The organism is Agriterribacter sp., from assembly GCF_035445465.1.
Lineage (GTDB): Bacteria > Bacteroidota > Bacteroidia > Chitinophagales > Chitinophagaceae > Agriterribacter.
The window spans coordinates 1-57,671 of the sequence record NZ_DAOMQT010000004.1 but is presented as its reverse complement, the minus strand read 5'-3'; the positions used below and the strand labels follow the sequence as shown (position 1 = coordinate 57,671).

The 57,671-nt window shown below is 43.2% G+C and carries 50 protein-coding genes and 1 tRNA gene (1 of these 51 running past the window's edge); 30 read left to right on the top strand and 21 right to left on the bottom strand.

The features are described 5' to 3' along the window. From PLE34_RS03375 to PLE34_RS03355, 6 genes are all read left to right on the top strand, one after another. A protein-coding gene (locus PLE34_RS03375) for an acyltransferase family protein (RefSeq protein ID WP_324554222.1) crosses the window boundary here: on the top strand, positions 1-828 show its 3' portion. 294 nt of this gene lie to the left of the window's left edge; the window shows 828 of its 1,122 coding nt (coding positions 295-1,122); the start codon falls outside the window, past its left edge; its stop codon occupies positions 826-828. A 163-nt stretch (positions 829-991) separates the two neighbouring features. Further along, positions 992-1,570, top strand: a complete 579-nt coding sequence (locus PLE34_RS03370) for a MarC family protein (RefSeq protein WP_324554220.1) — start codon at positions 992-994, stop codon at positions 1,568-1,570. Between the two features lie 316 nt (positions 1,571-1,886). After that, positions 1,887-1,958: transfer RNA gene (locus tag PLE34_RS03365), tRNA-Arg, on the top strand. Positions 1,959-1,972: 14 nt separating this feature from the next. Continuing rightward, entirely contained in the window at positions 1,973-2,215 is a 243-nt protein-coding gene (locus PLE34_RS21835) for a GIY-YIG nuclease family protein (protein WP_502875859.1), read from the top strand. A gap of 307 nt (positions 2,216-2,522) precedes the next feature. Next, complete coding sequence (locus PLE34_RS03360) at positions 2,523-4,025, top strand: S41 family peptidase (protein WP_324554218.1); 1,503 nt, start codon at positions 2,523-2,525, stop codon at positions 4,023-4,025. Positions 4,026-4,309: 284 nt separating this feature from the next. Continuing rightward, positions 4,310-5,917: a T9SS type A sorting domain-containing protein gene (locus tag PLE34_RS03355; protein WP_324554216.1), complete on the top strand. Its 1,608-nt coding sequence runs from the start codon at positions 4,310-4,312 to the stop codon at positions 5,915-5,917. 151 nt (positions 5,918-6,068) lie between these two features. Here PLE34_RS03355 and nagA read toward each other — a convergent pair whose 3' ends face one another. From nagA to PLE34_RS03320, 7 genes are all read right to left on the bottom strand, one after another. Further along, on the bottom strand, positions 6,069-7,172 hold the full coding sequence (nagA, locus tag PLE34_RS03350) for an N-acetylglucosamine-6-phosphate deacetylase (protein ID WP_324554214.1): 1,104 nt from the start codon (positions 7,170-7,172) through the stop codon (positions 6,069-6,071). 15 nt (positions 7,173-7,187) lie between these two features. After that, on the bottom strand, positions 7,188-7,997 hold the full coding sequence (locus PLE34_RS03345; RefSeq protein WP_324554212.1) for an amidohydrolase: 810 nt from the start codon (positions 7,995-7,997) through the stop codon (positions 7,188-7,190). 81 nt (positions 7,998-8,078) lie between these two features. After that, on the bottom strand, positions 8,079-8,735 hold the full coding sequence (locus PLE34_RS03340; protein WP_324554210.1) for a response regulator: 657 nt from the start codon (positions 8,733-8,735) through the stop codon (positions 8,079-8,081). A gap of 731 nt (positions 8,736-9,466) precedes the next feature. Continuing rightward, on the bottom strand, positions 9,467-10,342 hold the full coding sequence (locus PLE34_RS03335) for an NAD kinase (protein WP_324554208.1): 876 nt from the start codon (positions 10,340-10,342) through the stop codon (positions 9,467-9,469). Between the two features lie 122 nt (positions 10,343-10,464). Then, the gene (locus PLE34_RS03330) at positions 10,465-11,895 is read right to left on the bottom strand and encodes a POTRA domain-containing protein (protein WP_324554206.1); all 1,431 of its coding nucleotides are present in this window, start codon (positions 11,893-11,895) and stop codon (positions 10,465-10,467) included. Between the two features lie 92 nt (positions 11,896-11,987). Further along, positions 11,988-12,647, bottom strand: coding sequence for a CBS domain-containing protein (locus tag PLE34_RS03325; protein ID WP_324554204.1), 660 nt, complete (start codon positions 12,645-12,647; stop codon positions 11,988-11,990). A 34-nt stretch (positions 12,648-12,681) separates the two neighbouring features. Continuing rightward, a complete protein-coding gene (locus tag PLE34_RS03320) occupies positions 12,682-13,461 on the bottom strand; it encodes an alpha/beta fold hydrolase (RefSeq protein ID WP_324554202.1) in 780 nt (259 codons plus the stop codon). A gap of 185 nt (positions 13,462-13,646) precedes the next feature. On the opposite strand from PLE34_RS03320, the gene PLE34_RS03315 reads away from it, so the two are divergent. From PLE34_RS03315 to PLE34_RS03295, 5 genes are all read left to right on the top strand, one after another. Beyond that, positions 13,647-14,636: a potassium channel beta subunit family protein gene (locus PLE34_RS03315; RefSeq protein ID WP_324554200.1), complete on the top strand. Its 990-nt coding sequence runs from the start codon at positions 13,647-13,649 to the stop codon at positions 14,634-14,636. A 24-nt stretch (positions 14,637-14,660) separates the two neighbouring features. Then, positions 14,661-16,031 (top strand): aldehyde dehydrogenase, encoded by a 1,371-nt coding sequence (locus PLE34_RS03310; RefSeq protein WP_324554198.1) that lies wholly within the window; start codon positions 14,661-14,663, stop codon positions 16,029-16,031. Between the two features lie 20 nt (positions 16,032-16,051). Continuing rightward, on the top strand, positions 16,052-16,582 hold the full coding sequence (locus tag PLE34_RS03305) for a hypothetical protein (RefSeq protein WP_324554196.1): 531 nt from the start codon (positions 16,052-16,054) through the stop codon (positions 16,580-16,582). Between the two features lie 170 nt (positions 16,583-16,752). After that, entirely contained in the window at positions 16,753-17,784 is a 1,032-nt protein-coding gene (locus PLE34_RS03300; protein ID WP_324554194.1) for a PDZ domain-containing protein, read from the top strand. 102 nt (positions 17,785-17,886) lie between these two features. Next, on the top strand, positions 17,887-19,026 hold the full coding sequence (locus tag PLE34_RS03295) for a TlpA family protein disulfide reductase (protein WP_324554192.1): 1,140 nt from the start codon (positions 17,887-17,889) through the stop codon (positions 19,024-19,026). 151 nt (positions 19,027-19,177) lie between these two features. Here the strand turns inward: PLE34_RS03295 and PLE34_RS03290 are convergent, their stop codons facing one another. Genes PLE34_RS03290 through PLE34_RS03280 form a run of 3 tightly spaced genes read right to left on the bottom strand, consistent with a single transcriptional unit; the run spans position 19,178 to position 21,244 of the window. After that, positions 19,178-20,050 (bottom strand): TraB/GumN family protein, encoded by an 873-nt coding sequence (locus PLE34_RS03290; protein WP_324554190.1) that lies wholly within the window; start codon positions 20,048-20,050, stop codon positions 19,178-19,180. A gap of 32 nt (positions 20,051-20,082) precedes the next feature. Beyond that, positions 20,083-20,706 (bottom strand): hypothetical protein, encoded by a 624-nt coding sequence (locus tag PLE34_RS03285; RefSeq protein ID WP_324554188.1) that lies wholly within the window; start codon positions 20,704-20,706, stop codon positions 20,083-20,085. A 34-nt stretch (positions 20,707-20,740) separates the two neighbouring features. After that, positions 20,741-21,244 carry an RNA polymerase sigma factor gene (locus PLE34_RS03280; protein WP_324554186.1) on the bottom strand — a complete coding sequence of 168 codons (504 nt, stop codon included), beginning with the start codon at positions 21,242-21,244 and terminating at the stop codon, positions 20,741-20,743. A gap of 138 nt (positions 21,245-21,382) precedes the next feature. On the opposite strand from PLE34_RS03280, the gene PLE34_RS03275 reads away from it, so the two are divergent. Continuing rightward, positions 21,383-21,748 carry a hypothetical protein gene (locus PLE34_RS03275; protein WP_324554184.1) on the top strand — a complete coding sequence of 122 codons (366 nt, stop codon included), beginning with the start codon at positions 21,383-21,385 and terminating at the stop codon, positions 21,746-21,748. Positions 21,749-21,834: 86 nt separating this feature from the next. On the opposite strand, the gene PLE34_RS03270 is transcribed toward PLE34_RS03275, so the two are convergent. Beyond that, a complete protein-coding gene (locus PLE34_RS03270; RefSeq protein WP_324554182.1) occupies positions 21,835-22,083 on the bottom strand; it encodes a hypothetical protein in 249 nt (82 codons plus the stop codon). Between the two features lie 290 nt (positions 22,084-22,373). Between PLE34_RS03270 and PLE34_RS03265 the strand changes: the two genes are divergently transcribed. Next, on the top strand, positions 22,374-23,468 hold the full coding sequence (locus tag PLE34_RS03265; protein ID WP_324554180.1) for a glycosyltransferase family protein: 1,095 nt from the start codon (positions 22,374-22,376) through the stop codon (positions 23,466-23,468). Positions 23,469-23,523: 55 nt separating this feature from the next. On the opposite strand, the gene PLE34_RS03260 is transcribed toward PLE34_RS03265, so the two are convergent. The 4 genes from PLE34_RS03260 to dnaN form a co-directional block, all read right to left on the bottom strand. Then, positions 23,524-23,850, bottom strand: coding sequence for a DMT family transporter (locus tag PLE34_RS03260; RefSeq protein ID WP_324554178.1), 327 nt, complete (start codon positions 23,848-23,850; stop codon positions 23,524-23,526). 261 nt (positions 23,851-24,111) lie between these two features. Continuing rightward, entirely contained in the window at positions 24,112-24,828 is a 717-nt protein-coding gene (gene kdsB / locus PLE34_RS03255; RefSeq protein WP_324554177.1) for a 3-deoxy-manno-octulosonate cytidylyltransferase, read from the bottom strand. A 31-nt stretch (positions 24,829-24,859) separates the two neighbouring features. After that, entirely contained in the window at positions 24,860-25,678 is an 819-nt protein-coding gene (locus PLE34_RS03250; protein ID WP_324554175.1) for a sterol desaturase family protein, read from the bottom strand. Positions 25,679-25,749: 71 nt separating this feature from the next. After that, positions 25,750-26,865 carry a DNA polymerase III subunit beta gene (gene dnaN / locus PLE34_RS03245; RefSeq protein WP_324554173.1) on the bottom strand — a complete coding sequence of 372 codons (1,116 nt, stop codon included), beginning with the start codon at positions 26,863-26,865 and terminating at the stop codon, positions 25,750-25,752. Positions 26,866-26,995: 130 nt separating this feature from the next. Here dnaN and PLE34_RS03240 point away from each other — a divergent pair, with 130 nt between their 5' ends. Together PLE34_RS03240 and serS are read left to right on the top strand one after the other, a co-directional pair. Then, positions 26,996-27,469, top strand: coding sequence for a regulatory protein RecX (locus tag PLE34_RS03240; protein ID WP_324554171.1), 474 nt, complete (start codon positions 26,996-26,998; stop codon positions 27,467-27,469). A 253-nt stretch (positions 27,470-27,722) separates the two neighbouring features. After that, positions 27,723-28,994, top strand: coding sequence for a serine--tRNA ligase (gene serS / locus PLE34_RS03235; protein WP_324554168.1), 1,272 nt, complete (start codon positions 27,723-27,725; stop codon positions 28,992-28,994). Positions 28,995-29,144: 150 nt separating this feature from the next. Here serS and PLE34_RS03230 read toward each other — a convergent pair whose 3' ends face one another. Further along, complete coding sequence (locus PLE34_RS03230) at positions 29,145-30,155, bottom strand: PorP/SprF family type IX secretion system membrane protein (RefSeq protein WP_324554166.1); 1,011 nt, start codon at positions 30,153-30,155, stop codon at positions 29,145-29,147. 37 nt (positions 30,156-30,192) lie between these two features. Continuing rightward, positions 30,193-30,843: a uracil phosphoribosyltransferase gene (gene upp / locus PLE34_RS03225; RefSeq protein WP_324554165.1), complete on the bottom strand. Its 651-nt coding sequence runs from the start codon at positions 30,841-30,843 to the stop codon at positions 30,193-30,195. 93 nt (positions 30,844-30,936) lie between these two features. On the opposite strand from upp, the gene PLE34_RS03220 reads away from it, so the two are divergent. From PLE34_RS03220 to PLE34_RS03210, 3 genes are all read left to right on the top strand, one after another. Then, positions 30,937-32,040, top strand: a complete 1,104-nt coding sequence (locus PLE34_RS03220; protein WP_324554163.1) for an anhydro-N-acetylmuramic acid kinase — start codon at positions 30,937-30,939, stop codon at positions 32,038-32,040. Positions 32,041-32,172: 132 nt separating this feature from the next. Next, positions 32,173-33,411: an ROK family protein gene (locus PLE34_RS03215; protein ID WP_324554161.1), complete on the top strand. Its 1,239-nt coding sequence runs from the start codon at positions 32,173-32,175 to the stop codon at positions 33,409-33,411. A 50-nt stretch (positions 33,412-33,461) separates the two neighbouring features. After that, complete coding sequence (locus PLE34_RS03210; RefSeq protein ID WP_324554159.1) at positions 33,462-34,694, top strand: DNA polymerase III subunit; 1,233 nt, start codon at positions 33,462-33,464, stop codon at positions 34,692-34,694. Between the two features lie 9 nt (positions 34,695-34,703). On the opposite strand, the gene PLE34_RS03205 is transcribed toward PLE34_RS03210, so the two are convergent. The 3 genes from PLE34_RS03205 to PLE34_RS03195 all read right to left on the bottom strand — a co-directional run bounded on the left by PLE34_RS03205 (position 34,704) and on the right by PLE34_RS03195 (position 38,608). Continuing rightward, positions 34,704-35,192 carry a nuclear transport factor 2 family protein gene (locus PLE34_RS03205; RefSeq protein WP_324554157.1) on the bottom strand — a complete coding sequence of 163 codons (489 nt, stop codon included), beginning with the start codon at positions 35,190-35,192 and terminating at the stop codon, positions 34,704-34,706. Positions 35,193-35,279: 87 nt separating this feature from the next. Continuing rightward, the gene (locus tag PLE34_RS03200; protein WP_324554155.1) at positions 35,280-36,461 is read right to left on the bottom strand and encodes an aspartate aminotransferase family protein; all 1,182 of its coding nucleotides are present in this window, start codon (positions 36,459-36,461) and stop codon (positions 35,280-35,282) included. A 431-nt stretch (positions 36,462-36,892) separates the two neighbouring features. Further along, complete coding sequence (locus PLE34_RS03195; RefSeq protein WP_324554153.1) at positions 36,893-38,608, bottom strand: lamin tail domain-containing protein; 1,716 nt, start codon at positions 38,606-38,608, stop codon at positions 36,893-36,895. 58 nt (positions 38,609-38,666) lie between these two features. Here PLE34_RS03195 and eat point away from each other — a divergent pair, with 58 nt between their 5' ends. The 5 genes from eat (at position 38,667) to PLE34_RS03170 (ending at position 44,932) form a co-directional block, all read left to right on the top strand. Next, positions 38,667-40,025, top strand: coding sequence for an ethanolamine permease (gene eat / locus PLE34_RS03190; RefSeq protein ID WP_324554151.1), 1,359 nt, complete (start codon positions 38,667-38,669; stop codon positions 40,023-40,025). Beyond that, positions 40,000-41,370, top strand: coding sequence for a glutamine synthetase family protein (locus tag PLE34_RS03185; RefSeq protein WP_324554149.1), 1,371 nt, complete (start codon positions 40,000-40,002; stop codon positions 41,368-41,370). The genes eat and PLE34_RS03185 overlap by 26 nt, the downstream gene beginning before the upstream one ends. A gap of 206 nt (positions 41,371-41,576) precedes the next feature. Continuing rightward, complete coding sequence (locus tag PLE34_RS03180) at positions 41,577-42,725, top strand: iron-containing alcohol dehydrogenase (RefSeq protein ID WP_324554148.1); 1,149 nt, start codon at positions 41,577-41,579, stop codon at positions 42,723-42,725. Next, entirely contained in the window at positions 42,725-43,435 is a 711-nt protein-coding gene (locus tag PLE34_RS03175) for a gamma-glutamyl-gamma-aminobutyrate hydrolase family protein (protein ID WP_324554146.1), read from the top strand. Before PLE34_RS03180 ends, PLE34_RS03175 begins: the two co-directional genes overlap by 1 nt. Positions 43,436-43,567: 132 nt before the next feature. Continuing rightward, a complete protein-coding gene (locus tag PLE34_RS03170) occupies positions 43,568-44,932 on the top strand; it encodes an aldehyde dehydrogenase family protein (RefSeq protein WP_324554144.1) in 1,365 nt (454 codons plus the stop codon). Positions 44,933-44,970: 38 nt separating this feature from the next. Here the strand turns inward: PLE34_RS03170 and PLE34_RS03165 are convergent, their stop codons facing one another. After that, positions 44,971-45,195, bottom strand: a complete 225-nt coding sequence (locus PLE34_RS03165) for a hypothetical protein (protein ID WP_324554484.1) — start codon at positions 45,193-45,195, stop codon at positions 44,971-44,973. A 465-nt stretch (positions 45,196-45,660) separates the two neighbouring features. Between PLE34_RS03165 and PLE34_RS03155 the strand changes: the two genes are divergently transcribed. The 7 genes from PLE34_RS03155 (at position 45,661) to PLE34_RS03125 (ending at position 57,505) form a co-directional block, all read left to right on the top strand. Then, positions 45,661-47,268: a type I restriction-modification system subunit M gene (locus tag PLE34_RS03155; protein WP_324554140.1), complete on the top strand. Its 1,608-nt coding sequence runs from the start codon at positions 45,661-45,663 to the stop codon at positions 47,266-47,268. After that, positions 47,265-49,199 (top strand): DUF8451 domain-containing protein, encoded by a 1,935-nt coding sequence (locus tag PLE34_RS03150; protein ID WP_324554138.1) that lies wholly within the window; start codon positions 47,265-47,267, stop codon positions 49,197-49,199. Before PLE34_RS03155 ends, PLE34_RS03150 begins: the two co-directional genes overlap by 4 nt. After that, entirely contained in the window at positions 49,183-50,328 is a 1,146-nt protein-coding gene (locus PLE34_RS03145; RefSeq protein ID WP_324554136.1) for a restriction endonuclease subunit S, read from the top strand. Before PLE34_RS03150 ends, PLE34_RS03145 begins: the two co-directional genes overlap by 17 nt. A 4-nt stretch (positions 50,329-50,332) precedes the next feature. Beyond that, positions 50,333-51,547, top strand: a complete 1,215-nt coding sequence (locus PLE34_RS03140) for an SIR2 family protein (RefSeq protein WP_324554134.1) — start codon at positions 50,333-50,335, stop codon at positions 51,545-51,547. Continuing rightward, positions 51,534-53,246 carry an ATP-binding protein gene (locus PLE34_RS03135; protein ID WP_324554132.1) on the top strand — a complete coding sequence of 571 codons (1,713 nt, stop codon included), beginning with the start codon at positions 51,534-51,536 and terminating at the stop codon, positions 53,244-53,246. The genes PLE34_RS03140 and PLE34_RS03135 overlap by 14 nt, the downstream gene beginning before the upstream one ends. Before the next feature lie 63 nt (positions 53,247-53,309). Then, a complete protein-coding gene (rhuM, locus tag PLE34_RS03130; protein WP_324554130.1) occupies positions 53,310-54,293 on the top strand; it encodes a RhuM family protein in 984 nt (327 codons plus the stop codon). Further along, positions 54,293-57,505, top strand: coding sequence for a type I restriction endonuclease subunit R (locus PLE34_RS03125; RefSeq protein WP_324554128.1), 3,213 nt, complete (start codon positions 54,293-54,295; stop codon positions 57,503-57,505). The genes rhuM and PLE34_RS03125 overlap by 1 nt, the downstream gene beginning before the upstream one ends. Positions 57,506-57,671: the final 166 nt, after the last annotated feature.

The following is a 57,671-nucleotide window of genomic DNA, read 5'->3' as shown; positions in this document are numbered from 1 at the left end:
TACTGGTTCCCCTTTTTCAGTGAAAGCCAGGGAGGCGGTTACCAGCTTTCTCCCATTAGCAATACCCGCATCATGGGCGTTTTGCAGCGCATTGCGCTTGCTTATTGCGCAGCGGGATTAATGATCCATTTTTTGTCTAAAAAAACGGTTTGGGCTTTAAGTGTTATTTTTTTACTGGGGTATTGGCTCATCTTATATGTTGGCGGCGACTACAGCATGACGGGCAATGCCGGGCACAAGCTGGATTTGCTGTTATTTGGAGAAAGTCATTTATACCACGGCGAAGGCGTAGCTTTTGACCCCGAAGGGCTATTGAGCACCATACCCTCCATTGTAAACGTAATAGCGGGTTACTATGCCGGTATTTTCATCCAGCAAAAAGGAAAAAGCTTTGAAACGGTAGCCAAACTATTAATTGGGGCGTTTGGGCTGTTGTGCATCGCTTATTTCTGGGACTTTGTTTTTCCCATCAATAAAAAGCTGTGGACCAGCTCTTTTGTGCTGTACACGGTGGGGCTCGACCTGGCTATATTAGGGATACTCATTTTTATCCTGGAAATCAGGGCCATCACCAAAGGCGCTTATTTTTTCCAGGTATTTGGCAAAAACCCGCTTTTCATTTATATCCTGTCGGAAATACTGTATACCGCATTTTATATGATCAAAACCGGCTCCGGCACACCCCTTTATGAAGCGGCGAATAGTACCGTTTTCCAGAAAATACTGCCTGGTGCGTGGGGTTCCCTTGCCTTTGCTGTTTGCTATGTGCTTTTATGCTGGCTGATCGGGTACTGGATGGACAGGAAGAAGATTTATGTGAGGGTGTGAGGCGAGTGAGGGGTGAGAAGTGAGAGGTAAATGGTGAATAGTTTTCGCTTCACGTTTATCGTTTGTCGTTTCACGAGGTGAGAAGTGAGAGGTGAATAGTAAACTTTTTATTAACCCCGCGATCTGTGTTGCCGGAACAATACCTTTGCACAAACCCGGAATTATGCCATTTAGCTTTAGTGAACTGGTAACGGTTGTATTTACGCTTTTCGCGATAATTGATATTATTGGGTCTGTGCCCATATTGATTTCGCTGAAACAAAAAATTGGCGGTATAAACGAGCTGCGCGCCACGCTTATTTCCGGTGGATTAATGATCCTGTTCCTGTTTGCAGGGGAAGGCTTTTTGCGTATCCTGGGCTTGGATATCAAAACGTTTGCGGTAGCGGGTTCGGTGGTTATTTTTATACTGGGACTGGAAATGGTGCTGGGACTGGAATTCTTTAAAAGTGAGAAAGATGTAAAAGCGGCAACGCTGGTACCTATTGCTTTTCCGTTGATAGCGGGCTCCGGAACGCTCACCACCATTATGTCGCTTAAAGCCAATTTTTCTGACCTCACTATATTCCTGGGCATTTTTATTAACCTTATTATCATTTACGCGGTTTTAAGGTCGTTGAATTTAATAGCCCGGATTTTAGGAAGTGCCGGATTAATTGCGGTGCGTAAATTTTTTGGCGTAGTTTTGCTCGCCATCGCCGTAAAAATATTCGCAGAAAACGCGCATGGGTTGATCAAGTAATGTGAAAATGTGAGAGATGTGTAAATGTGATAAGTGAAATACACCGGTTTACTTTTCAAACAAAAAGCTCTTTGGTGATAATATTTGAAGCCCGTAGAAAATCACATTTCCATATTTTCAAATTATCACATTTGTTTTGGCCTCGTAGTACAATGCCCGCCCGGCTGCCCGACTGAGCCATTCAGGCGGGGCTGAACGCCGTTCGGACGGGGATAGTATAAGAGTTTCCGAGATGTCCCGTTGAGGTACAAAGGCTTAGGATAGAGGTTCGATAGCAATGGTATAAAATAGGTAGTTCTTTTTTTAAATAGTTCTTGGCCTCGTAGTACAATGGATAGTATAAGAGTTTCCGAAGCTCCAGATCCAGGTTCGATTCCTGGCGAGGCCACTACTGCTTTTCCTATGTTTTATGCTTATGTTTTAAAAAGTGTTGAGCATAACTATTATTACAAGGGTCATTGCCGTGATCTTGAAAAAAGGTTACATCAGCACAATTCAGGAATGACAGGATCAATCAGGCCTTATATTCCTTTCACATTAGTCTGTTTTGAAGCGTTTGAAACAGAACAGGAAGCAATAGAAAGAGAAAAATACTATAAATCTGCAGCCGGAAGAAGATACTTAAAAAAAGTACTGGCCTCGTAGCACAATGCCCGCCCGCCTGCCCGACTGAGCCATTCAGGCGGGGCTGACGCCAGTCGGACGGGGATAGTATAAGAGTTTCCGAAGCTCCAGATCCACCCGCCCGAACGCCCGCCTGAACGAGCATTCGGGCGGGTATCGTTCGGTACGGGCGGGGGTTCGATTCCTGGCGAGGCCACAAATTTTAAAACGTGTATTTTGCTTACATAAGTGCCACCCGCTCTGTAATATCCGGTCTTTTCCTTACTAAGTGGCGCATCTCTATATATTTTTCTCCTCCGTTTGAGTTTTGGAATCTATTTTTACTGCTATGGCAAACAGGTCTAAGTATGGTTTACTATTATCTGTACTTATAATATTCGCGGTAAGCTGTCAAACCGCCAGGAAAACAATGGATCCGGCTAAAAAATTTCCCGCCGAAGTCCTGCGTAAAGATTATACCCTGCTCCGCGAAATCATGGAGCGGTTTCACCCTGCACTATACTGGTATACGCCTAAAGACAGCATGGACTATTATTTTGATCAATACTATAATGCCATTACCGACTCTATGACACGGCAGCAGTTTGGCTTTACTATATTGGCCCCGCTCACTACCAAAGTGCATTGCGGGCATACCAGCTTTAACTATCCAAGGGCTTACAGCCGGCGGCAGCGCGAGCATGCGCAGCCTTCCTTTCCGCTGTTTATGAAAATATGGCCCGATACGATGGTGCTTACTTCCAACCTGAATAAAAAAGACAGCATTCTAAAAAGGGGCACGTTAATTACCCGTATTAACGGGCTTGATGTGCGGCAACTGGCCGATACGCTTTTCCGGTTCATGCCAACAGACGGTTACGCAGAGAACGTAAATTATATACGGCTCAGCGCGGCATTCCCTTATTATCACCGCAATATTATAGGACTGTCTGCAAAATACGCGGTGGGGTATATAGACAGCGCAGGGGTGGAAAGAACAGCTACGGTTCCCCTGTTTGACCCGGCTACAGACAGCCTGGCAAGAACCTTTATCCGGAACAGGAATAAACAAATTGACCCTGAAAATAAGCCGGCAAAATGGGAGAACTTCAGATCGTTTAAAGCGGATACCGCTCATGCATTGGCGATAATGGCCATACACAGCTTCGGGAGCAAGGGTCGCTTACCTTCTTTTTACCGGAAAAGTTTCCGGCAGCTCCGCAAAGCAAAAACGCCCAACTTAGTTATTGACCTGCGCACCAATGGCGGTGGTAAAGTAAATAACTATACCTCCCTTGCCCGGTATATCCGCGATACACCGTTTAAAGTTGCCGATACCGCCACGGCCATGCATAACGGACTGGGGCGTTACAAACGTTACTTCAGCTCGGGATGGCTCAATTCGATGATCCTTTTTTTAACCACCACTAAAAAGGAAGACGGCAGGTATCATTTCAGGTACTGGGAAAAGCACGCATTTCATCCCCGCAAAAAAAATCATTACAACGGGCAGGTATTTGTGCTGATCAACGGCCCCACATTTTCGGCATCCACCCTGTTTGCACACACCGTAAAAGGACAATCCAACGTGTTGCTTATTGGTGAAGAAGCCGGGGGCGGGGCGCATGGCAACAGCGGCATTCTTATTCCGGATATAGTACTGCCCGAAACCAAAATGAAAGTGCGGATGCCCCTGTTCCGTTTGGTGCAATACCATCACCCGTCTAAAGATGGCAGGGGCGTAATGCCCGATATATATGTGCCACCCACGGTTGACAATATCAGGCGCGACAGGGATGGTAAAATGGATAAGGTAAAAGAGATCATAAAAGATTCATCTGCAATACAATAAATACGATGATTACTAACGGATAAGCATACCTTGCAGGAACTTTACCGGAGATAATGCAATAATAACACAACCGTTTCTTTTTTTATCCTTATAAAATTATTACTTTAGCAACCCGGTTTATCCCGATCGAATCCCTTATCCCACTGTTTTACTTCTAATCTTACACTATCGCGGCATGTAGCTGTATTTAGTTTACATCAAGTCAATCCCTGTTTAAAACCTCCGTTACCCTGCGACCATTACCACTGTTCCGCAAAAACGAAACCTTAAAGTAATACTGTAAAATGCGTATCATTTTTATTGTGCTTCTGCTGTGCATAACAGCGGGCCATTCGCTCCGGGCACAGGATGTGCCGGGTTGTATGGATCCTGCATCTCCTGATTATGTTGAAAATGCTACTATTAGCGACGGATCATGCGGATATCCTGACGGCTCTGCCGCACTATTAAATTCAAGAATTGCTACACTTCCTGATGACCTGCAGGAAATAAGCGGGATGATCTACTGGAATGGAAAATTGTACGGACATGAAGACAGTGGTAACGATCCCATTATTTATGAAATGGACGCTGCAACGGGAGTGATATCTAAAAGGATTACCCTGGAGGTTTCCACTGTGAATATGGACTGGGAAGACATCACACAGGATGACAATTATATTTATGTAGGCGATTTTGGAAACAATTCGGGAACCAGGCAAAACCTGAGAATTTTTAGAGTTGCCAAAAGCCTTATAACCACTATTACCGGAGAGTCGGGCACCATTGCCGCAGCGGATATTGCCACGATTAATTTTACATACAGCGATCAAGCTGATTTTACACCGCATCTTAATACCACTCCTTTTGACTGTGAGGCGATGATATATCACGATGGTAACCTGCATTTATTTACCAAGGGTTGGGATGGAAACGGTACCAAACATTATATATTACCTGCTACACCCGGAACCCAGGAAGCGACATACCTTGAAAGCCTGGATACGGAGAACTTTCGCATAACAAGTGTAACCAAGGCGAACAACAATGCTGTTATCTTGTTGGGTTATGAAACCGAATATTCAATCAATCCTCTTATTTTACCAAAGGTGGCGATATGGGTTATAAGTGGCTTTAATGATTATAATACAATAATAGAAACAGGGAATAAAAGAAAAATTGATTTAGGGTTGATTGCAAATACTCTTACTACTGGTATAGGTCAGGCGGAAGCGATAACTGCCACAAGCCAAACAATGGTTTTGATATCCAGTGAGCATTTTGCCATAACAGAACCTCTTCCAGTTACTATTAACCAAGGCTTGTTCGAATTAAATACTGAGCAATGGATGCCACTCTATATCCTCCCCTTCGGCATTACCAACTTTACGTCGCGGCTGAGCAATAACCAGGTGGCATTAACCTGGGAATACAGCGGGCAGGGCGTTGCTTATTTTGAAGTGGAAGCTGCCGGCCAGGCTAACGGAACCTACCGGTCAATAGGTAAAGTATACGATGCCGGTAACACATCATCTTTATTCAGCTTTACAGATAAGGAACCGCTGGTATCTGCCCAACGGTTTTACAGGATCAGGATCGTTTCACCCGATGGCAAACACACCTACAGTAAAACGCTTGCCGTTAGCGACAGCAGCAACACGCAATTCAACCTTACCGTGGCGCCGAACCCCTTCAGCGATAAAGTAGATATCAGCTTTTACAGCGATAAGCGGCAAACCGTTCAGTTCAGCATCATGGACATGCATGGCAGAACAATAATGCTGAAGCAGCTGCAGTGCACACCGGGCAGGTACAGCTATATGATGGATGGGTTGCAGGGCTTAAGCAGTGGCGTTTATTTTTTAACCGCCAGAACACCCGGCAATAATTATGTCCGGAAGATCGTGCGGTAATGTACGGCTGCCTGTTAAGGTGAGAACGAAGCATCTGTATTTTATTTGGTCCTTGTGATTTGTCTTTTGGTGCTTTGTCTTCCCTCGGATTTCGAAATTCAGGCTTCGGATTTAACCTTCATCCGCTTCCTGTAGCCGTGTTGAAAACATTTCACACAGTAACCACATCCTTCACTTCCAGCGCATCATTAAACAGCACAAATTCTGCGGTATAGCCTGCTTCTATTTTCCCTAAAGGCACTTTAGTTTTTAACAATTGCGCAGGATAAGCAGAAGCCATACGCAGCGCTTCTTCAAGCGGTATGCCGGCATGGGCCACCGCGTTTTTTACCGACTGCATCATGGTTAAGGCGGAACCCGAAAGCGTTCCGTTGGGAAGTGTATAACGGTCGCCTTTAAATACATGCCGGTATTCGCCTTTAGCTGTTTCTGCAACAGCGTCTGTTATGAAGAACAGGCGTTCACCCATAATTTTTTTGCTGATGCGCAGCGATACAAAATCAACATGCACGCCATCGGCAACAATGCTGCTTTTAACGGTATCATTATTATAAACAGCCCCAACCAGTCCCGGCTCGCGGCTTTGGAATGGCGACATAGCATTAAACAAATGTGTGGCAGCGGGAATACCCAAAGCAAATCCCTTTGCAGCCTCAGCGTATGTGGCATTGCTATGTCCGGCCGAAACAATAATATCATTATCCATTAGCATCCGTATGATTTCCGCATCGCAAACCTCCGGCGCTATGGTCATCATTTTAAGCACGCCCTTACCCTTTTCCAGCAGCATGGCTACTTCGTCAACGGTGGGCTTTTTAATGCATTCCAGGATATGCGCTCCTTTTTTTACGGGATTAAGATAGGGCCCTTCCAGATGCAAGCCCAGCACACCTTTACCACCCTGTTGCCAGTACTTCTTTACCAACTCAATGCCTTTCAAAAAATTTTCGATGGTATTGGTGGCCATGGTAAGCATGAACTGTGTGCAGCCGCCCCGGAGGCAATACTGGTAAGTAGCGGCAATAGCTTCTGTATTCAGTTCGGCCGAAAACAGTTTGCCATCGCCACCATAGATCTGCAGATCAATAAAAGCGGGCGCTATGTTCAGTTTACCGAGATCCTTAACGGCATACCCTGCCGGCAATTCCTTTTCGTTAACCAGCCCCTCTGTTATATTATTGTTCACCAGGATGGCTTTACCCGTTTCCTTTTTAATGCCGGTGTATATGCTGCAATTGGTATAGGCTATTTTCATTTTATTAGTATGGGTTCAGGGATCAATTAAAAAACTGTCGGCATCTTTCCAAAAAGGAAACTGCCTGCGTACCGCTTCTAATTTTTCTTTATGCAAAACGGTAGTGAACACCTCTTCTTTATGGGACTGTGTATACAATGTTTCACCCAACGGGTCAATGATCATGGAATCGCCGCTATGGTATATATTGTTGCCATCATTCCCTACACGGTTTACGCCGGCAACATAGCACTGATTTTCTATAGCCCTGGCATGGAGTAAGGTTTTCCAGGCATGGTTGCGGCTTTCTGGCCAGTTGGCCACATAAATAATGAGATCATATTCGGGAAGGTTCGCCGCTCCATCCTGCCGCGGATAATTTTTTTGCCGCACCCACACAGGGAAACGAAGGTCGTAACAAACCTGCAGGTTTATCTTCCACCCTTTTACGGAAGCGATAAGTCTTTTGTTACCAGGGGTATACCGTTCATCTTCCGAAGCGTAGGCAAATAAATGCCGTTTATCGTAGTAACCATAATTGCCATCGGGCAGCATCCATATCAGGCGGTTAAAGTACTGCCCGCCTTCTTCAATAATAACACTTCCGGTAAGGATGATTTTTTTTTGTGCCGCCACGGCTTTCATCCATGCTACGGTATCACCGTCCATTTTTTCAGCGAGTGCCTCGGGGTACATGCTAAAGCCCGTGCTGAACATTTCGGGCAAAATCACTACTTCTGTTGGTTGTGGTATGGCAATGATCTTTTCCTTTAACATCCGCAGGTTAGCGGCTTTATCTTCCCAGTGTAAATGGGTTTGAATGGTAGTAACAGAAAGTGCCGGCATGATCAATACATGAAATACATCAAAGCTTCCGCTGTTAAACAGGAATATATTGCTATGTAAAATAATAGATTTTTGCTGAGCCTACGCTATTCCGGCATTATTAATAAAGTTCACCAGCGCGGCTGTATTCTTTAAATTGAGCTTTTTCAGAATATTGTGGCGATGAACCTCTACCGTTTTAAGCGTGATGCTCAACTGCAGCGCAATTTCTTTTGAAGACTGCCCCTGTTTGATAAGGTCGATGATCTCTACTTCGCGCTGCGATAACAGGTTAATATCCGGCTTCTCGGTGTCTTCTAAGATTTGTTCGGAAAGGATGGTCTTTACCTCGTGGCAGATATATTTATTACCCTGTGCCACTTCGCTGATAGCGCCGATCATTTCCTCTTTTGATGAGTTTTTGGTAATGTATCCCATTGCGCCAACCTGCAGCATCTTTTTGGCATAAGCAGGCTGCGAATGCATGGAAACGCCAATGATCCTGGAATCGGGTGATATTTTACGGATTTCTTTTGTGGCTTCGAAACCGTTCATCGGGGTCATATTAATATCCATTAATATAATATCCGGATGGTTGCTTTCAGCGAGCTCAATAGCGGTTTTTCCCGAGTCAGTTTCAGCAATTACCTGAAATCGTGAGTCGCTGTTTAAAATAAAAGACCAGGTATCTCTGATCAGCTTATGATCATCAACTATTAAGATAGTGATCTTACTATTCACAGGATTGTGTATTAACATGTGCGGATAAGGTTTTTACAAATATAAACGACTTTAGAACTTTAAGAGCGAAGGTGCGTTTCAAAAGAATAATAATCAGCAATATAGACAAAAAATTAACTTATTTAAACAGGGCCAGGGGAATGCGATTTAAATGGGTATAATTTAAAGTCGCCCTGCAAAGGTATTTATATAAAATCATGCAAACCAATTATTTCCCGAAGAATGGCCGTAAGGTCCATGCTGCAGGTTTATACAACGTTTTTTGCGCATGTTTTGGAGACAGGCTGGTAACGGAAAGCCTGAAGTAAGAATAATAGCCATATTAAATAAAGGGACGCGGCTAATAATCTGCTGCAATATAAGGGATTAAATTCACTTATTGTATCAGGAAATGGAGCGGGCAAAGGAGGTACTGGAGAAATACCGAAAAGCCAAGTCATAAGTCCGAAGCCGGGAATTCGAAATTCGAAGGAATACAAAAGCACTAAATAACAAGAACCAAATAAAACTCAAATGCTAAATCCGAATACTAAAGTTCGAAATCCGAGGTCAAATGCAACCACAAACTATAAATTAAAAATCCGAACATTCAGCCTGTCGTTACTTACTGATGGCCAACGGCTGATTGCTGAGCGCTGACACCTGATAGCCGCATACAATAAGCTCATATTGAAACGAATTTCCCCTGAAACCTGAGACCTGTACCTTGCACCTCCATCCATCTCAAATAACATTAAATAACCCTTATTTTAATTCCTTTTATCTAATCCCCACGAAAGCTTACCCCTGAGGGTTTGTAAAAAGCTGTTTTCGCTCAGCCTTATCAAACTTATTGTAAACGCTTCTTTCTTAACAGCCAGTTGTATGTCTTTATTCACAATCTCCCGGCGGGAGTCCAATGCGCATATAAACTGGTCGGTTCTGCCTTCTATTTCAAAGGAAACAATACTGTTGTCCGGAATAACAATGGGTCGAACGTTAAGGTTATGAGGCGCCACCGGCGTTATAATAAAGCTTCCTGAATCGGGAAACAATATGGGTCCGTTGCAGCTTAAAGAATAGCCCGTTGATCCGGTAGGCGTAGATACAATGATACCATCTGCCCAATAGGTATTTAAAAACTCTCCATTGAGGTAAGTGTGGATCTTAATCATGGAGGAAGTATCTCTTTTATGTATGGCGAACTCATTAAGCGCATAGGGTGTTTTACCAAAGAGCGGGATGCTGGCATCCAAATGAATAAGGCTTCTTTTGTCAATTACATACGTGCGGTTAGCCAAAGCATTTACGGTATGGGCAAGCTCATGTTTGCCAATGGTAGCCAAAAAGCCCAGGCGGCCGAAATTAATGCCCAGCACGGGTATATTACTATTCCTGATAAAAGTTAAGGTATCTAATAAGGTACCATCACCCCCCATGCTTATTATGCACTCAAAACTATCATCCAGGTCACCCGCATCAATAAATGTTGGGTATTGATTTGGCGGAAAGAGATGCCTGACCTGCTCAAAAAAGTAGTGCTGGATGTAACAAGATATCTTATGCTTCTCCAGTTCATCCAAGAGGAGTATAAGGTCTTCCTGCCTCACGGTTTCGCCACCACGGCTGTATATAGCGATTTTCATCAGTATATTTTTTATGTTTTAATGGTCTGACGCCTGCCTGTTCGGTAGACAGGGAACTCCGCAAAGCATACAACCTCCTCTATGAGAAAAATTTATCATGCTCCGTTTCATTTTGTATTTTTCTAAAAACCAAGACGGGCCTGTAAAAATAAGCCCTTTTCTCCTAATTGGTTAAAGCTGTATTCCAGGAAAAGGGTAAGATCATAAATAGACAACATATCTATTCCGGCGCCTCCGGTATATAATAAACGGTTGTTTAAGGGATTAGCGTTCATAACGGGTTTACTGTACACGTAGCCCAGATCGCCATACGCTTTCACATAAAACCTGAAGGGAATGCTTCCGTAAGAACGCGATTTTAAGCCTGTGCGTAAAGTAGGCCGCCACACTTCTTTTCTTAACGTTATTTTAGACAGGCCGCCGGCAACACCATCTACAACATAATATTCCAGCCCCCGCATGAACATATCGTTGTAACCCATCATTTGCCGGTTAAAGTAAGGCTGATCAAATGGCAGCTTAACGGTTGCCACGCCCTGCAACGCAAAATAATAGGTAGGAAATAATTCCCAGTATTTTCCTGCTTTTGCAGAGAACTCCCAGAGGTTCATATTGCGGGTAATGCCTCTTTTTACAAAAGAAAACTCCCATTGAAATCCCTTTAGAGGATAAGGAATATAGTTAAGATTAAAATACTGGTATTGATAATTCAGCTCCGGGTATTTTACCGCTTTTGCGGCATTGCCGTAGTATTCGGGGTTAAGATTAAATACGGAATCATTGATCTTATTTACATTATAGCTCAATTTTACGTTATGCCTCCTGATATAGCCCGTTCGGTAGCTATACCCCAGGCCTATACGCAGTTTTTCCGTTACAAACCTGCTTTCATCTTTATAAAATATTTGCTTGTTATTTTCCGTGCTATAGTTGATTTCCTTGTTCTGCGAGAACTGGAAGTCAACGCTCATGCCGTTTTTTAAAGTCTTATCAAAATAAGGCGCTGTATAGTTAAGCAGCACCTGCTTCGAATACCCTGTAATAAGCCATATATTTAATTTATCGTTTCTGCCGCTTACATTGTTACCAATAAGCTTGATGCCGTAGTTTACCCTCGCCAGGCTGGCATTGTATTCATTTATCCACACATTAAAGTTGCGGTCAACCGGTTTAAAATACGGAACGGGAAAATAATACCACCTTTCCTTTACATCTATAACAAGGTCTATTGAATCGTTGAACCAATTGGTAAAATCAACCGTAACATCAATAAAAAGACCGGTATTAATTAAGTTTTGTTTGGAGCGGGGAAGGTTCCTGAGAATATCGGAAATAGAATATTTTCCGTTCTCCTTCATGGGTATTTCCCTGGCTATGATATAAGCTTTGGTAATTTTGTTGCCGGTGATGGCAACGTTGCGTATGGTAAGAAAAGACGATTTAAGCACATTATCATCTTCATGGGGTATTTCTTCGTTTTCCTGGGCTAACAAACATTGAAAATAACAAAGCATCATCCCGCATAACAACAGGTATTTATACCGTACGCTCATCCGCTCTATTGATGTGTATTTTTTTAATGACTAAAGAACTAAAATAGGATTATTATGTAAAGGTTTGTTCACCGGCAATAATAAATGATGCCTTATATATTAAGATAATTCATCAGGTGAACGAAATTATCCTGCAGTTCATTTTGGTATAACTCTTCACCATAGTAATATTTTATATTGTATTCATGCCGTTGAAAGGTGGCCAGGATGTCTGATATTTCTGCTTTATTGATGCGGATCGTAATCGTAAGCAGTTGGGTAGGCGTATCTAAGTAGCTGTTAAGCTGGGTAATGTAAGCATCGTTAGATTCAATAAGCCTGTTTATTTCGCCGACTGAAAAGTCGCTTTTCTCCATTTCTAATATGATGATCCCACCCTGTTCTTCAATCCCCGCAAAAACAGCGAGCTGCCTGAATAAATCTTCTTCACCAATAGCGCCCAGTAATTCATATTGTTCGGAAATAACCGGAACTACAGATATATGAAGGTCTTTTGCTCTTTTTACCGCCAGCAGAAAGAAGTCGTTCTGGCGAACGAAGGGGGTGGTAAAGCTCCCTTTCAGGCTTTCCATGGTGCGGTTGTCGTTGGTATCTAACAAATCATCTTCGCTAACCAGCCCCAGGTATTTATCTTCATCTACAACCGGCAGGTGAGATACATGAAAATCATTCATCTCCTGCAAGGCCTTGCCTGCATTATCATCCAAATGTAAAAATGGAATATTCCGCGATATAAGTTCTCCTGCAAACATAAGAAGTATATTTTCTTATACAGATAGATGCCAATTAGCCGTTTACCGCTGCAGGTTCATTCAATTTTGTGAGAAACTGATGCAAAATTTTGTTAAACTCATCAGGCACTTCCATCATAGGCGCGTGTCCACATTTATCAATAAAATGTAATTCGCTGTTAGGGATAAGGCGGTTGAACTCCCTGCCAACAAAGGGCGGAGTAATAGAATCATTGTTGCCCCATACCAGCAAAGTAGGTTGTTTAATTTCATTCAGCTCTTCACCGAGGTTATTGCGGATGGCACTTTTGGCCAATGCAATAATCTTTATCACTTTTAACCTGTTGGTGGTAATCTCAAATACTTCATCTACCAGTTCTTTTGTAGCTACTTTAGGATCGTAAAAAGTAAGTTCTGTTTTAGCCCTGATGTATTCATAATCACCTCTCTTGGGATACGTATCTCCCATCCCGCTTTCAAATAATCCTGAGCTTCCGGTAAGGATCAGTGATTTAATATTTTCCGGGTGTTTCAAAATATAAAGCAAAGCCACATGTCCTCCCAATGAATTACCTAAAAGGTGAATGCCTGAATAGGACTTATGCTCTATAAATTTGTGCACAAATTTTTCTATCCCGCCAACGGAAGTGTGCAACAGATCAAGCTCCAGCAAGGGAAGCATAGGCACCACTACTTTGTATTGCCTGCGAAAATATTCAATAAGATCCCCAAAATTACTCAGGGCTCCAAAGAGGCCGTGAAGTAAAATCAATGTTTCACCATTCCCTTCCTCTACATATTTGAACTTGCCATCTTGTTTAATTTCGTAACTCATCCTGTTCATACCTCAATTAATTGCTAAAATAATTTTTTTGCTCCATATACAGCCCCTTCCTTACAAAGAAAAGGAAAAAACTTTGAAATAAACGGATATTGCAACCAACCGCAGGATGCTTGCTACCTGAGAAAGGCTTAAATTTGAGTATCCATTTTATATTGTTGATTACTAATTTTTTAGGCATGGATTATCGTATTATGGGACATACAGGATTGCAACTAAGTGTTGTATCTTATGGCAGTTGGGTTACTTTTCATAAACAGGTTGATGATCGTTTGGCAGATGAACTGATGGGTATTGCCTACGACAGTGGCATTAATTTTTTTGATAACGCGGAAGTATACGCGTTAGGGGAAAGTGAAAAACTGATGGGAAGGGTACTGAAGCGAAAAAACTGGGAACGCAGCTCCTATATTGTTTCTTCCAAGGCCTATTTTGGCTGGAGGGGAAAGCACAACAAGCCCAATCAAACCGGGCTTAGCCGCAAACACCTGGTTGAAGCCTGCCAGGAAGCCCTGCAGCGCCTGCAGGTGGATTATCTTGATTTGTATTTTTGTCACCGTCCGGATACCACCGTACCCATTGAAGAAGTAGTGTGGACAATGAACCATTTAATACAACAGGGCAAAATCCTGTACTGGGGCACCAGCCAGTGGAGCGGCGCCGAAATTATGGAAGCCCACCGTGTGGCGCAGCAATATAAACTCATCGGGCCTGCCATGGAGCAGCCCCAGTATAATATGTTTGAACGGTTTAAGATGGAGCAGGATTATTTGCCTGTTTTTCAAAATGCAGGTATGGGCACTACCATATGGAGCCCGCTGGCAGCAGGGTTTTTAACAGGCAAGTACAATGACGGCATTCCTGCCGGATCGCGGCTGGCTATTGAAGGTTTCGACTGGCTGAAGGAAAGGTGGGTGCAGGACGATAAAATACAAAAAGTAAGAAAACTGGGAGATCTGGCAAAAAAGATGAATATACCGCTGGCGTCTCTAGCCATTGCATGGACCATCCATAACCCCAACGTTACCACCACTATACTTGGCGCAACAAAAAAGCAGCAATTAGAGGAAAATTTAAAAGCGCTTGATGTGGTTGCACTGCTCACTCCTGAGATCATTGAAAAAATTGAAAAAATACTACAGAATAAACCTAAATTAGATTTAGCGTAAACAACATATGGCCAAATCAACCACATGAATGCTACCGAAGCTTTGCAGCTCATCCGTACTTATTATAACAGCGGGGCCACACGTTCCTGTTCTTTCAGAAAGCTGCAGCTAAAAAAATTAAAGCAGGCACTGTTGCAGCATGAGCAGGAGATCTATGATGCCTTATACGCCGATCTCAAAAAAAGTAAAGAAGAAGCTTATTTTTCGGAGCTGGGACTTATACTCGCGGAAATCAGCTATATGCTTAAAAACCTGCGCAAATGGATGAAGGCTGAAACCGTATCGGTGAGTGTTGTTAATTTTCCATCGGGCAGTACGGTGTACCGAGATCCCCTGGGCGTAGTGCTCATTATAGCGCCATGGAACTATCCTTTGCAACTGGTTATGCTGGGCGTAGCCGGTGCCATTGCCGCGGGTAATTGCATCGTTATAAAACCCTCCGAAATGGCGCCTCATACTTCAGTACTGATTGAAAAAATAATCAGTTCTGTTTTTCCACCGGAGTATATCTCCGTAGTTCAGGGAGAGGGCGCGCAGGTAATTCCGGAGTTGATGAATGTTTTCCGGTTCGATCATGTATTCTTTACCGGCAGCATACCGGTTGGCAAAGCCATTTATGAGCTGGCTGCAAAAAAACTTATTCCGGTAACACTTGAGCTGGGCGGCAAAAGCCCGGCAATAGTAGAAGCAGATGCCCCTATAGCTGTTGCGGCAAAGCGCCTGGTGTTTGGAAAATTTACGAATACAGGACAAACCTGTATTGCTCCCGATTATATCCTGGTGCATGCCTCGGTAAAAGAAAGGTTAGTGGAGGAGATGAAAAAAGCAATTCAGGCATTTTATAGCGATAGCGCTTTAAGTTATGATTATGGCAAAATCATCAATGAAAAACGTTTTGATGTGCTGGTGAGCTATTTGCAGCAGGGCAATATATTGTTTGGCGGCGCACACAACAAAGCCAATCTTTTTATTGAGCCTACTTTAATGGATAATGTATCACTGGATGCATCGCTGATGAATGAGGAAATATTTGGGCCTGTTTTACCCCTTATTACTTTTAACAGCATGGAGGAAGCTTTGGCCGTTATAGAACGCAATCCGAACCCGCTTGCTTTTTACCTGTTTACCGGCAGCAGGCAGAAAGAAAAAGCGTGGATCAATACGGTACATTTTGGAGGCGGCTGCATTAATAATACCCTGGCGCATTTCGCCAGCCATTCCATGCCCTTCGGAGGCGTTGGCAACAGCGGCATGGGCAACTATCACGGGAAGTATTCTTTCGATGCCTTCAGCCGGTTAAAATCCGTATTAAAAACACCAGTATGGATTGATCCCGCCGTGAAATATCCTCCGTTTAAAGGCCGGCTGAAATTATTTAAAATGGTAATACGGTAAAGTATCTTAAAACGTACAGTATGCTCACCAAAGCAGGTATAGAACAATATTTTATTGCCGAGAGAAATGCAGGTATGTTATTGCTCATTATAGGTATTGCGGCTATGGTAATTGCTGTTATCTTTTTTATTTTTTTGAAAACCCCGTTATATAAAGGCGCAGCATGGCCCCTGGTCATCCTGGGTGTAGTGCAAATGGCAACAGGCTATAGCATATATGTAAAAAGCGACAAGCAGCGAATTGATGTGGTATATGCATACGACATGAACCCGGGCAAATTAAAAGCAGAAGAGCTGCCCCGTATAGAAAAAGCAGTAAAGGGCATAACTGTTTTTTTAGCGCTGGAATTTATTTTGCTGGCTGCAGGTGTGGTATTGCTATGGACGAACCGCCTGTTTTTTGTAAACATCCAAATAGGTTCTGCATTCCGAACAGGCACTGGAATAGCGCTTATTATACAGGCCCTGCTGCTGTCGGGCATAGATTATTCGGCTTACAAAAGGGGAAGTGCATACAGGGAACAGCTCCGGCAGTTTGTTGCAAAAAAGTAACATAGCATCAGCGCGGTAACAACCTCATGGCAGTGTATAGTGGGCTATACCTTCGTTCAATTGATTATACCCATCCTGTCGGTATTTTAACATTTCCGAAATGTTTCGTATTTAAAAGAAATGCTTTACATTTGATCTACTAATACTTTCGTAATTAAAAATCAAATGGTATGAAAACAGCATTTTGTAAAGGTACTGTGTTAACTATACTGGCGTTTGCCTGTATGCTGGTCAGCGTTTCCGTTAGCGCACAGGACCTGAAAAATAAAAAACAAAAAGAGGAAGAGATCATCATCAAAAAAAAGGGTGATAAGGATGAGAAAATAACCATTGTGGTGGATGGAGATAAAATTACCGTTAATGGAGAACCCTTAGCGGAATTTAATGATGATGATATTATTATCCGGAAAAGGAAAATTTTTGGACCAGATAATGATTGGGCAGACGGTAGCAGGACGTTCCGGGCGCCGCGTGCTCCATTTCCGCCGGGCGCTCCTGTTCCACCCCTGGGTTGGGGATTTTCGGGTGATGATGCTTTAACTACCACGGAGCCCAAAGCCCTGCTTGGCGTATATACGGAAAAAGATGAAAAAGGAGCAAAGATCAGCCAGGTAACAGATGACAGCCCGGCCGGAAAGGCGGGATTAATGAAAGGAGACATTATTACAAAAGCAGGTGATAAAAAAATTACGGATCCTTCTTCCCTCTCTAATGCCATCAGCGCTTTGAAACCCGGCGATGACATACAGGTTCAATATCTGCGTGATAACAAACAGAAGAAGGTGAAGGTTACCCTGGGAGAGCGCAGGTCACCGGCACGCACCTTTCATTTTGATGCACCTTCCTTCAATGAAGACATGTCGAAATCATTTCAGTTTCGCGGGCCTCAAAACTGGCAGGGCGATTGGGGTATGTTTAACAGCAAACCACAGTTGGGTATTCGCATACAGGATACGGAAGAAGGTAACGGGGTAAAAGTATTGGATGTAAACGAGGCTTCCCCGGCCGAAAAATCGGGCATACAAAAAGATGATATTATTACTTCAATTGATGGCACGGAAATTAGAAATGCCGGCGATGCTAAAAAGAAGATAAGTGAGCTGAAAGACAAATCGTCCTACCCGGTTACCGTGCTGCGCAATAATCAAACCGTGCAGATTGATATAAAGATCCCCAAAAATTTAAAAACGACAGACCTGTAGCGGAAGCTCATAATGATTTATATTCCGGGGCGGTTGCATACAGGCAGCCGCCTTTTTTATACTGGGTAATGTTGAATATCTTGCAGGCTGAAATGATTTTATATGAAACGCATAGTCACGGTATTTAATGTATTGATCATTACTGTGCTTCTTTTTACCGCCTGTAAAGAAAAACGGGAGCTCACGCAGGTAAGCATCACCCTGCAAAACAACCCCGAAACACAGGTAGTATCCCTGATCGGAAAAGCTTACGGAACATCGGCTGTAGTACTGGATACCGCCACTATTGAAGCGGGGAACAGCAGTTGCCGGTTTGAAACGCTTATGGACGCGCAAGGTATTTATAGTGTGCGGTTTGAAAAGGATGGCCGGTATATTTTATTCAGCAATGATGAGCCTGTGATTCATATTGCTGCGAACTGGAATGATTTTTCAGGCTATACTACTTCTTCCCCAGCCTCTTCATCACTCAAAAATTTGCTTGTTACTTTTAATGGTTATCTGACGGCTATTGACACGCTGAAAAGCAATAGTATACAAAGTGAAACAGACAGTTTAAAAAACATATGGAGCAGCGCTGCGCAGCAAAAAACAGCGGAGGCGCAGGAATATCTGGTACGTTATACCGACACGGCAAACAGTTCCGCGACCGCTTTATATGCGCTTGGTATTTTACAGCAAAAGAATATGGATCCCGCGATAATGCAACCGCTTGTTACCAGGCTGGCGGGCCGCTTTAGCAACAATAAAGAAGTAAAAAGAATAAGCGATGCCTATACCGCGTTGCTTACCCGGCAGATGGCTATGCCGGCTGTTGGAAAAACTGCACCGGCATTTAGTTTACCCGATACCACAGGACAAACGGTTACGCTGGAATCTTTCAGGGGAAAATATACGTTGGTAGATTTTTGGGCGAGCTGGTGCGGACCATGCCGGAAAGAAAACCCATCCATCGTAGCGGCCTTTAATGCCTACAAAGACAAAAACTTTACGATCCTTGGTGTGTCTTTAGATAAGGATAAAGCAGCGTGGTTAAACGCTATCCATAAAGACGGATTAACCTGGCAGCATGTAAGCGATTTAAAGGAATGGGAAAGTATGGTAGTGCCATTGTATGGTATTGAAGGCATTCCCTATAATTTGCTGTTAGATCCGGGGGGAAAGATTATTGCCATGAATTTAAGAGGAGATGCGCTGGAAAAAGAACTTGCAGCAGTATTAGGTAATGCAGGACAGGATTAGGTTTGAGAGATGGTACAGGTTGCAGGTTGCAGGGGAAAATCCGTTTCAATATTGGGTTTATCGTTGCATTTCGTTTCGGATTTCGAACTTTAGTATTCGGATTCAGCATTTGAATTTTATTTGGTTTTTGTCATTTGGTTTTTGGTGCTTTCTATCTCTCCTCTTTTATTCCTTTAACCGTATATCCTTTTTCCCGCAGCAGGTTAATAATGCCCTTCGGACCGCCAAGATGTCCTGCGCCTACGGCAAAAAATATTTTTCCGCTTTGCATGGCGTTTTCCATAACGGGTATCCATCTGCGGTTACGGTTATATAAAAGCACTTCTTCCGAGCCGGCAATATCGGGTGAAGACATAATCTGCCGGTATATCATATCAAGATTCTCCTGCTTATAGGCGTCAATCATTTTGACAAACTCTTTTTTCTGCTCATCAAATCCATTAACATACCGCATTACCATTTGCACCTGCACGCTGTCGGGCATATCGTCAAATATTTTCATTTGATCTTCAATGGTTTCCAGCCCCAGCACTTCTTTATTTTGTTCTTTTGCCATGTTAACAAAGGTCATCTCGTACGATTGGGGTTCAGCACAGGGAAGGCTTTTAAGGGTAAGAATGCTGAACAATACAAAAGGTTTCATGGTATTCAGCAGGGTGAGCGGCATACCAATGGTATCACGAAAAAAAATATTCAGCTTATTATAATCGCTGTCGCTGAACATGTCACTCAGCTTTTTGCCCTGCAGCAGGGAAAGCTGCATCATTTTCATATTCATGGCCGGATCATCCATATCTACTTCAAGAAAAACCTTTTGTGCGGATTTAAATTTTTCCTGAAGCTGTTTGCCCGTTACAAAATCTTCAGTACAGATCATGTGTACAGTGCCATACAAATAAGACGGGCTGCTGATACCATTCCCGGAAATTTCCCATAGCAGCGCATTATCTGTTTGTGCAGTAACAGCGGGAGCACAAAAATGCTGTACAAAAAAAGCGGTAAATAAAACAGGAAGTTTGCGCATGTTAATACATTTCTTATTAATCCTCATTCACATCATTCTTCCATTTCCAGTAACAGGTTTTTTAGCTTTTGAATATGCCTGCCGTATAAACGACCTGCGTACCACCGGTTAAAAAAATAAAAGATAATGGTAAAAATAACGGTAATCAGCAGATATAGCAAAGCAAATGCCGAAGGTTCTTTTCCGGCGTATGCCGAAGCAAAAATAATGATGTGCTTATAATGTAAAAGCAAATAAAAGAGAAGCATAACAACCGGGGCCATTGCGGTGCCGGCAATAAGGTAAAGCCGCACATATTTTTCCAGTGTTGCCAGTTGTAAGCTGAGGTTGTATTTTACCTGGCATGCAGGACATTGCATGGCTTTGAGCAATTTATTCTTCTTATAAAAATAGCTTATAAAAAGAATAGCCAGCAGTATATAAGCCCAGCTTACTTCCTGTAGCCGGCCGCCAAATGACACAAAATAAAACACAGCTATAGCGGTAACACATACAAGCACAATAAGCAATTCATAAAAAAGATTGCGTCTTATTTTTGAAACAAGGCTTTGAGACGGGGTGCCGGGTAAAAGCAGCAACTGTTGCTTTTCCTCAACAGGCATAGCATCAACTTCACCTGCTTTTTTCCACGCCTCTTTTAAATATTCTAATTCCATTATTCCTATTATTTGAACACTATAGTAAAGAAAGCTATTGCATCTGCCCGGTATGCCTGCGCAGCTTTTCTTTAATTCGGTTTATTTTAACCCGCAGGTTTGCCTGGCCAATGCCCAGTACTTCTTCCATTTCCTGGTAATTGTTTTCTTCGAGGTATAGCATTAATATGGCTTTTTCAATATCGGACAAATGGGTCACAGCTTCTTGCAAGAGTGCCAGCCGTTCTTTCTGTTCCAGTATGTTGTGTTCCTGCAGTTCCATAGATTCCGCCGGTAATTCACTCGTTGTGATGATTCTTCGCTGTTGTTTGCGAAAATCGGAGATGGCGGTATTTAGTGCGATCCGGTACATCCACGTGCTGATCTTTGACTCATTCCTGAATTTGGGGAAAGCCTTCCAGAGCTGTACTATAATTTCCTGGAAAAGATCCTGCCTGTCCTGGGCCGAATGACAATACAGGTGGCATACTTTGTGTATGATGCCTGCATTTTCCTGTATTAATTCCAGGAACCGTTCCTGTATTTGATCTGTAGCCAAGCTGTTATTATACCTGCAAATATATTAGTCGGAACAACAGGAAAATTGTTACAGCGGCAGAAAGCCGGCCTATTATAAAATACCGCAGCCTGTAAGCAAAACAGCATAACGATTCCATACAGTATCTTTACAGAGCAAATGAAAGCTATACTATACTTTGGAGTAACTGTTTCTTTAATGCTGTGCTTGTGCTGTAATCATAGCCTGGCGCAAATACAATACAACGGTAATATATCAGCATATGCAGTTCCGGCTCAGCATAAGACTTATACATTAAATTATAGCTGGTTTCAGCAACAGCAGGCGGCATATGCCGATAGTACACAAATGATGCGCAGTATGCTGCGGTTAAAAAAAATTGATGCTGCACCGCCTGCGGCTTATTACAGTTCCTGCCTGGGCTTTTTTTGTAAAAAAGAATGGCAGCTTGAAAAGGCTGTAAAAATTCCGGTCCGGTTAAGATTGGGGTCACTTGATTATTGTGATCAACTGGAAGGGAAATAACGGGTGCATGTACACGAAGTGAATGAACGACCCTGAATTAACGTACACGTACGGGTTCGTTTGTAATATGACGAACAACAAAGAGGTCAGTTCTTATTGCAAAGAAAAATGAAGGGTTTTAATTCACTCTGGTACATCATCTCTGCCAAAAACTTCTCATCCTGCAATATCCTGTACTTATTCATATCAATAACTTCATTTGCCCCGCAAAAAGTATCTGCAGACTCTATATGAAAAAGTATCTCATTTAATTGCTCTACTTCCTGTTCTATGGCCTGGTTGGTCATAGCTTCATCTTTCAGTAATACAAGTAAATCACGATTGGATGTTTTCATACTTATAGGATTTCAATTATGGATAGTGTATTCGCGCTGTTAATAACCTACCATTCCCTTCTTACTGGGACAACCACAACCCTTTTGCCCGCCTTTAAAAACACCACACCCGGCCGTCATAACTGCTATCAGCAGAAACAACACTAAAAAAATCTTATAGCTTCTTTTCCTCATTATTTTCTGAATTGCTGCGTGGTGTAAATTTAAACTAAATTATCTTTAAATTATTGTTATAGCCATAACGCTTTTAAAAGGATTAACAATAATACCTGTTTAATTTGAATTCCGGCATGCATCCCCCAAAAATATTAGTGGCGCCATTGAACTGGGGCCTGGGGCATGCTACCCGCTGTATTCCTGTTATAAATGAATTGATTAGCCGGAACTGCATAGTATGGATCGCCGCGGGCGGAAACAGTTTGCAACTGCTTCGTAAGGAGTTCCCCTTACTGCCTTTTTTGCGTTTAGACGGGTATAATATTATTTACCATAACACAAAATCCGGTTTCAGATGGACGATGGTCAAACAAATTCCTGCAATAATAGCTTCTGTAAAGCGGGAACACCGCTGGCTGAAAAAAGCAATGGATGAGTATCATTTTGATGTTATCATAAGCGATAACCGGTACGGACTTTATTCCGGGAAAGCATTTTCTGTTTTCATCACCCACCAGTTGGGTATTAAAACAGGAATGGGAAAACTGGCGGATAAGCTCATACAGAAAATCAATTACAGGCAGATCAGGAAATTCGATGAATGCTGGGTGCCTGATTTTAAAGGAACGGAGAACCTTGCCGGAGACTTGTCGCATCCGGCGGTATTGCCTCCGCATACAAGCTATACAGGCGCCTTGTCGCGGTTTGAAAAAAAGGAGGAAAACAAAGTATATGATCTGCTGATCATACTGTCGGGCCCCGAGCCACGGCGTACGATATGGGAACAGGTGCTGCTGAATGAACTCAAAACATACAAGGGAAAAGCATTGGTAGTACGCGGACTCCCGGATTGTAATGACGTTATGGAAGTGGATGGAAGTACAGCAATAGTGAATTTTTTTTCATCGGGTGAGCTGGGTGCTGCCATACAACAATCGGAATGGGTGATCTGCCGCAGTGGCTATACTTCCGTTATGGACCTGGTGCAACTGGAACATAAAGCCATATTGATTCCTACCCCGGGTCAGCCCGAACAGGAGTATCTTGCACAATGGCTTCACCAGAATAAAATTTTTTATACTTGTGCAGAAAACGCATTCTCCCTGCAGCAAAGCCTCCGGGAAGCCGAAAACTTTCCTTTTAATTTTTCTGTGTTCAGGCCTTTTCTTTCGGGGTATAAAAAGCAGATCGGGAATTTAATACAGCAGCTTGCGATGCCCCGGCATTAACTGCCGTTTAAAATCGGCGACCACCTGCCGCTTTTATGCCGTGTGGTGGCAATACCTAATGCGAAACAGCTTTTAGCCCTATAATAGAACCTATAAGTGTAGTAATGAAAAAAATACGCCAAAAATCGGCGGGGTCTTTAAATACAAGAATGCCCATCAAAGCGGTGCCTACAGCTCCAATGCCCGTCCATACCGCATAAGCGGTACCGATAGGTAAGGTTTGCGTAGCTTTTACCAGTAAATACATGCTGATAGACAGGCATACAAAAAAACCGGCGTACCACATATTAGCTGCACTGCCGGTTGATTCCTTTGCCTTGCCCAGGCATGAGGCAAAGCCAATTTCAAACAATCCCGCGATAATTAACAGTACCCAGTTCATAATTTAATCTGAATTTTGGATGTTCGGAAATGGAGATCAATTTGTTATTCTTTATGTTTTTGGGTATTTAACACATAAAAATATAGTACACAAAGAAAACCCATAGCGTACTGCCTGATACCTGTGTGAAATCTATATCCCTCTGTTTTTATGTGGTTCAATAACTTCCAAAACTCACGTTATTTTATCAAAAGTATGACATCCCCTTGTGCCGGCGATGGCATAACCGGGCAGTATCATTTGTTTGTGTATAAAGTGAGATCATAAAAACTCCACGGCTCTTTTCAGGTCTTCGGGCGTATCAATACCAACGCCTTTGTAGTCTACAATGGTCATGCGCAACGGTATATCGTGTTCCAGAAAGCGCAGGCATTCTATTTTTTCGGCATCTTCCAGCGGTGTTACGGGCCATTTTGTAAATTTCAGCAATGCCTGCTTCGTAAAAGCGTATATGCCTATATGTTCATAGTGAACAACAGGTATAGATTCATTGCGTGGATAGGGAATAGGATTTCTGCTGAACAGCAGGGAATTCATATTAAGGCTGGTAACTACTTTTACTATATTGGGATTTTCAATCAGCTCTTTTTCTTTAAGCGGCCGCATCATGGAACCCACTTCCACCGTATCATCGTTAAATAATTCAATAAGCTGCTGCAAAGGCTTACGCTTAACAAATGGCGTATCGCCCTGCACATTCACAATAATATCAATATCCATTTGTGCAGCGGCTTCCGCAATCCGGTCGCTTCCGCATTCGTGCTCTTTAGTGCTCATCAGCGCGCTGCCGCCGTGCGCTGTTATTTCATCATAAATAATATCGCTGTCGGTTACTACCCAAACTTCGTCAAACAAGCCGGTGGCAACCGTGTTGTCATGCGTGTGCCTTATTACACTTTTATCGCCCAGCATTTTCATCAGCTTTCCCGGGAAACGGGAAGCGGCATAGCGGGCAGGAATCATGGCAACGATCTTCATAGTAATATTTTTTTCAAAGATAGGACGATCATTAATAATCCGTCTTTATCGTTTTGTCAAAAGGAATCCTGAACTGGTAGCCGAGATCTTCGTCATCCCTGCCCTCCAGCACATCCAGCCCATATGTAAGATTCCGCGGATCCTCGTAGGCAAATGTGCCAAACATCCTGTCCCATAAAGAAAAGATATTCGCAAAATTAGTGTCGGTAAAAGGCCGCTCAAAATGATGATGGACCTTATGCATATTGGGTGAAATGAATACCCAACTCAATGGTTTATCGAGCCATAGCGGCACCCGTATATTAGCGTGGGTAAAATGGGTGAAGAAACCTGATACGCTGCGGTACAGGAAATAATAGGCAACAGGAACGCCCAGCACCAGTACGCCAACAACTGTAAAAGCTTCGCGAAACAGCCACTCACCGGGGTGATGGCGGGTGCCGGTGGTTACATCAACCTTGGTGTCGCTGTGGTGAACCATGTGAAACTTCCACATCCATTTTATTTTATGCATGAGGTAGTGCGGGGCGTACTGTCCGAAAAAGTCGAGGAAGAAAAGCGTGGCAATTATTTTTATCCATACCGGCAGGTCAAATACATACAGCAAACCAAACTGGTGCGCTGTTACCCAACTGCATACTTTAATGGTAGTGTACCCAAAAATAATATTAAGCACCAGCGTACAGGCTAAAAAAACAAGGTTAACGCCGGCATGCCGGTATCTTTTAAATGAAAAACGGAACAAGGGATAATAACCTTCGATCAGCCAGAAGACAATCATTCCCCCCATCAATATCAGCACCCGGTGAGCGCTGGGTATATGCTCCCAGTATTGAAGAAAATCATTCATACAGATTGGCGTCAATATAATTATCAAAACTCCTTACCGTAATGAAGGGCATACACCATACAATTAATATGCTACTGGTTCAGCATCAGGGGCATGGCCAGCATCAGCAGTTCCTCGTTCTCTTCTTTATCTACCGGCGTTATAATCCCGGCTTTTGAAGGTGTGGATAACTGCATTACTACTTCAGTGCTATCGGTAGCATTAAGCAGCTCAATTAAGAATTTAGCATTAAAAGCAATCTGCATATCCTCCCCTTCATAACGGCAGTTCATCCTTTCATTACCTTCAAAGCTGAAGTCAATATCCTGTGCTGCTAACTGCAATTCGGCTCCGGTAATACTAAGCGCAACCTGGTTGGTGCTTTTGTTACTGAATACGTTCACCCTGCGGAGAGCGTTTTGAAAATCGGCGCGGCTTACTGTCATTTTATACGGATTTTCTGCGGGGATCACCACTTTATAATCCGGGAAGCGGGCATCAATGAGACGGCAAACCAGCTCAGTGGTGCCGTGATCAATAAAAAGATGATTGCTGTTATAAGATACTTTTAGCTCATCCTCATTATCCGGAAGCGCACTTTTTAAAAGATTCAATGGTTTTTTAGGAACGATAAGACTATCTTTCTGGGGGCAGTTCACATCCGTTTTGCGGTAGCGTACCAGCCGGTGGGCGTCTGTGGCAACAAACGTAATTCCTTTTGGATCCAATTCAAAAAACACGCCTGTCATTGCCGGGCGAAGATCGTCATTGCTTACGGCGAAAAGCGTTTTATTAATTCCGGTTACCAGGGTAGAAGCGCTCATGGTAAACATATTGGTATCTTTGGCTGCCGGTTCCTTGGGAAAATTATCAGGGTTTTCGCCCATTACCTTATACTTGCCATTGTCGCTGGTAATTTCCACTCCAAAGTTCTTGTCAATGGTAAAAGTAAGCGGTTGGTCTGGAAGGTTTTTCAGTGAATCTATGAGGATCTTTGCGGGTATGCATATGCGCCCGTTGTCGCGGGCTTCAATTTCAAGATGGATTTTCATTACTGTTTCCAGATCGGTAGCCACTACAGTGAGCCTGTTCTTGTCTATTTCAAATAAAAAATCTTCCAGTATAGGTAAAACCGTGTTGGCGCTGATAACGCCGCTGATCTGCTGTAACTGCTTTAACAATGCGGATGAGGAAACAATAAACTTCATAAATCGGTTAAATTAGGATTATGGCAAATATAGAATTAAGGCAATAAAACTACCCTTATTTTTTTAAACAATATCAACTACTAATCCACTAACTTCCCGCTTCGGCCGGCAGGCTGCTATGTTTAGTTATATGATATTACGCGGTAAGGTTACCCAGGAACAGGCGCTCCTCAAAATAAAGCACTATTGCGCTTACCAGGAGCGAAGCCATAAGGAGGTTATGGGCAAGCTATACGACCTGGGTTTATTCAAAAAAGAAGCGGAACTGCTGGTTGCGCAATTAATAGAAGAAGGATACCTGAATGAAGAACGTTTTGCCATACAGTTTGCAGGCGGCAGGTTCAGAATTAAGCAATGGGGCAAAAAGAAAATAGAGCAGGCGCTCAAAGAAAAGCAGGTAAGCAGCTATTGCATCAAAAAGGCCCTGGCACAAATTGATGAAGAACCTTACCGGCAAACACTGCAAAAATTAGCTACCGTTAAATGGACGCAATTGAAAGGGGAAAAGAATATTTTTATAAAAAAACGAAAATTGCAGGATTACCTGCTGCAAAAAGGTTACGAATATGAGCTGGTGAAAGCGGAGGTGAGCGGTAAGGAGTGAGAGCCTTTGGGATGGATGCAGGTTTCAGATTGCAGGTCTCAGGTTTGAGCGATCAGATCATTAGCTATCGGTGACAGTAACGACAGGCTGATCTTCGGATTTGAAATTTATTTGGTTCTTGTCATTTGGTTCCTGGCGCTTTTACTTCGGATTTCGGATTTGAATCTTCGGATTTTTGCATATTACCGGTTCTTGTCTTTTGAATACTTGGTTCTTTTGCGTCAACAATTACCTTTGCCTGAAATTGCTGAACATGTTACAAATAAATATAATCAGGCAGGATGTGGCCCGTGTAAAAGAAAAGCTGGCGATTAAAAATTTTCCCGGTATTGAGCTGGTTGATAAGATTATTGTATTGGATGATGACAGGAAGGCGCTTCAGCTTGAATTGGAAACGCTTCAGTCGAAAGTAAACAGCCATTCCAAAACTATAGGACAGCTTATTGCCAAAGGGCAGAAAGAAGAAGCGGAGAACGCAAAAAAATCAGTGGCTGATTATAAATTGCAGATCGGTGAGCTGAATGTAAAGCTGGCGGAAACGGAAAAGCTGTTGCTGCATGAACTGGTAAAGCTCCCCAACCTGCCCTCTGATAAGGTGCCTGCCGGCAAAACACCGGAAGATAATGTATTAGTGCGGGAAGGCGGCTCGAAGCCTCATTTACCGGAGCAGGCGCTTCCCCATTGGGATCTGATAAAAAAGTACGACATCATTGATTTTGAAACCGGGGCCAAAATTACCGGTAGTGGTTTCCCTTTGTATAAAGGGCAGGGTGCCAGGCTGCAGAGAGCCCTGGTACAATATTTTTTGGATTATAATACCGCCGCAGGCTATACCGAATATCTTCCGCCTTTTATGGTAAATGAAGCCTCAGCGTATGGTACCGGCCAGTTGCCGGATAAGGAAGGGCAGATGTATTATATGCCTGCCGACAATTTTTACATGATCCCTACCTCAGAAGTGCCGCTTACCAATATTTACCGGGATGAAATTATAAAGGAAGAGAACCTGCCCGTGAAAATGACGGCCTATTCACCCTGCTTCAGAAGGGAAGCGGGGAGCTTTGGAAAAGATGTGCGCGGGCTAAACCGGGTGCACCAGTTTGAAAAAGTGGAGATTGTACAGCTTGCGCATCCCGGCAAAAGCTATGATGCGCTGGAAGAAATGGTAACACATGTAGAAAAGCTGCTGGGTAGCCTCGAACTTCCCTACCGCATTTTGAAACTATGTGGTGGCGACATGAGCTTTACTTCGGCCCTTACCTACGATTTTGAAGTATACAGCGCCGCCCAGGAACGCTGGTTAGAAGTGAGCTCTGTGAGTAATTTTGAAGCCTTCCAGGCTAACAGGGCAAAGATCCGGTTCAAAGATCAAAATGGCAAAAACCAGTTGCTGCATACTTTAAACGGCAGCGCGCTGGCCCTCCCCCGCATTGTGGCCTGCCTGCTTGAGAATAATCAACAGGAAAATTATATTGCACTGCCCGGTGTACTGCATAGCTATTTTGGCTCCGGAAAAATTGGGTAGTAGCTCAATATACCCCGGGGATCATCGTGGGTGTATAGGTACACATAAGTTTCTTCTTATTATTTCTATTGTGTTCCTATGTTTCTACTGTGCCTGTGTGTGTAAGGATAACAAACACAGAAAACTCAAGTTAAAATAGCCTGGACTTTTCTAAAACTTGGGGCAACCCAGCTTTTTCCTGCCGGGATCAGAAGGCTTCCTTATAAAAATGAGTGAAATTTCATTTCCACCCCTGCTGTTGGAAGCAGTGCTCAGGGAAGAATTATTGATATCATAGCTGTATCCTAACCTGAACCCCGAAAATTCAATACCTACATAAGGAATAAAAGCATCGCCAAAACGATACCACAACCCGGTGTATAAATTGGCTTCTAAGTCTTCATCATCACTCAGGTTAAAGGCGATAGCGCCGCCCAGCACGGTTTCTGTGGCGCCCGCCTGGCGCTGGTGTATAAAGCTGCCATGAAAGGTGGTGATGCGGCCAATGGGAACATACCCTCCGCCGTGGATAGTAAGCCTTTGATTAAGGATATAATTACCCCCTTTAAAAGATTCTTTCGGCCGGTTGATATGATAAGATGATACACCTGCATAAAAATTATTATAGCCGTTGGTGCTGCCGCTGTACAGCAAACCCGCATTCACATCAAAGTAATTTACGGCAACATTGCTGTTGTTATTGAATACTTCGCTGGTAACACCGGTAAAGCCCAAAGAAGTAAGCTGGTCTTCGAAGGTTGCTTTAGTAATATCAAGCCGCTTATTGGCATAAGTTCCCTGGAAGCCAACGGTTAGGGTATGGTATCCATTTTCATCCAATGCTTTATGATAAGCTGTAGATACGGAAATAAAATTATTATTGAGTATTTTATTACCACTCTGGTCATTCAGGCCCATGATGCCTACACCCCAGGTATCAAATTCGGGAATACGGTTTTGCAGCATCGCAAAATCAACCGAAGCGGTAGCTGTAGTAAAAGCGTTATTAATAGTGGGCCATTGATTGCGGTAATTGCCGGCTACCCTGAAAGTGCCGTCAAACTTACCTGTATAGGCCGGGTTTAATGTAAGCGGCGATGAAAAGAATTGTGAAAAATGCGGGTCCTGCGCATAAGCATTCATACACACAAAAAGCAGCAGTGGTACGAGGACTTTTTTCATCCTGATTAAATTGTTTGTCAAGTTACGAATATTTCGGTTAAGATTGTGTCTTTGAGCCAAATGAAAGGTCGCCTGCATCACCCAACCCCGGCACAATATATCCTTTGGCTGTTAGCTCATCATCTATAGCGCCGCACCATATTTTCACCTCAGGATCTTCCCTGCGAACATATTCAATACCTACCGTACAGGCAATTGCCGAAACAATATGAATTTCCTTTGGCTGCCCTACCGCTTTTAAAAACTGCAGCGTTTTAACTAAAGATGCACCCGTTGCCAGCATAGGATCTGAAATGATCAGTACACGGTTTTCCAGATCCGGGCAGGAAACATATTCAATGCTGATCTCAAAAGATCCGTCCCTGTGATGCTTCCGGTAAGCAGATACGAACGCGTTATCGGCTTTGTCAAAAAAATTCAGCACCCCCTGGTGAAAAGGTAATCCTGCACGCAAAATTGTAGCCAGCACGGGTTGCTCCTTCATTACCTTACATACCGATATGCCCAGGGGAGTAGGGATTTCCTTTTCCTCCCATGCTAATGTTTTGCTTATTTCGTAAGCCATTACTTCGCCTATCCGTTCTAAGTTCTTTCGGAAACGCATCCTGTCTGTTTGTATTTCCGTATGCCTTAACTCGCTTACCCAGGTACTCATTAACGAATATGCTGCACTAAGGTTTATAACCATAAAACATTGTTTGGGTTACCAATAGTTCCGTGTAAATCAATAGTTTTATGCAACAAATCTAAACGCAGTAATTTGTAATCTAAAATTTCTTTAATGATTTACCGGGCTATTGGCCTTATGAGCGGCAGTTCGTTAGACGGGCTGGATATCGCTTACGTCCATTTTCATGAAAACGCAGGTACATGGAGTTTTGATATAGAATATGCAGATTGTTATCCGTATCCGGAGGAATGGATCAACAAATTACAATCTGCCATACAACTTAATGCGCTGGATTATCAGCTGTTGCATGCCGAATATGGCCATTTTCTGGGAGAGCAGGTAAATACATTTATTAACATACATCAATTGCACTACCAGGTGCAGTTCATTGCCTCTCATGGACATACAACCTTTCATGTGCCTGGTAAAAAAATGACCGCCCAGTTAGGAGATGGCGCAGCTATAGCCGCCGAAACCGGCACACCGGTTATCAGCGATCTGAGGGCATTGGATGTGGCGCTGGGAGGGCAGGGTGCTCCTATTGTGCCTGTAGGGGATAAGCTGCTGTTTAGCGAATATGACTATTGCCTGAATATCGGGGGCATTGCTAATCTTTCTGCCCATAGCGGCGATACGTATGTGTCGTTTGATATTTGCCCAGCCAACCGTGTTTTAAACCTCCTTGCAGCCAAGGCGGGTAAAGCATACGATGAAGGCGGGCAGATGGCAGCCTCCGGTAAAGTGAACACAACATTACTCGATGCATTAAACAGTTTCCCTTTTTACCAGGCACAGTACCCCAAATCCCTGTCTAACGATTTTGGAAATAATGAGGTATATCCGCTGATATTAAAGGAAGAGCCGCACCTGGGAAATGCGTTGTGTACTTACTCGGAGCATATAGCCTTGCAGGTTAAAGCGGCGGTAGAGCAAATTAAAAGAAACATAAACCCCGGAACCGAACCTGCAAAAATGCTGGTTACAGGTGGCGGCGCATTTAATACTTTTTTAATACAAAGCATACAGGACCAGGTAAAGCAGCACAATGTTGAACTGCTGATTCCTGACGAAAAAACGGTTAAATACAAAGAAGCGCTGGTAATGGCTTTAATAGGCGTTCTTCGCTGGCGGGAGGAAAATAATGTATTGTCATCGGTAACCGGCGCCCTTCGCAGTAGTATTGGCGGCGCCATTTGGATGGGGCAGGAAGCATAGTCGGGAATAGCATTTAGCGTTCAATAAGGGATAACAAGGAAGCGCTGGTTTGCCACCCATTGATTTTTATTTTTCTAAAAAACTTGTGTTAACTTACCTTTTATTGTAAAAACGAGGTATTCATTCATCTGTATGGCAGGTAAAAGTCAATCTTATAAAAGAAAAATCACCAGGCAACTTTACTTTTCCAACCTGCTTTCCTGTGCTGAGCTGAGCCATAAAATAGATAAAAGCCTTTCCCTTACTACCAAAATACTGAATGAGCTTATTGCAGAAGGCATAGTTGTGGAAACAGGCTATGCGCCTTCCAGTGGCGGCAGGCGCCCGTTAATGTATTCGCTCAGGGCAGATGTGCTGTATATCGTGTCTGTAGCTATGGATCAGTTTTTTACACGCATTGCTATCATGGATATGCAAAATAAGCATGTTTGTGCTGTGGAAAAATTTGAGCTCCGGCTGGCAGATAATCCAGCGGCATTAGCAGTGCTTACTAATAAAATTGAATCCGTAATTAAGCAGTCGGGTATTAGCAAAACCAAGATCGCAGGCATTGGCATAGGCATGCCCGGCTTTGTAGATTCGCAAAAGGGGATTAATTATACCTTTTTACCTGCTACAGGTGAAAGTATTACCGATTATATAGCAGGAAGCACCGGGCTTCACACCTATATTGAAAACGACTCGGGTATTGTGGGTTTGGCAGAATTAAGGTTTGGCGCTGTGCGCAACAGGAAGAATGCGATGGTTATTAATATTGGTTGGGGTGTGGGGCTGGGCATGATATTGGAAGGCGCTCTTTTTAGGGGCGATAACGGATTTGCGGGAGAGTTTAGTCATATACCCCTTTTTAACAATGGCAAATTGTGCAGTTGCGGTAAAAGCGGTTGCCTCGAAACAGAAACATCGCTGTTTGTGATCGTAGAGAAAGCGAAAGAGGGGATGCAGGCGGGAAGAGTAAGCGCGCTGAAGCGCCTGCTTTCCGGAAAAGAAGAGGACCTGGAAAAAGATGCCGAGGCCATTATTCATTCGGCGGGAAAAGGCGATCGTTTTGCCATAGAGCTGCTCTCGGAAGCAGGGTATAATATAGGAAGGGGCATCGCTATATTAATTCACCTGCTTAATCCCGGTATTGTGGTGCTGAGTGGCAGGGGGGCACTGGCAGGCAAAATTTGGCAGGCGCCTATACAGCAGGCGCTCAACGAACACTGCATCCCCCGGCTTGCCATTAATACGGAAATTGCTATTTCTACCTTAGGCTACGAGGCCGAGCTGATTGGCTGTGCGGCACTTGTAATGGAGAAATTAGGCGAGCCGGTAAAAAAGAGCTTCAAAAAGGAAAAGATACCTAAAGCCGCCCGTTTACTCAGGTAAATAACTTTCCTTCAGATTTACTTTCACGGGAATGCGTATTTTAGCAGCCTATGTTATTTAAGGATGTTATAGGGCAACAGGATGTAAAACAGCAGCTTTTACAGTTAGTACAACAAAACCGCTTGAGTCATGCTTTATTATTTTTAGGAAAAGAAGGCTCCGGCGCATTACCGCTGGCTTTGGCCTTTGCCAGTTACGTAAGTCTTTTTTCTTATGCAAATACCGGAGATCCTGCCGGCGATTCCCTGTCCCTGTTTGGTGAAGCTGACGCCGGGTCAGCCGATGCGCTGCCTGTAAATGAAAGTTGGCAGCAGGCTGATGCCTGGATGCAGGAACAGCCTGCATGGTCGAAAGCGGGGGGGCTCATCCACCCGGATATTCATTTTTCCTATCCCGTTGTTCCCAGGAAAAGTGGCGACAAGCCTTTGAGTTCGGATTATATTACGGAGTGGAGAGAATTTATTAAGCAATATCCGTATGGTAACGGGTACGACTGGTTGCAATTTATAGGAGCCGAAAACAAGCAGGGTAATATTACGGCATACGAATGCAACGATATTATCCGCAAGCTGAGCCTCAAAAGTTTTGAAAGCCGGTATAAAATTTTGCTGATGTGGCTGCCCGAATACCTGGGCAATGCCGGGAATAAATTACTTAAGCTAATAGAAGAGCCACCCCAGGATACCCTGTTTCTGCTGGTAGCGGAAAATGAAAGTCTTATTTTGCCTACCATTCTTTCCCGTACGCAATTAGTTAAGGTTCCGGCATTAGATATGAAAGATATAGAAGCCGCCTTAACCGGAAGAGGTAAGATTGCGCCGGAACAGGCAAGGCAGATTGCATTGGTAAGTGAAGGTAATTATCATGAAGCGCTGCAATTGCTGCAGCATTCGGGCGATGACTGGCAGGGTATATTACGGGACTGGCTGAACGCTATTTTAAAAACCGGCCCTATCGCACAGGTAAAATGGATTGAAGAAATAAGCCGGCAGGGCCGGGAAAAGCAAAAACAATTTTTGCGCTATTTCAATCATTTATTACAACAATCCATCCGCCTGCAGGTAATGCCGGAAATAAGTGCCCAGTTACCGGATGCAGAAAGAGATTTCGCATTGCGGTTAAATAAGATCGCTTCCCTGCATCAGCACCAGGCTATCATAGCAGAATTAGATAAAGCGGCGTATTATATTGAAAGAAATGCCAATGCTAAAATTCTTTTCCATGCGCTCACCATTAAGCTATACCATATCATCGCTAAAAGTGAGGTGGTGGAAATGAAGTAATATTTTTGTTTACGTTTCCGGATCAGGATAATGCGTTGATATGAACCGGATCAGGTTTTTCCGGGCAGTTTTTTGTACGGCTCTTTTCATAAAGCCCGTCCAGCCAAACAATACACCTTTCCATCCAAAAGCCTGCGCCAGCCAGGTGCTGAGCCTGAAAGCGTCGCTGTGCTCAATGATCTTTCCGTCTTTTAAACGCATAAAGGCTTTAATATTGTTTGTTACCTTACGTCCTGTTTTGGAAAAGGTATAGGTGGCTTTCCATTTGCAGGTAGCATACCCTTCATCGAGCAATTCAATATCGGAAAAGCTGAGCGAAAAATCTTTTGCATTCGTACAAAGCATTTCCCACATTACTTTTACATCGTCACCTTTTAAGAGACCAAATACCGGGTCGCTGAAAATGATATCATCGCTGTAGCAGGCATTCATTCCGCCAGCGTTCAAACGCTGAAAAGAAGTGTAAAACTTTTCAATAACCGCTCTGTTATCGTTCATAATTCATTTGTTCCTGAAAATGTGAATGTATTACATTTATTTTCAAAACCCAACAAGCTATCCGCTGTAAGACAGGAGCGGTAGCGCCTATACTTTGTTAATAGCGGCTATAATAGTTTCGCAGGCTTTAATGATTGCTTCATTGCTGATATTAAGCGGGGGAGCGATACGCATACATTGCGGGGCAAATAAAAACCAGTCGGTAAGAACGCCGTTTTCAATGCACCGGTCAATAACGGCCTTGTTTATTTCGAAGCTTTCAAATTCAACAGCAATCAGTAAGCCCGCTGAACGCACAGCTTTAATGTGAGGATGCTTCAGTAAGGAAAGGAAAAGATTTTCTTTAATCCTTATCGTTGTTATCATCTTTTCTTCCTGCAAAGCCTTCATGGCGGCCAGTCCGGCAGCACAGCTAACCGGGTGCCCGCCGAATGTAGTAATATGCCCGAGAACGGGGTTGCTTGTAAGGCTCCACATCAGTTGCTTATCTGCAACAAAGGCGCCCAAAGGCATTCCGCCGCCCAGCGCTTTGCCCAGCAAAACAATATCAGGTATTATTTCCCACTGTTCAAAGCCCCACAGGCTACCCGTTCTGCCAAAGCCGGTTTGAATTTCGTCCAATACCAGCAGGCAGCCGGTGTTCGTACATTTTTCGCGCAACGCCTGCATCCACGCTTTGGAAGGAGCAATAACGCCGCGTTCCGCCTGCGCGGTTTCGGCAATAACACAGGCTGTTGCTGTGGTAATATGCTCAAGGTCATCAAATGAATTATAGTTGAGATGCAAAATGCCGGGCAATAAAGGCCGGTAGGCGTTGCGCCAGTATTCATCTCCAATGATACTTAACGCACCCTGCGTTGATCCGTGGTACGATTGATTAAAGGCGATGATCTGTGTTCTGTTGGTATAGCGCTTGGCCAGCTTCATAGCGCCTTCCGTGGCTTCGGCGCCCGAGTTGGTAAAATACACCGAGTTCAATGAAGCGGGCAGATGTTGTGTAAGATAATGTGCATAGGCCACCTGTGGCGTTTCAACAAGTTCGCCATATACAAGCAGGTGCAGGTATTGATCCACCTGCTTTTTTATTGCTTCCGTAACGGCCGGGTGCCGGTGACCAATATTGCATACGCTGATACCGGCAATCAGGTCTGTGAATGCCTTGCCATTTACATCCCACAGGGTGTATCCTTCCGCTTTTACAATTTCAAGCGCCAGTGGCGCATCCGAAGTTTGTGCTACATGCTGTAAAAAAAGTTGCCGTTGGTTCACTGTTAAGATTTATACGATTACGGATAATAAATAACAGGATGCGGGATAAAGGGAAGGCTGAATTTTTAAGCGCCGGTAATAGTAGCATAAAGTCGCTTAGTGACCTTCCTTTTCTCTTTCCTCATGTCCCTCGCTATTTTACACGCAAATGTCGGCATTATGGTCATATAAATGACGGATCAGTGATGAAGGAGGAAGCGGAAATGATGTGTCACTGGCAGCCCGTCCACCGTGGCAGGGAAGAATCCATCTGTATTTTATTTGAGATTGAAATTTGAATTTTATTTGGTTCTTGTTTTTTGATTTTTTTGGTGCTTTGCATTCCTCCGGATTTCGTCCCGCATGTGCGGGATTCCGGCTTCAGATTTAATTTTATCAATAGCCCGGTTGTGAAGCCCATCGCCGCAAAGCATGCCTCGTGTTTTGCAGTCTTATTGTCTCAGCCTCGCCAATGTTACCGCCTGCTTAAATTTTTTTGTTCTTCCATTTAGGCTATACACTTCCGTTAGTATAATATAAATACCCATGCTTGTTTGTTGATTTTTTTCATCCAGCCCGTCCCACCTGAAATAGCCTTCGGTTCCGCAAATGCCATTACGTACTAAGTAACGGATGGTTCTGCCGCGGGCGTCAAACACGGTAATATTGCATACATAGCCCGGCTCGGGAAAGCGGTAAGTAATGGTAAGAAAATCATCATGCCCGTCATTATCGGGCGAAAAAATGCCGGGACTAATATTGATTTCCCCCTGCAACTGTTCATTGGCTTTGAACTGCGAATTTTGATAAGTGGGCGTTCCATATCCTGCGTCGGCGGCAGCGGAATGCCAGTTGTTTTTATCCTGCGTTGGCAGGTTATAATCTATTCTTTCCAGCGATACGCCTTTGTAGTCAGCAATAAGTTCAAAATGCCATTTTTCATCATACCGCAGCTCATCTATTACTTCACCCAAGGTATTCAATAATACTACGGTGCCGGAGGCATTTGGGTAAGACGGCATAGTTGTTATTTCTATAAGAGCGCCTGGCGTTTTCACCAGGAATTGCTCTTTAACCGCCACGACGTTATCCGTAATAACTATAAAGTCGCCGGGGAAAATCAAAAGGTCTTCACTGCCAAGCTGCTTCATGCTATTTATATTACCCGCACTGTTCCTGTTGGCCATATACAATGTTTTGGCGCTGATGATGTGGTTGCTGCGGTTATACAATTCCACATAGTCTGACCCGTTTGCAGGAGGATTAAAAAGGATTTCATTAATTACTATATCCCCCGTTTCAGGCATCTCATCCCTGCCTGCTTTTACAGCAGAAGGATTGATAATATTGCCGCTGCAATCGGATACATTTTTCACCTGCAGGGTGTATATTTTATTTTTTGCAAGCGGCTTATCCGGTTTTAGTTGCACGGTGTTAAAGAAAGGCGGCTGTGGCGCTGCCTGTTCAATGATCACGCCATCGCTGCATATATAGTTTGCTTTTACTGCGGCCTGCAGGCTGTCTAATGATTCATCAAATACCAGCAGTACGTGCAGGCTGTCTGTTGCATAGGCGCGCAGCAACTGCGGTGCTGTTTCATCTTTATTATTCCCTGCTATGGAATTAGCCGCTCCGGGTGTTCCGCCCCTGGCATCTGCGCTGGCTTTCCAGTTGCTGCTACCGCTGCAGGGATTTTTTGTATCCATCATTTCTAACGACCACCCGCCGGCACTTTTTACGTCGTTCTCATACCAGGTACGGTTGTATTGTACAGCATGTATTACAATATCCTCATCCGACAAAAGCCAGACCATATCGCTGTTAACCCGTAAGGCGGGAAAACGGCTAACTCCAATAGTGGAGCCGAAAGCTGAAAGCGCCTGCGCACCACTTGTTGGGCAAATGATCACAAAATTATCCGGGAGCAATATAAAATGCTCTTTAATTACAGCAGTATTGCCGCCATCGCTGATCTTCCATTCATAAAGATCATATGCATTTGGGGAAGCGTTATAAAGTTCAATGTACTTGCTATCCGGCAATACGGGAGATGATACAGGAGGGTTGGCCATAATTTCGTGCAGGAGCACAGCGTACCGGGCGGGCTGCTGTGCATGTATACGCAAAAAGCAGCACAGCGTTAGCAGGTAGAGCAGGGTGTTTTTCATAGTTCCAATGTAATAAAATTCCGGCATATTTTATTACCTTCAGCGCATAAGTTCAGCTATGGCTTCTTCTTCGCAGCAACCCTCAACCGGCGCTCATTTACCCCGTACCTTAGGCCCGCTAATGCTTTGGGGACTGGGCGTAGGATATGTTATTTCGGGTATGTATTTTGGTTGGAACCTGGGTCTTGCGGCGGGAGGCACGTACGGGTTAGCGCTGGCTACCTTACTTATCATTGTTCTTTATATTACGTTTACTTTTTCCTATACCGAGCTGGCATGCGCCATTCCAAAGGCGGGCGGTGTATTTGATTATGCCACCCGCGCGCTGGGGAAAGATGCGGGTTTTATAGCGGGTATGGCGCAGATCATCGAATTTGTATTTGCGCCTCCGGCCATCGCCGCGGCCATAGGTGCTTATTTTCATATTTTCTTTCCACAGGTGCCCGTTACCGTTATTGCCATAACCGCCTATGTTATTTTTACGGGGCTTAATATTTACGGCGTAAAAGCCGCTGCCACTTTCGAGCTGGTGATTACCATCCTGGCCGTGGTGGAGCTGCTGATCTTCGCCGGCGCCACCCTTCCTCATTTTGAGCTTAAAAATATTCAGCATAATGCCTTTCCCTTTGGGTGGAAGGGGGTTTGGGCAGCTATTCCCTTTGCCATCTGGTTTTTTCTGGCCATTGAAGGCGTGGCTAATGTGGCGGAGGAAGCCATCAATCCGCAACGGAATGTATTACTGGGCTTTGGATCGGCCCTCCTTACCCTCATTGTATTATGCATATTAACCTTTTTGTCTTCCGTAGGTGTGGCCGGCTGGGAGGCAATCGTATATCCTTCTCCCGGAGCGCCCCCTTCCGATTCGCCTCTTCCGCTGGCCCTGGAAAAAATAACCGGCAGCAGCGGATGGCTGTATCACCTGCTTATAACCATAGGGCTAATGGGATTGGTGGCTTCCTTTCATGGTATTATACTTGCCGCAGGCCGTGCTACATTTGAATTTGGGAGAGTAAAATATATTCCGCAGGCATTTGGCAGCATTCATTCTAAGTTTAAAACCCCTGCCAACGCATTACTTATTAATATGGTTATCGGGATCATTGCCCTGCTTACGGGCAAAACCGGGCAAATTATTACCGTCGCCTGCTTTGGCGCCATTACCCTGTATGTTTTTTCTATGATAACCATTTTAGTGCTCCGTAAAAGAGAGCCGGGCCTGAATCGGCCGTTCAGGGTACCTTTTTATCCATATTTTCCTGTTATTGCTTTAATAATTGCCATAATTTCGCTGATCGCTATGACCACCCTGAACATTGCTGTTGCCCTGGTTTACTTTGGTATTCTTCTTATCAGCTATATTTGGTTTCATTTTTTTGTAAAACAATCCATGCATGGCGCAGAAATTAACAGTAACTGAACTTCTTCAGCAACTTTCCGGTCAAAACATTCAAAAAGTAAAATTAGCTGTAACCGACCTTGATGGGGTGTTGCGTGGTAAGGTTATCAGCTTCGATAAGTTCAGGTCTATTGCGGGTAGCGGCTTTGGTTTTTGCGATGTGGTATTCGGCTGGGATGCAGGCGACGTAGCCTATGACAACGCTACGGTTACCGGATGGCATACGGGTTACCCGGACGCTACTGCGGTGGTAGACATTCAAACCTACAGGCGTATACCGTGGGAGAACGACCTGCCTTTTTTCCTGGCCGATTTTGATGACGGCAAAGGAAACTGCTCAACGGTTTGCCCGAGGAGCTTATTGAAAAAAATTGACCGGCAGGCAAATGATGAAGGCTTTATTGCTTTTTGCTCGCAGGAATTTGAATGGTTTAACCTGCTCGATAACTCCACCGAATTATATACCGGGAAGTTCCGCGACCTCAAACCCATGACCAATGGCATGTTTGGCTATTCGGTGTTGCGGGCTTCACAGAAAAGCGCTTTTTTCCACGACCTGTTCGATTTGCTGAATAAGTTTGATATCCCGATCGAGGGGCTTCATACAGAAACCGGTCCGGGTGTATACGAAGCCGCCATTATGTATTCCGGTATACTGGAAGCGGCAGACAGGGCCGTATTGTTTAAAAGCGGTGTAAAGGAAATTGGCTTCAGGCACGGGGTGCTTCCCACTTTCATGGCCAAGTTCAGCGAAAACTTACCCGGTTGCAGCGGTCATGTGCACCAGAGCCTGTGGTCGTCCGATGCCAAACGTAATCTTTTCTACGACAAAAAAAGCAAAACCGGTATCAGTGCTTTAATGGAGAGCTATATAGCGGGGCAGTTGCATTGTTTGCCTTATATACTTCCCATGTATGCGCCTACGGTTAACAGTTATAAGCGCCTGGTGGAAGGCGCCTGGGCCCCTACTACCGTTACCTGGGCCATAGACAACCGTACAACAGCTTTGCGGGCCCTGCCAACCGGCGAAAAATCAACAAGGCTGGAAACAAGGGTAGTGGGGTCCGATTCCAATCCTTATCTGGCTATGGCGGCATGCCTGGCTTCGGGGTTGTACGGCATCCGCAAAAAAATGAAGCTGCAAATACCTGCTACTACCGGTAATGGCTATGCGGATACCAAACACGGCGTATTGCCCGCGAACTTATGGGAGGCTACACAGGCTATGAAACAATCGCCTGTGGCCAAAGAATTATTCGGAGAGCAGTTTGTGGCCCATTTTGCAGGAACACGCGAATGGGAATGGCGGCAGTTTTCCAAAGTGGTTACGGATTGGGAATTGAAGCGGTATTTGGAGATCATTTAAGGAAGAAGGGACCGGGTGTAAGGAGTAGGGCTTAAGGCAAGTGGATGCAGGTTTCAGGTTGCAAGTTTCAGGGTAATTCGTTGCGCCGTGGTGAGTAACTATTTAAGAAAGTTCTTTGTGTAATTCCGTGTATTAGTACGTTGTGCCTGCCGGTTTTATCCGGTGCACAATCTCAAATTTTAAATCTCAAATTTCAAATTGGATATATGTCATTCGAAAAAATCCATCAGTTTAATTTTCCTACCACCATTCGTTTTGGGGCTAATGCAGTAAAAGAATTACCTGCTTATTTGCAGGCTAACGGGCTTAAAGCGCCTTTAATTGTTACCGACCCCAATGTTTCGCAGTTGCCGTTCTTTAAAAGTATAGTAGAAGATATACGCAAACACAACATTTCGGTGGAAGTGTTTTCGGATATCCATAAAAATCCTGTTAAATCGGATGTATACAAAGGCGTGGAAGTTTGGGACAACACGGGCAGAGACAGCATTATAGGCATTGGCGGTGGTGCGGGTCTCGATGTGGCCAGGGCTATCGTTTTACGTGTTCATCACCGCGAAGATCTTTTTAAATATGATGATTTGATTGGCGGCGATGTGTATGTTACCAATGACGTGCCGCATTTTATAACGGTGCCAACCACTTCCGGCACCGGAAGTGAGGTAGGCCGAAGCGCCATTATTGCCGATGATGAAACCCACCAGAAAAAGATATTGTTCTCTCCCAAGCTGATGGCCAAAATTGTTTTTGCCGACCCGGTATTAACGATGGATATTCCTTCGCCCATTACCGCCGCTACCGGCATGGATGCTTTAACCCATAATATGGAAGCCTTCCTTGCAAAAAATTACCATCCCCTGTGCGACGGCATAGCGCTGGAAGGCATGAAGCTGATCCATGAATCGCTGGAAAGGGCTACCAATAAACCCGACCTGGAATCGAGAAGTAAAATGCTGCTGGGCTCCATGATGGGCGCCATTGCTTTTCAGAAAGGACTGGGCGTGGTGCATTCTCTTGCGCATCCGCTTTCCTCGTTGCTCGATACGCATCACGGGTTGGCCAACGCGGTAAATATTCCCTACGGGATGGAATTTAATATTGCGGGCTTTGAAAGCAAGTTTCAACGTATAGCCCGCACGCTTGAGCTGCAAAAAGAAACGGGTGATGCCGTGGTGCAGTATTTATTTGATTTGAATACTAAAATAAAAATTCCGCACCACCTGCGTGATATTGGTGTAAAAGAAGAACATATAGAAACCCTGGCCGACCTGGCATTTGCGGACTTTGCCCATCCCAACAATCCCAGGCCCGTATCAAGGGAAGATTTCAAACAATTGTATTTAAAAGCATTATAATGGCAGAACCGAAAATAGTTATAGGGGTTACAGATTGCAGTAAGTATGCCAACTACAGCAGCTGGATACTGGCGCATGGCGGTAATGTGGAGGTGCAGCAACTAAGTGCTGATAGCAATCATCTCACGGAAATAAAAGCATGCGATGGTATTGTGCTTACCGGCGGTGAGGACGTACACCCACGGTTTTACAATCGCCCCGATTTATATGAGTATTGTTATAAAGATGATGTGAGCGAAAAGAGGGATGAGTTTGAGCTGAGCATACTGGAACATACCGAAGCCAATGCTGTTCCGGTGCTGGGTATTTGCAGGGGATTGCAGATCGCCAATGTTTTTTTCGGTGGCACGCTTATCCCCGATATTCCACGGTGGGGGAAATTCAATCATTCCAAATTACCTGGTGATAAAGACCGTTACCATGCTATACAGGTAGATCCCGACTCCTGGCTGCATCAGATTGCCGGGCAAAAGGAAGGTATAATAAACAGTAACCACCACCAGAGTGCAGATGGCATTGGCAGCGGGTTAATTGTATCGGCTTTGTCGCCCGATGGCATCGTGGAGGCGCTGGAAAGAAAAAACCCGGATGGTGCTTCTTTCTTATGCCTGGTACAATGGCATCCCGAAAGAATGAACGACCAGAAAAGCAACTTTGTAAAAAATATCAGAGAGGCGTTTGTTGAAGCAGTGATAAGTGGCAGGCGGTAAGTGGTGAGAGCTTTACAGGTTGCAGGTTTTCCGAACCCGCGCAACTTGTACCTTGTAACCTGTACCTTGAAACCTGCAACCTGCAACAGCTTATACCCTACGCCTTACACCCTCCACCTTAAAATAACTAATATGCAGATCATTAACCCGGCTACCGAAGAAGTGATACAGGAAATCGCGGAAGATTCACCCGAAGCGATCTTAAAAAAATTTCAATTGGTTAAGGATGGTCAGCCCGTATGGGCTGCAGTGCCTTTAGCAGAAAGAATTGCATGTATTGAAAAGTTTTATGCGTTCTTGGATGAGAACAAAGACGAGCTGGCAGAAACCCTTACTATGGAAGTGGGTAAGCCCCTTCAGCAATCGTATAATGAGCTGAACGGCGCACGCAAAAGACTGGAATATTTTATAAAAAATTCTGCCAGGTGGCTGGCGGAAGAATGGATTACGGAAGAAGACGCTACCAGGGAAAAGATCGTGTATGAACCTTTAGGCGTTATTGCCAACATTTCGGCCTGGAACTATCCCTACCTGGTAGGTGTAAATGTGTTTGTACCGGCGCTTATTGGAGGTAATGGCGTGCTCTACAAGCCATCCGAATATGCCACGCTCACAGGCCTGCATATACAGCGGCTGTTATACCGGGCAGGCATACCCGAAAATGTTTTCCAGGTTATTATCGGAAAGGGCACGGCAGGGCAGGCCTTGCTGGAATTACCGCTGCATGGTTATTTTTTTACAGGCAGCTACCGTACCGGCAGGTACATAGCCGAACATACCGCTTCAAAATTAGTTCCTGTTCAGTTAGAGCTTGGCGGTAAGGATCCTTTATACGTAATGGACGATGTGGAGGATGTGGACAGTGTAGCCGCGGCGGCGCTGGACGGGGCGGTGTATAATAACGGGCAGAGCTGCTGTGCGGTAGAAAGAATATATGTGCATGAAAAGATTTATGATAAGTTCATAGCTGCTTTTGTAGCAAAGGCAAAAAAATTAGTGATTGGCGACCCGCTTGATAAAGCTACGGAAATAGGTCCTTTAAGCAGAAAGGAGCAAATCGGTTTTTTAACGCAGCAGGTAGCAGACGCGGAAGAAAATGGCGGAAAGCTGCTCCTCGGCGGTGGTGCGCTTCAGCAACAGGGGTATTTTTTTCAGCCTACTGTTGTAGTTAATGCCAACCATAAAATGAAGCTGATGACGGAAGAATCCTTTGGACCTGTTATCGGCATTCAAAAAGTAAAAGACGACACGGAAGCCGTAGAATTAATGAAAGATACCCCATACGGGCTTACCGCTGCGGTATATTCCAAAAATTTTGACCGTGCGGAAGCCGTAATGAAGCAGATGGATACGGGTACTGTTTACTGGAACTGCTGCGACAGGGTAAGCGCAGGGCTACCCTGGTCGGGGCGCAAAAGCTCCGGGCTGGGCGCCACTTTGTCGTACCAGGGCATTCGTGCTTTTGTGCAGCCGAAGGCGTATCATTTGAGGGGATGACAGGATAACTAAAAGACGAAAGGGAAACAAAGCAGAGATTAGCGGCATTTCCAAAAGGTGGCCGTATTACTTTTAAATCCAATTCTCTCCCTGTCTTCCCAGTTGCATTGTACGGTTTTTTCGTCTAACAGGTTTTCTATGCTGTCATATATCTGGCTGAGCGGTACATCATGCTCAGTAATCCTGTCACGGATCAGCCGGAGCTGTTCTTTAATATCTGTTTGTTGCAGGAGCACTCTTCTTACTTCTACAAAAGCCCGCATAATAGCTATGTTCCCGCCCGACTGGCGTTAGCCGGGCGGGCATTTTAATAGCCCTGTTGCTGTTGAGTATACCGCTAAGTATGGCTACGCCCTGTTCGGTAAAGGCGTAGGGTAAGTACTTACTGTGCTTCCCTCTTCCTGTGTTTAAGATCACAATTTGTGACCGGTTGCTTTTAAGTATTTGTATTTCAAAATCTTGAAGAATCATCAGGATATTCGCTATAATAAAAATATATGTGTCGTAAATGCGAAGTAACGGGTAGGAACTATCCCGTCAAATCATTATATTTGATATATTACTATTTCAACCCTTGCTTATGAATAATGATGGCAATATTCAGCCGGAATACTATTCCGCCTATACCCTCTTTGGCGGATTTCAGTTAAACTACATTCCTGATAAAAAAACGCCTGTTTCTGAATAAGGCTATATTAGCAGTAATAATTAATACATAAGAAACAGCAATGTCCAAAGAGAAGAAAAAAGAAAAAAAAGGAATTCAACCAATTGTAAAAGCCCAAAAAATAGCAGCCGGCAAACCCATTGAAGTTACTTTATGGGATGCAGCCAATAAGCTCCGCGGCAGCGTGGAACCTGCAGAATATAAGCATGTGGTATTGAGCCTGATATTCCTGAAATTTGCCAGCGACAAGTTTGAAGCCCACCGCGCAAAGCTTATCGCCGAAGGCAAAGAAAAATATATTGAGAGACCCGAGTTTTACAACATGAGCAATGTGTTCTTTCTGGAAGAGCACAGCCGCTGGACTTATCTCATCAAAAAATCGAAGCAGAACGATATAGCTTTAATTATTGATACCGCGCTGCACACGATTGAAAAAGACAACAAAGCATTGAAAGGCGCCCTGCCTGATAACTATTTTTCCCGGCTGGGGCTCGACAATACCCGGCTGGCTTCACTGCTGGATACCATTAATGATATTGATACCACCAAAGACCCGCAGAATGATGTGGTAGGCAGGGTATATGAATATTTTCTAAGCAAGTTTGCCCTGGCAGAGGGAAAAGGCAAAGGAGAATTTTACACGCCTAAAAGCATTGTAAACCTGATTGCCGAAATGATAGAACCTTACAAAGGCATCATTTACGACCCTGCCTGCGGCTCAGGCGGTATGTTTGTGCAGAGTATAAAATTTATTGAAGCGCACCATGGCAACAAAAAGGAAATAAGCATTTACGGACAGGAATATACCAACACCACCTATAAGCTGGCTAAAATGAACCTGGCGATACGCGGCATTAGTGGTAACCTGGGTGAGAAAGCTGCTAATACTTTTTTAAACGACCAGCATAAGGATTTAAAAGCTGATTACATAATGGCGAACCCGCCATTTAACCAAAAGGACTGGCGGGCAGAAAACGAGCTGACCGATGATCCCCGCTGGCGGGGTTACGATGTGCCGCCCAAAAGCAACGCCAACTATGGCTGGATATTGAACATGGTAAGCAAGCTGAGTGATAATGGTGTAGCGGGTTTTATATTGGCGAATGGTGCATTAAGTGGCGGTGGCGAAGAATACAAAATACGCCGTAAGCTGATTGAAAATAACCTGGTGGAAGCGATACTGGTTTTACCCAGGAACCTGTTCTACACCACAGATATCAGCGTTACGCTATGGATTATCAACAAGAATAAAAAGGCGCAAACCAAACAAGTAGGTGATATAAAGCGGAAATATCGGGAAAGGAAAGGCGAAATCCTTTTTATGGATTTGCGCCAGATGGGTGAACCTTTTGAAAAAAGATATACTCAATTTTCAGATTTGGATATTCAAAAAATTGCATCTACTTACCACCAATGGCAAACGCAGCTTTTTGAAAACACTCCCGAATTCTGCTATTCCGCTTCGTTGGATGAAATAACCAAAAAAGATTTTTCGCTGGTGCCCAGCAAATACATTGAGTTTGTAAACCGTGATGAGCATATTGACTTTGATGAAAAAATGAAAACCCTGCAAACAGCGTTTGCCGAACTGCTGAAAGCCGAAGCACAAAGTAAAAAGGATTTACTCGGTGTTTTTGAAAAGCTGGGATATAAAATTGATCTGAAATGAAAGAAAAACAATTAAACCTGTTTGACTTTGATGATGACTATTCATTATACCAACTCCTGCAAAGTGAATTTTTGCCGGGCGAATATTATGAGATTGAATATAAATCCGGAAAAGAGGGATTCCCCAAAGAATTATGGAAATCTTACTCCGCCTTTGCTAATACCAACACCGGAATTATTGTGATCGGGATTAAAGATAAGAGAGGTGTTTTTACTATTGAAGGATTAACGGATGAACAAATTACCCAATACAAAAAGCAGTTTTGGGACGAATGTAATAATCCCAATACCGTAAGCATAAATCTTCTGAAAAATGAAGACCTTAAAGTAATTGACATTAAGGGTAAAAAATTATTGGCTATCAGGGTGCCTTTTGCCAGGCGCACAGACAGACCTGTTTACCTTACAAAGAATCCATTAGGAAACACCTATAAAAGAAATCACGAAGGTGATTACCGCTGTACAGACGATGAAGTAAAGAGAATGCTTGCCGATTCCGGTACTGAACTGAAAAGAGACAATCTTATCCTGGAAAATTATACGATTGATGATTTAGACCCCCTTAGCATCCGGCAGTTCCGGCAATTGTTTTCTTCTACCCGTGCCGGGCACCCGTGGCTGGCGCTGGAAGATATTGAATTACTTAAAAAGCTGTCGGCTTACCGCAGTGACAGAAAAACAAAACAGGAAGGCATTACCCTCGCAGGTCTTCTTATGTTTGGTAAAGAAGACAGCATTAAAGAACAGGAAGCCTTACCCGATTATTTTCCGGATTTCAGGGAACGTTTGTCAACAGATGAGAAAATACGCTGGACAGACCGGATTTATCCTGATGGTTCCTGGGAGTGTAATCTGCTTCAGTTTTATCTGAAAGTATGGCCAAAATTGTCTTCTACCTTGCCCAAACCCTTTCGTTTGGACAAAGACGAACGTATAGATGAATCACCCACACATATTGCGCTTCGCGAAGCTTTTGTGAATGCACTGGTTCATACAGATTATTCTTTAAGCGGAAATATCATCATAGCGCTGGATACTGAAAAATTTGTGTTTTCAAATCCGGGCACGCTTCTCGTGTCGCTGGAACAATACTATGCAGGTGGCGTAAGTGAATGTCGTAACCCCGCTTTGCAGCAAATGTTTATGTTGATAGGCCGTGCTGAAAAAGCCGGTAGTGGGGTGGACAAAATTATGACCGGGTGGCAGGAATCTCATTGGCGAAGACCGTTTCTGGAATTAGAAAACCAGCCGGACAGGGTGAAGCTCACCTTACCCATGTTTAGTGTTATTCCCGAGCAGGTGCTCAATGAACTGAATGTGTTTTTTGACGATGTCAGCCAACTTGCTCCGGATGAGCTGACCGCCTTGTCCTTTTGCCTGATAGAAGGTTCTATTTCCAACCACAGGTTACAATATGTGCTTAATATGCACTCTTCAGACATCACCGGGATGTTGAAAAAGCTGTGTACGGATGGTTATTTGATATCCGACAACAATGGTCGCTGGACGATCTATAAATTGAAGCAAAAGGTTGCAACCTCTGACCAAAAGGTTGCAACCTCCGCAAAGGTTGACACCTCTTCAAAAATCATTGATAATCAATACAAATCAAACAAAAAGGTTGCAACCTCCGACCAAAAGGTTGCAACCTCCGGTAAAAAGGTTAACACCCCTGATAGAAAGGTTGCAACCTCTATACCCAAAAACCTGAAAAAAGAAGCATTAGAGCAAATGATCCTTGCCCTTTGTAAAGACAGGTATGTGAAAAAAGAAGAAATAGCAGAACAGCTTGGGAAGTCTGAAAATTATATCAGGAATAAGATATTACCGCAACTGTTAAAAGAAGGCAAATTGGAAAAACGCTACCCTTTTACCCATAACCACCCCGACCAGGGATATAAAACCAGTGAAGCGTATGCGGAAGAATTATAAGCCTATAGGAGACCATATAAAACGGGTAGAAAAACGTAATACTGATTTGAAGGTTACAAAGCTGCTTGGTTTAAGTATGACAAAAGAGTTTAGAGAAACTACTTCAAATGTAGTTGGAACTGATATGTCGGTTTATAAAGTAATGAGTAAATATCAATTTGCTTGTGACTTTATGTCACCCATCCGGGTAAACAAGTTACCTGTTGTATTGAAGCTAGATGATGAACCCAATTTGGTTTCCCCTGCCTATCCTGTATTTGAAGTGAAAGACAAAAATGCACTTGACCCTGAATACCTGATGATGTGGTTTCGCAGGCCTGAATTTGACAGATATGCTACTTTTAAATGTGATGCAGCTATTAGAGGCGGATATGATTGGGAGGAATTATGTGAGACACTTATACCCGTTCCCACTATTAATAAACAACGCGAAATAGTAGCCGAATACAATACCATACAAAGCCGCATTAATCTTAACCGGCAACTGATACAAAAATTAGAAGAAGCGGCACAAACGATTTATAGGGAGTGGTTTGTGGATGGAGTGGATGTGGAAAATTTGCCGGAGGGTTGGAGCGAAAAGCCGTTTACAGAAGTTGTAAAACTAAGTGGTGGCGGAACGCCTGATACGAATAATGAAAGTTATTGGAATGGAGATATTCCTTTTTTTACGCCGGCAGATGTTGCAAATAGTTACTATTCCATTTCAACTGAAAAAAGAATTACAGAAACCGGGTTAAAAAATAGCAGTACAAAATTATATCCTAAAAACACTGTTTTTGTAACAGCAAGAGGAACAGTTGGAGCTATCTCTATTGCAGGATATGAAATGGCAATGAACCAAAGTTGCTATGCAATAACAGCCGAACATCCATTTTACGTTCATCAACTTTCTTTGGGCACAATGATTAAGCTAAAAAATGAAGCTGTTGGAGCAGTATTCGGAGCATTGGTAACAAAGGACTTTGACGCTCAAATGGTAATTGATCCCCCTATAGAATTGAAAGAAAAGTTTGAAAAAGAAGTTTTTAGACTATATGAATATTTGTTATTGAAAACAACGGAAAACCAAAAGCTATCTGAACTGAAAGATTTGCTTCTTTCTAAATTAGCGACAATAGAAAATTAAACATATGGAGGGAGAAAAAATATCGCCGAAATATATTTTGATTCAAAGCGATCGCACCTTGTCATATGATGACAATAATTGTTATCTCAATGACAGGCCTGTCGAGACTATTCTTGACCCCAAACCAAGCCACAAAGACTTATGCTATCAAATGCAGAAATCTTTCTATGATTCATTTCTAAAAAAACATTTTAAGAATGTTGTCATATTAGCTGCAGCAGGAACTTCTATGGATAATGGGGATTCAAACACAAGTGGAAAAACGAGAACGGGCCTTTGGTCATTTTGTCAAACTGAAATTGATGCGTTTTCCGATTCAATAAGCGAGTATAAGAAAAAAGAATTTTATATAAAAAAAGATATTGAGGGATTACTTTCGTATATAATTCTCTATGAAAAACTTAATGGTGAGATCAAAAAAGGCGAAAGTATTTTAAGGGCGGCACTTGAAGCAAAGATAGCCAAGGCCTGTAAACTAAATCTGCAACCACAAGCTCCTCATATAGATTTTTTAAACAAACTAACAGCAAGGAAAACTAACGATCCAAGAGTCAAGCTTTTTACAACCAACTATGATTTGTTATTTGAAATGGCTGCAAATCAAAGTGGTTTTGTTGTTATAGACGGCTTTTCATTTACGCATCCGAGAAAATTTTCGGGTAGATATTTTGATTTAGACATAGTAAATAGGGAAAAAACGAGAGTTAAGCAAGAAGAAAGCTTTGCTTCAAAGGTTTTTCATTTGTATAAGATGCACGGTTCATTAAATTGGTTTAAAGATGTTTCTAATAATAACATAGTTCAACAAGATGAGCCAACAAAACCTTTAATAATTTATCCGGCGAATGAGAAGTATGAAAGTTCATACGAGCAACCTTATTTTGAAATGATGTCGAGATTTCAACAAGCTTTAAGAAAAGAAACCACTCTGCTAATCGTAATTGGTTTTGGTTTTCAGGATAAGCATATTCAAAATGTAATCATTGAAGCTGTAGAACAAAATCCAAGTTTCCAGCTTTTAATAGTAAACTACTCTGGGCAAGAGGACAGAGGAATTGACACTGCAGGTTTAAGCGCATTTTTTGTTGACGAAGAAAAAAAGCAAATTAAGCGTAACGTAAATATTGTTTATGATTCATTTAGCAGTTTTACAAAAAAATATCCAACCAATAATACATATATAGAAGCAACTAAAGAAGCAGGCAATGAATCCCTTTAATCATAATTACTTTTTGGGTTATGTCAATGAAATTACTCCCCAATATGTGAAAGTTCATTTTCCGTCGTCCAATCTTTTGGAAAAATTTACTCATAAAGGAGTGTTTTATGCAGGGGGTAATGTGGGAAATTTCATTGTAATTGAGGGAGAAGAGTTTGGGTTTCTTGCAAGAATAATTGAACTTGAATTGCCTGATGGGGAAAAAAAATCTATTAGTGAAAAAGCTATCCAGCATGATGAAACAACGTTTCATCCATCGGGAAAAGCGGAGCTTTTACTTAGCTTTAGCGTATTTGAACCCCAGAAAACAGAAAAAACCGTTTCTAAATATCCCACTATTGGAGCCAAAGTATATTCTTGTTCTGATGAACAAATTGAAACTTATGTAAAGGAATTTGGTAGGAAAAAAGATGAAGAAGTAGAAGTAAACGTTTATGCTGATTTAGGTAAACTGACCTCAAATGATGCTAATTGCCGGGTATCTCTAAACTCTGTTTTTGGGAGGCACTGCGCTGTTGTAGGAACAACTGGTGGCGGAAAAAGCTGGACTATAGCAAAATTAGTAAGTGAAATAGTTTCAAAAACAGACAACAAAGTAATTCTCATTGATGCAACAGGCGAATATTCTAAACTCACTACCAACTCATTGATATTAGGAACTGATACTTATTTCCCTTATCAAGATTTATCAATTCCTGATTTGTTTTTTCTTCTTCGCCCAACAGGACAATCACAAAGACCTGTTTTGCTTGAAGCAATTCGTTCTCTTAAAATGGTGAGAATTGCTAAATCTGAAAACTCCGCCTTCACTTCAAATACAAAACAAAAGGCAGACCAGGAGAAAGCAAAATATAATTCATTCTACCAAAAGCATATAAAGGAAATTGAGGATAATACCTGCAACTTTGATATTACACATTTGATCGAGCAAATAAAAGAAGAATGTATCTATCCCATTGGATATACAAATAAAGTACAAGATCCACAAAAATGGGGAGGGTACGATGCCAAAACCTATGACTATCAGACTTCTTTAATTAGTAGAATATCAGATTTAATCAATACTAAAATATTCAACAATCTATTAGGATTTCAAAACGTTCCTGCTCACTGCTCTTCTGTTGTTAATAAGATTAATAGTTTCTTATCAGAAAAATCCAATCAAATATTGAGAATAAGTTTTGAAAATATTCCGTCATCCTTTGCAGTAAAGGAAATTACTGCAAATGCCCTTGCAACATTTTTATTAAATCTTGCAAGAGGCGATAAATTTAAAAATGATCCTTTAATTCTTGTCATAGATGAAGCACACCAGTTTTTAAATAAAAACATAAAAGATGAATATTTTGAGAGCCAGACTCTGGATGCATTTGATTTAATTGCAAAAGAGTGCCGAAAGTATGGAATGTTTCTATGCCTTGCTACTCAAATGCCAAGGGATATTCCAGTTGGTACATTAAGCCAAATGGGAACGTTCATTGTTCATCGCTTAATAAATGAATTAGATAAAAAATCAATTGAAAGTGCCGCTTCTTCTGCGAACAGAAGTGCATTGTCTTTTTTACCTATATTGGGAGAAGGAGAAGCATTATTGGTTGGAGTAGATTTTCCAATGCCTTTGTTAATTAAGGTTACCGAACCCGAAAAGAAACCACAATCAAGAACCCCGAAACTGAAAGCAAAAAAAGGTACAAACTAAATGAAATTTATAAGTAAAGAGTCACTAAAGGCACAATGAATAAGCAAGAAAACACCAGCACCAATGAGTAGTGAAATCATCATATACCAAAATATCTCCGGCGATATCAAAATAGATGTACGCCTGGAAGAGGAAACCGTTTGGCTAACACAAGACCAGATGGCTACACTTTTTGGTAAGGCCAAATCCACTATCAACGAGCATATTAAGAACATTTATGAGGAAAATGAGCTGGAAGAAGCAGTCACAGTAAAGAAATTCGGAATTTCCGAATTTCAGCAGAAAGCCCCGTTTTATTACAATCTTGACGTAATTATTTCCGTAGGATACCGCGTAAAATCACAACAGGGAACGCAATTCCGTATATGGGCTACCCAACGGCTCAAAGAATACATCATCAAAGGCTTTGCCCTGAATGACGACCGCTTTAAGAGCGGAAGTTCGATGAACTACTTTACGGAACTGCAGGAACGTATAAGGGCAATACGATTGTCAGAACGCTTCTTTTACCAGAAAATTAAAGATATATACAGCACCAGCATTGACTATGAACCTAACGACGAAAAAACACTGACATTTTTTAAGGTGGTGCAAAACAAATTGCTGTGGGCCATCAGCCGCCAAACCGCCGCCGAACTGGTGTATCGCAGGGTGGATGCTACCGTTCCGTTGCTGGGTATGCAGTCGTACGACAAAAAGAATGCTGCCGCTATTAAAAAGTCAGACGTAAGCATTGCCAAAAACTACCTGCACAAAGATGAAATGAAACTGCTGGAGCTGTTGGTGGAACAATACCTTGCCTTTGCCGAAACAATGGCACAGCAACGTACGCCTATGTATATGAAAGACTGGATTGAGCGGCTCCACATCATACTGCAACTCAACGGCAGGGAACTATTGACTCATGCAGGCAAAATAAGCCACGAAATGGCGCTCAAAAAATCGGGTGAAGAACTGGGAAAATATCGTTTGGCTCAAAAAGAAACAGAGAAAGAACAAAGCCTGAAAGAACTTGAACAAGACATTAAAAAGCTGAAACCACGATAATGAAATTTACAGAAGCCAAACTCGAACAAGCATTTACCGAACTGCTGGCGCAGCAGGGCTACCCGCATTGCCCGGGTATTACGCTTAACCGCCAGCCGGAGGAAGTGTTGTTGGAGGAAGATCTGCGCGGCTTCCTGTTACAGCAATACGGGCATGAAGGTATTACATTGAATGAGATCAACTCCGTCATCCTGCAACTGAAATCGCTCCCTGCCTCCGACCTGTACGAAAGCAATAAAACCTTTTTGCGGATGCTATCGGACGGGTTTATCCTTAAAAGGGAAGACCGGCGACAGAAAGATATTTATATTCAGTTGATTGATTACGCTGCATTAAGCAAGCATATTCAGCCACCGGAAGATCAGTTGATGACAATAGCTGCCGAAGCAACTGAAAATTATGGCAAAGACAATAATATTTACCGCTTTGTAACGCAACTGGAAATTACCGGCGCCGAAAAACGCATCCCTGATGGTATTGTGTATGTAAATGGCCTGCCGCTGGTGGTGCTTGAATTTAAAACTGCCATCAATGAGGATACAACCATCCATGACGCTTTTAAACAGTTAACGGTACGGTATCGCCGGGATATTCCCGAACTGTTTAAGTACAATGCTTTTTGTGTGATCAGCGATGGTGTGAACAACAAAGCCGGTTCCTTTTTCGCGCCTTACGATTTTTATTATGCATGGCGCAGGGTAGCCGGCCCGGCAGGCGAAGTGGATGGTATTGACAGTATGTTCACCCTCATACAGGGCATGTTTCACAAGGCCCGCTTTTGCGATATCATCCGCAACTTTATTTACCTGCCCGACAATTCAAAAAAAGAAGAAAAAATTGTTTGCCGCTACCCGCAGTACTATGCGGCAAAAGCGTTGTACGAAAGCATTAAGCTGGCGCAAAAACCTGAGGGTGATGGAAAAGGCGGTACTTATTTTGGCGCTACCGGTTGTGGTAAAAGCTATACCATGCTGTTCCTTACCCGGTTGCTGATGAAGAGCGAGTATTTTGAAAGTCCTACCATTGTTTTAATTACCGACAGAACCGACCTGGATGATCAGCTTTCAACACAATTTATCAATGCAAAAAAATTTATTGGTGATAACAATATAGAAAGCGTGGAAAGCCGTGCCGGCCTGCGGGCAAAACTGCAGGGCAGGCAAAGCGGCGGGGTATTTCTCACCACCATACATAAGTTTACCGAAGACACAGAGCTGCTAACCGGCAGAAGCAATGTGATCTGCATTTCAGATGAAGCCCACCGGAGCCAGACCAACCTGGATCAAAAAATAAAAGTAACGGAAAAGGGTGTGAGCAAAACTTTTGGCTTTGCCAAATACCTGCACGATTCCCTGCCCAATGCCACTTATGTAGGCTTTACCGGCACGCCGGTAGATGCTACGCTGGATGTGTTTGGCAAAGTGGTAGACGCCTATACTATGACAGAATCGGTAAGAGATGATATTACTGTGCGGATCGTATACGAAGGCAGGGCTGCGAAAGTAGCGTTGAATAATGCAGAGCTGGAAAAAATTGAACGTTATTATGAAGAGGCGGCTGAAGCCGGAGCGAATGAATACCAGGTAGACAAGAGTAAAGAAGAAACCGCCAGCATGTATGCTATACTCGGCGATCCTAAAAGGCTGAAAGCCGTTGCGGAAGATTTTGTAAAACATTACGAAAAGCGAGTTGCCGAGGGAGCAACTGTTAAAGGCAAAGCCATGTTTGTAAGCAGCAGCCGTGAAATTGCTTACGCGCTTTTTAAAAATATCATTACGCTTCGTCCGGAGTGGAACGAAATACTGGAAGCAGAAGAAGGTGCAGAATTAACGGAGAAAGACCGGAAGGAATTGAAGCCTATAGAGCGTATTAAAATGGTAATGACCCGCGGAAAGGACGATACAAAAGAATTGTACGATTTATTAGGAACCAAAGATTACCGGAAAGAGCTGGACAGGCAATTCAAGAATTCAAAGTCAAATTTTAAAATTGCTATAGTGGTGGATATGTGGCTCACCGGTTTTGATGTGCCCTTCCTGGACAGCATTTATATTGATAAGCCCATTCAGCAGCATAACCTTATCCAAACCATTTCACGGGTAAACCGTAAGTATGAGGGAAAAACCAAGGGATTGGTGATTGACTATATCGGTATCAAAAAGCAAATGAACCTGGCGCTGGCAAAATATGGCAAAGGCGATAAAGATAATTTTGAGGATATAGAAAAATCGCTGATAGTAGTAAGAGATCATTTAGACCTGCTGGCAAAGCTGATGCATAAATTTGACAGCAGCCCTTACTTTACCGGCAACAATATGGATCAGCTTTACACACTGAACAGGGGTGCTGAATTTGTACAGCAAACCAAAGAGCTGGAAACCCGGTTCATGGGACTGGTGCAACGACTGAAAGCTGCTTATGATATTTGTGCCGGTAGTGAAAAGCTAGCACAACAGGAAAGAGACCATACACATTTTTATCTTGCTATCCGCTCTATTATTTTCAAACTAACCAAAGGCAATGCTCCTGATACAGCGCAGATGAATGCAAAGGTTCGGGAAATGATAAAAGATGCCCTGCAAAGCGACGGCGTGGAAGAAATTTTTAAATTGGGAGACGAAGCAACTACGGAGCAGGACTTATTTGATGAAGACTACCTGGCAAAAATCAACCGGATAAAACTTCCCAACACAAAGATTAAGCTACTGCAACAATTACTGGCAAAGGTAATTGAGGAGATGCGGAGAGTTAACAGGGTGAAGGGCATAGATTTTAGTAAGAAAATGCAGGCGATTGTGGAACGCTATAATGACAGAAGTGCCAACGACATCCTTCGCGGGGAAGTATATGAAGAAATGGCGGAAGCGCTTACCAGCCTGATATGGGAAGCGCATAAAGAATTTTCAGCCGGCAATGCGCTTGGTATTGACTTTGAAGAAAAAGCTTTCTATGATATTCTGAAAGAGCTGTGCAGAAAATATGATTTCACCTATCCTGATGATAAAACAATCGACCTGGCTAAAAAAGTTAAAGTACTGGTAGACGACCAGGCAAAATTTCCTGACTGGAATAAAAGAGACGATATCAAATCAGCTTTAAAGGTGGGCCTTATTCTTTTGCTGGATAAATTCAATTACCCGCCTGTAGAAAGGGACGAAGTGTATACGGAAGTTTTTGAGCAGGCGGAGAATTTTAAGAAGAACAGAGGATAATTTTCCTTACTGGGGCTGTCTCAAAAGTAATATTTTGCCACGCAGTGACGAAAACACGAAGAAAATAAAACCTGAAGATTTCAGTACCACCTCCCCTTATCAACAGAAGGGTTTACAAAAGCTTAATCTAAACGACATATAGCCTTAATAAACCGTGTTTAATATT

Bases quoted from the DNA above. Each gene is read 5' to 3' on its own strand.
- PLE34_RS03370 (WP_324554220.1), top strand. From the start codon at position 992: ATGCCATTTAGCTTTAGTGAACTGGTAACGGTTGTATTTACGCTTTTC.
- PLE34_RS21835 (WP_502875859.1), top strand. From the start codon at position 1,973: ATGTTTTATGCTTATGTTTTAAAAAGTGTTGAGCATAACTATTATTAC.
- PLE34_RS03360 (WP_324554218.1), top strand. From the start codon at position 2,523: ATGGCAAACAGGTCTAAGTATGGTTTACTATTATCTGTACTTATAATA.
- PLE34_RS03355 (WP_324554216.1), top strand. From the start codon at position 4,310: ATGCGTATCATTTTTATTGTGCTTCTGCTGTGCATAACAGCGGGCCAT.
- nagA (WP_324554214.1), bottom strand. From the start codon at position 7,172: ATGAAAATAGCCTATACCAATTGCAGCATATACACCGGCATTAAAAAG.
- PLE34_RS03345 (WP_324554212.1), bottom strand. From the start codon at position 7,997: ATGCCGGCACTTTCTGTTACTACCATTCAAACCCATTTACACTGGGAA.
- PLE34_RS03340 (WP_324554210.1), bottom strand. From the start codon at position 8,735: ATGTTAATACACAATCCTGTGAATAGTAAGATCACTATCTTAATAGTT.
- PLE34_RS03335 (WP_324554208.1), bottom strand. From the start codon at position 10,342: ATGAAAATCGCTATATACAGCCGTGGTGGCGAAACCGTGAGGCAGGAA.
- PLE34_RS03330 (WP_324554206.1), bottom strand. From the start codon at position 11,895: ATGAGCGTACGGTATAAATACCTGTTGTTATGCGGGATGATGCTTTGT.
- PLE34_RS03325 (WP_324554204.1), bottom strand. From the start codon at position 12,647: ATGTTTGCAGGAGAACTTATATCGCGGAATATTCCATTTTTACATTTG.
- PLE34_RS03320 (WP_324554202.1), bottom strand. From the start codon at position 13,461: ATGAGTTACGAAATTAAACAAGATGGCAAGTTCAAATATGTAGAGGAA.
- PLE34_RS03315 (WP_324554200.1), top strand. From the start codon at position 13,647: ATGGATTATCGTATTATGGGACATACAGGATTGCAACTAAGTGTTGTA.
- PLE34_RS03310 (WP_324554198.1), top strand. From the start codon at position 14,661: ATGAATGCTACCGAAGCTTTGCAGCTCATCCGTACTTATTATAACAGC.
- PLE34_RS03305 (WP_324554196.1), top strand. From the start codon at position 16,052: ATGCTCACCAAAGCAGGTATAGAACAATATTTTATTGCCGAGAGAAAT.
- PLE34_RS03300 (WP_324554194.1), top strand. From the start codon at position 16,753: ATGAAAACAGCATTTTGTAAAGGTACTGTGTTAACTATACTGGCGTTT.
- PLE34_RS03295 (WP_324554192.1), top strand. From the start codon at position 17,887: ATGAAACGCATAGTCACGGTATTTAATGTATTGATCATTACTGTGCTT.
- PLE34_RS03290 (WP_324554190.1), bottom strand. From the start codon at position 20,050: ATGCGCAAACTTCCTGTTTTATTTACCGCTTTTTTTGTACAGCATTTT.
- PLE34_RS03285 (WP_324554188.1), bottom strand. From the start codon at position 20,706: ATGGAATTAGAATATTTAAAAGAGGCGTGGAAAAAAGCAGGTGAAGTT.
- PLE34_RS03275 (WP_324554184.1), top strand. From the start codon at position 21,383: ATGAAAGCTATACTATACTTTGGAGTAACTGTTTCTTTAATGCTGTGC.
- PLE34_RS03270 (WP_324554182.1), bottom strand. From the start codon at position 22,083: ATGAAAACATCCAATCGTGATTTACTTGTATTACTGAAAGATGAAGCT.
- PLE34_RS03265 (WP_324554180.1), top strand. From the start codon at position 22,374: ATGCATCCCCCAAAAATATTAGTGGCGCCATTGAACTGGGGCCTGGGG.
- PLE34_RS03260 (WP_324554178.1), bottom strand. From the start codon at position 23,850: ATGAACTGGGTACTGTTAATTATCGCGGGATTGTTTGAAATTGGCTTT.
- kdsB (WP_324554177.1), bottom strand. From the start codon at position 24,828: ATGAAGATCGTTGCCATGATTCCTGCCCGCTATGCCGCTTCCCGTTTC.
- PLE34_RS03250 (WP_324554175.1), bottom strand. From the start codon at position 25,678: ATGAATGATTTTCTTCAATACTGGGAGCATATACCCAGCGCTCACCGG.
- dnaN (WP_324554173.1), bottom strand. From the start codon at position 26,865: ATGAAGTTTATTGTTTCCTCATCCGCATTGTTAAAGCAGTTACAGCAG.
- PLE34_RS03240 (WP_324554171.1), top strand. From the start codon at position 26,996: ATGATATTACGCGGTAAGGTTACCCAGGAACAGGCGCTCCTCAAAATA.
- serS (WP_324554168.1), top strand. From the start codon at position 27,723: ATGTTACAAATAAATATAATCAGGCAGGATGTGGCCCGTGTAAAAGAA.
- PLE34_RS03230 (WP_324554166.1), bottom strand. From the start codon at position 30,155: ATGAAAAAAGTCCTCGTACCACTGCTGCTTTTTGTGTGTATGAATGCT.
- upp (WP_324554165.1), bottom strand. From the start codon at position 30,843: ATGGTTATAAACCTTAGTGCAGCATATTCGTTAATGAGTACCTGGGTA.
- PLE34_RS03220 (WP_324554163.1), top strand. From the start codon at position 30,937: ATGATTTACCGGGCTATTGGCCTTATGAGCGGCAGTTCGTTAGACGGG.
- PLE34_RS03215 (WP_324554161.1), top strand. From the start codon at position 32,173: ATGGCAGGTAAAAGTCAATCTTATAAAAGAAAAATCACCAGGCAACTT.
- PLE34_RS03210 (WP_324554159.1), top strand. From the start codon at position 33,462: ATGTTATTTAAGGATGTTATAGGGCAACAGGATGTAAAACAGCAGCTT.
- PLE34_RS03205 (WP_324554157.1), bottom strand. From the start codon at position 35,192: ATGAACGATAACAGAGCGGTTATTGAAAAGTTTTACACTTCTTTTCAG.
- PLE34_RS03195 (WP_324554153.1), bottom strand. From the start codon at position 38,608: ATGAAAAACACCCTGCTCTACCTGCTAACGCTGTGCTGCTTTTTGCGT.
- eat (WP_324554151.1), top strand. From the start codon at position 38,667: ATGGCTTCTTCTTCGCAGCAACCCTCAACCGGCGCTCATTTACCCCGT.
- PLE34_RS03185 (WP_324554149.1), top strand. From the start codon at position 40,000: ATGGCGCAGAAATTAACAGTAACTGAACTTCTTCAGCAACTTTCCGGT.
- PLE34_RS03180 (WP_324554148.1), top strand. From the start codon at position 41,577: ATGTCATTCGAAAAAATCCATCAGTTTAATTTTCCTACCACCATTCGT.
- PLE34_RS03175 (WP_324554146.1), top strand. From the start codon at position 42,725: ATGGCAGAACCGAAAATAGTTATAGGGGTTACAGATTGCAGTAAGTAT.
- PLE34_RS03170 (WP_324554144.1), top strand. From the start codon at position 43,568: ATGCAGATCATTAACCCGGCTACCGAAGAAGTGATACAGGAAATCGCG.
- PLE34_RS03165 (WP_324554484.1), bottom strand. From the start codon at position 45,195: ATGCGGGCTTTTGTAGAAGTAAGAAGAGTGCTCCTGCAACAAACAGAT.
- PLE34_RS03155 (WP_324554140.1), top strand. From the start codon at position 45,661: ATGTCCAAAGAGAAGAAAAAAGAAAAAAAAGGAATTCAACCAATTGTA.
- PLE34_RS03150 (WP_324554138.1), top strand. From the start codon at position 47,265: ATGAAAGAAAAACAATTAAACCTGTTTGACTTTGATGATGACTATTCA.
- PLE34_RS03145 (WP_324554136.1), top strand. From the start codon at position 49,183: ATGCGGAAGAATTATAAGCCTATAGGAGACCATATAAAACGGGTAGAA.
- PLE34_RS03140 (WP_324554134.1), top strand. From the start codon at position 50,333: ATGGAGGGAGAAAAAATATCGCCGAAATATATTTTGATTCAAAGCGAT.
- PLE34_RS03135 (WP_324554132.1), top strand. From the start codon at position 51,534: ATGAATCCCTTTAATCATAATTACTTTTTGGGTTATGTCAATGAAATT.
- rhuM (WP_324554130.1), top strand. From the start codon at position 53,310: ATGAGTAGTGAAATCATCATATACCAAAATATCTCCGGCGATATCAAA.
- PLE34_RS03125 (WP_324554128.1), top strand. From the start codon at position 54,293: ATGAAATTTACAGAAGCCAAACTCGAACAAGCATTTACCGAACTGCTG.